Source organism: Melioribacter sulfuriphilus, assembly GCF_052656625.1.
Genome location: NZ_JBQXXK010000001.1, coordinates 189,451 through 247,121, shown reverse-complemented (window position 1 = coordinate 247,121; position 57,671 = coordinate 189,451). Strand labels below are relative to the sequence as shown.

The 57,671-nt window shown below is 36.6% G+C and carries 44 protein-coding genes and 1 pseudogene (1 of these 45 running past the window's edge); 10 read left to right on the top strand and 35 right to left on the bottom strand.

Annotated elements, in window-relative coordinates; genetic code table 11:
* From ACUN8G_RS01180 to ACUN8G_RS01165, 4 genes are all read right to left on the bottom strand, one after another.
* Nucleotides 1–140 carry the start of a hypothetical protein gene (locus tag ACUN8G_RS01180; RefSeq protein WP_437346970.1) on the bottom strand. 703 nt of this gene lie to the left of the window's left edge, so the window shows 140 of its 843 coding nt (coding positions 1–140); it begins with the start codon at nucleotides 138–140; its stop codon lies off the left edge, out of view.
* Nucleotides 141–254: 114 nt separating this feature from the next.
* Nucleotides 255–1,247 (bottom strand): site-2 protease family protein, encoded by a 993-nt coding sequence (locus ACUN8G_RS01175; protein WP_437346969.1) that lies wholly within the window; start codon nucleotides 1,245–1,247, stop codon nucleotides 255–257.
* Nucleotide 1,248: 1 nt separating this feature from the next.
* Nucleotides 1,249–2,118: a DUF1207 domain-containing protein gene (locus ACUN8G_RS01170; protein ID WP_445480888.1), complete on the bottom strand. Its 870-nt coding sequence runs from the start codon at nucleotides 2,116–2,118 to the stop codon at nucleotides 1,249–1,251.
* Nucleotides 2,097–3,188: a glycosyltransferase gene (locus ACUN8G_RS01165; protein WP_437346967.1), complete on the bottom strand. Its 1,092-nt coding sequence runs from the start codon at nucleotides 3,186–3,188 to the stop codon at nucleotides 2,097–2,099. The genes ACUN8G_RS01170 and ACUN8G_RS01165 overlap by 22 nt, the downstream gene beginning before the upstream one ends.
* 76 nt (nucleotides 3,189–3,264) lie before the next feature.
* Between ACUN8G_RS01165 and rsmA the strand changes: the two genes are divergently transcribed.
* Entirely contained in the window at nucleotides 3,265–4,062 is a 798-nt protein-coding gene (gene rsmA, locus ACUN8G_RS01160) for a 16S rRNA (adenine(1518)-N(6)/adenine(1519)-N(6))-dimethyltransferase RsmA (RefSeq protein WP_437346966.1), read from the top strand.
* Here the strand turns inward: rsmA and ACUN8G_RS01155 are convergent.
* Nucleotides 4,032–4,361, bottom strand: coding sequence for a hypothetical protein (locus ACUN8G_RS01155; RefSeq protein WP_437346965.1), 330 nt, complete (start codon nucleotides 4,359–4,361; stop codon nucleotides 4,032–4,034). The genes rsmA and ACUN8G_RS01155 overlap by 31 nt on opposite strands.
* Nucleotides 4,362–4,408: 47 nt before the next feature.
* On the opposite strand from ACUN8G_RS01155, the gene ubiE reads away from it, so the two are divergent.
* Nucleotides 4,409–5,101, top strand: coding sequence for a bifunctional demethylmenaquinone methyltransferase/2-methoxy-6-polyprenyl-1,4-benzoquinol methylase UbiE (gene ubiE / locus ACUN8G_RS01150; protein WP_437346964.1), 693 nt, complete (start codon nucleotides 4,409–4,411; stop codon nucleotides 5,099–5,101).
* Here the strand turns inward: ubiE and rdgB are convergent, their stop codons facing one another.
* The 9 genes from rdgB to ACUN8G_RS01105 form a co-directional block, all read right to left on the bottom strand.
* Nucleotides 5,102–5,689, bottom strand: coding sequence for an RdgB/HAM1 family non-canonical purine NTP pyrophosphatase (gene rdgB, locus ACUN8G_RS01145; protein WP_437346963.1), 588 nt, complete (start codon nucleotides 5,687–5,689; stop codon nucleotides 5,102–5,104).
* Between the two features lies 1 nt (nucleotide 5,690).
* Nucleotides 5,691–6,056, bottom strand: a complete 366-nt coding sequence (locus ACUN8G_RS01140; protein WP_437346962.1) for a carboxymuconolactone decarboxylase family protein — start codon at nucleotides 6,054–6,056, stop codon at nucleotides 5,691–5,693.
* 69 nt (nucleotides 6,057–6,125) lie between these two features.
* Nucleotides 6,126–11,273, bottom strand: a complete 5,148-nt coding sequence (locus ACUN8G_RS01135; RefSeq protein ID WP_437346961.1) for a C25 family cysteine peptidase — start codon at nucleotides 11,271–11,273, stop codon at nucleotides 6,126–6,128.
* A 14-nt stretch (nucleotides 11,274–11,287) separates the two neighbouring features.
* Nucleotides 11,288–11,998 carry a WecB/TagA/CpsF family glycosyltransferase gene (locus ACUN8G_RS01130; protein ID WP_437346960.1) on the bottom strand — a complete coding sequence of 237 codons (711 nt, stop codon included), beginning with the start codon at nucleotides 11,996–11,998 and terminating at the stop codon, nucleotides 11,288–11,290.
* Between the two features lie 18 nt (nucleotides 11,999–12,016).
* Entirely contained in the window at nucleotides 12,017–13,078 is a 1,062-nt protein-coding gene (locus tag ACUN8G_RS01125; protein WP_437346959.1) for a glycosyltransferase family 4 protein, read from the bottom strand.
* Nucleotides 13,075–14,148, bottom strand: a complete 1,074-nt coding sequence (locus tag ACUN8G_RS01120) for a glycosyltransferase family 4 protein (RefSeq protein ID WP_437346958.1) — start codon at nucleotides 14,146–14,148, stop codon at nucleotides 13,075–13,077. Before ACUN8G_RS01120 ends, ACUN8G_RS01125 begins: the two co-directional genes overlap by 4 nt.
* A gap of 46 nt (nucleotides 14,149–14,194) precedes the next feature.
* Nucleotides 14,195–15,403 (bottom strand): murein hydrolase activator EnvC family protein, encoded by a 1,209-nt coding sequence (locus ACUN8G_RS01115; RefSeq protein WP_437346957.1) that lies wholly within the window; start codon nucleotides 15,401–15,403, stop codon nucleotides 14,195–14,197.
* Complete coding sequence (lolB1, locus tag ACUN8G_RS01110; protein ID WP_437346956.1) at nucleotides 15,400–16,176, bottom strand: lipoprotein insertase outer membrane protein LolB1; 777 nt, start codon at nucleotides 16,174–16,176, stop codon at nucleotides 15,400–15,402. The genes ACUN8G_RS01115 and lolB1 overlap by 4 nt, the downstream gene beginning before the upstream one ends.
* Nucleotides 16,173–17,957 (bottom strand): tetratricopeptide repeat protein, encoded by a 1,785-nt coding sequence (locus ACUN8G_RS01105; RefSeq protein WP_437346955.1) that lies wholly within the window; start codon nucleotides 17,955–17,957, stop codon nucleotides 16,173–16,175. Before ACUN8G_RS01105 ends, lolB1 begins: the two co-directional genes overlap by 4 nt.
* A gap of 99 nt (nucleotides 17,958–18,056) precedes the next feature.
* Between ACUN8G_RS01105 and ACUN8G_RS01100 the strand changes: the two genes are divergently transcribed.
* Nucleotides 18,057–18,962 carry an ATP-grasp domain-containing protein gene (locus tag ACUN8G_RS01100; protein ID WP_437346954.1) on the top strand — a complete coding sequence of 302 codons (906 nt, stop codon included), beginning with the start codon at nucleotides 18,057–18,059 and terminating at the stop codon, nucleotides 18,960–18,962.
* Here ACUN8G_RS01100 and rsgA read toward each other — a convergent pair.
* The 5 genes from rsgA to cysS form a co-directional block, all read right to left on the bottom strand.
* Complete coding sequence (rsgA, locus tag ACUN8G_RS01095; RefSeq protein WP_437346953.1) at nucleotides 18,951–19,859, bottom strand: ribosome small subunit-dependent GTPase A; 909 nt, start codon at nucleotides 19,857–19,859, stop codon at nucleotides 18,951–18,953. The genes ACUN8G_RS01100 and rsgA overlap by 12 nt on opposite strands.
* Nucleotides 19,860–20,014: 155 nt before the next feature.
* Complete coding sequence (locus ACUN8G_RS01090; RefSeq protein WP_437346952.1) at nucleotides 20,015–21,463, bottom strand: OmpP1/FadL family transporter; 1,449 nt, start codon at nucleotides 21,461–21,463, stop codon at nucleotides 20,015–20,017.
* A 31-nt stretch (nucleotides 21,464–21,494) separates the two neighbouring features.
* The gene (locus tag ACUN8G_RS01085; protein ID WP_437346951.1) at nucleotides 21,495–22,424 is read right to left on the bottom strand and encodes a hypothetical protein; all 930 of its coding nucleotides are present in this window, start codon (nucleotides 22,422–22,424) and stop codon (nucleotides 21,495–21,497) included.
* A gap of 127 nt (nucleotides 22,425–22,551) precedes the next feature.
* Complete coding sequence (locus ACUN8G_RS01080; protein WP_437346950.1) at nucleotides 22,552–23,319, bottom strand: hypothetical protein; 768 nt, start codon at nucleotides 23,317–23,319, stop codon at nucleotides 22,552–22,554.
* 55 nt (nucleotides 23,320–23,374) lie between these two features.
* Nucleotides 23,375–24,784, bottom strand: a complete 1,410-nt coding sequence (cysS, locus tag ACUN8G_RS01075) for a cysteine--tRNA ligase (RefSeq protein WP_437346949.1) — start codon at nucleotides 24,782–24,784, stop codon at nucleotides 23,375–23,377.
* A gap of 230 nt (nucleotides 24,785–25,014) precedes the next feature.
* Between cysS and ACUN8G_RS01070 the strand changes: the two genes are divergently transcribed.
* From ACUN8G_RS01070 to hydF, 3 genes are all read left to right on the top strand, one after another.
* Nucleotides 25,015–27,021 carry a multiheme c-type cytochrome gene (locus ACUN8G_RS01070; RefSeq protein WP_437346948.1) on the top strand — a complete coding sequence of 669 codons (2,007 nt, stop codon included), beginning with the start codon at nucleotides 25,015–25,017 and terminating at the stop codon, nucleotides 27,019–27,021.
* Nucleotides 27,022–27,130: 109 nt separating this feature from the next.
* Complete coding sequence (locus tag ACUN8G_RS01065; RefSeq protein ID WP_437346947.1) at nucleotides 27,131–28,540, top strand: aspartate ammonia-lyase; 1,410 nt, start codon at nucleotides 27,131–27,133, stop codon at nucleotides 28,538–28,540.
* Nucleotides 28,533–29,762, top strand: a complete 1,230-nt coding sequence (hydF, locus tag ACUN8G_RS01060; RefSeq protein ID WP_437346946.1) for a [FeFe] hydrogenase H-cluster maturation GTPase HydF — start codon at nucleotides 28,533–28,535, stop codon at nucleotides 29,760–29,762. Before ACUN8G_RS01065 ends, hydF begins: the two co-directional genes overlap by 8 nt.
* Here the strand turns inward: hydF and ACUN8G_RS01055 are convergent.
* The 9 genes from ACUN8G_RS01055 to ACUN8G_RS01015 all read right to left on the bottom strand — a co-directional run bounded on the left by ACUN8G_RS01055 (nucleotide 29,754) and on the right by ACUN8G_RS01015 (nucleotide 40,460).
* Nucleotides 29,754–30,452, bottom strand: a complete 699-nt coding sequence (locus tag ACUN8G_RS01055) for a pirin family protein (RefSeq protein ID WP_437346945.1) — start codon at nucleotides 30,450–30,452, stop codon at nucleotides 29,754–29,756. The genes hydF and ACUN8G_RS01055 overlap by 9 nt on opposite strands.
* Before the next feature lie 8 nt (nucleotides 30,453–30,460).
* Nucleotides 30,461–31,510: a peptide-methionine (R)-S-oxide reductase MsrB gene (msrB, locus tag ACUN8G_RS01050; protein ID WP_437346944.1), complete on the bottom strand. Its 1,050-nt coding sequence runs from the start codon at nucleotides 31,508–31,510 to the stop codon at nucleotides 30,461–30,463.
* A gap of 526 nt (nucleotides 31,511–32,036) precedes the next feature.
* Nucleotides 32,037–32,708, bottom strand: a complete 672-nt coding sequence (locus ACUN8G_RS01045) for a transporter (protein WP_437347126.1) — start codon at nucleotides 32,706–32,708, stop codon at nucleotides 32,037–32,039.
* A 258-nt stretch (nucleotides 32,709–32,966) separates the two neighbouring features.
* Nucleotides 32,967–34,505 carry a YifB family Mg chelatase-like AAA ATPase gene (locus ACUN8G_RS01040; protein ID WP_437346943.1) on the bottom strand — a complete coding sequence of 513 codons (1,539 nt, stop codon included), beginning with the start codon at nucleotides 34,503–34,505 and terminating at the stop codon, nucleotides 32,967–32,969.
* A 126-nt stretch (nucleotides 34,506–34,631) separates the two neighbouring features.
* Complete coding sequence (gene nuoI / locus ACUN8G_RS01035; protein ID WP_437346942.1) at nucleotides 34,632–35,126, bottom strand: NADH-quinone oxidoreductase subunit NuoI; 495 nt, start codon at nucleotides 35,124–35,126, stop codon at nucleotides 34,632–34,634.
* 14 nt (nucleotides 35,127–35,140) lie between these two features.
* Nucleotides 35,141–36,172, bottom strand: a complete 1,032-nt coding sequence (nuoH, locus tag ACUN8G_RS01030; protein ID WP_437346941.1) for an NADH-quinone oxidoreductase subunit NuoH — start codon at nucleotides 36,170–36,172, stop codon at nucleotides 35,141–35,143.
* Nucleotides 36,173–36,228: 56 nt separating this feature from the next.
* Nucleotides 36,229–37,881: an NADH-quinone oxidoreductase subunit G gene (locus ACUN8G_RS01025; RefSeq protein WP_437346940.1), complete on the bottom strand. Its 1,653-nt coding sequence runs from the start codon at nucleotides 37,879–37,881 to the stop codon at nucleotides 36,229–36,231.
* A 13-nt stretch (nucleotides 37,882–37,894) separates the two neighbouring features.
* Nucleotides 37,895–39,163 carry a M16 family metallopeptidase gene (locus ACUN8G_RS01020; RefSeq protein ID WP_437346939.1) on the bottom strand — a complete coding sequence of 423 codons (1,269 nt, stop codon included), beginning with the start codon at nucleotides 39,161–39,163 and terminating at the stop codon, nucleotides 37,895–37,897.
* A gap of 607 nt (nucleotides 39,164–39,770) precedes the next feature.
* Nucleotides 39,771–40,460, bottom strand: a complete 690-nt coding sequence (locus ACUN8G_RS01015) for an NUDIX hydrolase (protein WP_437346937.1) — start codon at nucleotides 40,458–40,460, stop codon at nucleotides 39,771–39,773.
* A gap of 174 nt (nucleotides 40,461–40,634) precedes the next feature.
* Between ACUN8G_RS01015 and ACUN8G_RS01010 the strand changes: the two genes are divergently transcribed.
* Together ACUN8G_RS01010 and xylA are read left to right on the top strand one after the other, a co-directional pair.
* Nucleotides 40,635–42,116: a xylulokinase gene (locus ACUN8G_RS01010; protein WP_437346936.1), complete on the top strand. Its 1,482-nt coding sequence runs from the start codon at nucleotides 40,635–40,637 to the stop codon at nucleotides 42,114–42,116.
* A gap of 21 nt (nucleotides 42,117–42,137) precedes the next feature.
* Complete coding sequence (gene xylA, locus ACUN8G_RS01005) at nucleotides 42,138–43,466, top strand: xylose isomerase (RefSeq protein WP_437346935.1); 1,329 nt, start codon at nucleotides 42,138–42,140, stop codon at nucleotides 43,464–43,466.
* A 38-nt stretch (nucleotides 43,467–43,504) separates the two neighbouring features.
* On the opposite strand, the gene ACUN8G_RS01000 is transcribed toward xylA, so the two are convergent.
* The 6 genes from ACUN8G_RS01000 to ACUN8G_RS00975 all read right to left on the bottom strand — a co-directional run bounded on the left by ACUN8G_RS01000 (nucleotide 43,505) and on the right by ACUN8G_RS00975 (nucleotide 52,655).
* Nucleotides 43,505–44,704 carry an aminotransferase class I/II-fold pyridoxal phosphate-dependent enzyme gene (locus tag ACUN8G_RS01000; RefSeq protein WP_437346934.1) on the bottom strand — a complete coding sequence of 400 codons (1,200 nt, stop codon included), beginning with the start codon at nucleotides 44,702–44,704 and terminating at the stop codon, nucleotides 43,505–43,507.
* A gap of 57 nt (nucleotides 44,705–44,761) precedes the next feature.
* Nucleotides 44,762–47,746, bottom strand: a complete 2,985-nt coding sequence (locus ACUN8G_RS00995) for a PEP/pyruvate-binding domain-containing protein (RefSeq protein ID WP_437346933.1) — start codon at nucleotides 47,744–47,746, stop codon at nucleotides 44,762–44,764.
* Between the two features lie 27 nt (nucleotides 47,747–47,773).
* A complete protein-coding gene (gdhA, locus tag ACUN8G_RS00990) occupies nucleotides 47,774–49,135 on the bottom strand; it encodes an NADP-specific glutamate dehydrogenase (protein WP_437346932.1) in 1,362 nt (453 codons plus the stop codon).
* Nucleotides 49,136–49,346: 211 nt separating this feature from the next.
* The gene (locus tag ACUN8G_RS00985; RefSeq protein ID WP_437346931.1) at nucleotides 49,347–50,114 is read right to left on the bottom strand and encodes an MlaE family ABC transporter permease; all 768 of its coding nucleotides are present in this window, start codon (nucleotides 50,112–50,114) and stop codon (nucleotides 49,347–49,349) included.
* Nucleotides 50,111–51,802 carry a cation:proton antiporter domain-containing protein gene (locus ACUN8G_RS00980; protein WP_437346930.1) on the bottom strand — a complete coding sequence of 564 codons (1,692 nt, stop codon included), beginning with the start codon at nucleotides 51,800–51,802 and terminating at the stop codon, nucleotides 50,111–50,113. The genes ACUN8G_RS00985 and ACUN8G_RS00980 overlap by 4 nt, the downstream gene beginning before the upstream one ends.
* Nucleotides 51,803–51,824: 22 nt before the next feature.
* Nucleotides 51,825–52,655 carry a universal stress protein gene (locus ACUN8G_RS00975; protein ID WP_437346929.1) on the bottom strand — a complete coding sequence of 277 codons (831 nt, stop codon included), beginning with the start codon at nucleotides 52,653–52,655 and terminating at the stop codon, nucleotides 51,825–51,827.
* Between the two features lie 121 nt (nucleotides 52,656–52,776).
* Here ACUN8G_RS00975 and ACUN8G_RS00970 point away from each other — a divergent pair, with 121 nt between their 5' ends.
* Nucleotides 52,777–53,847, top strand: coding sequence for a branched-chain amino acid aminotransferase (locus ACUN8G_RS00970; RefSeq protein WP_437346928.1), 1,071 nt, complete (start codon nucleotides 52,777–52,779; stop codon nucleotides 53,845–53,847).
* Between the two features lie 360 nt (nucleotides 53,848–54,207).
* Complete coding sequence (locus ACUN8G_RS00965; RefSeq protein ID WP_437346927.1) at nucleotides 54,208–56,454, top strand: methyl-accepting chemotaxis protein; 2,247 nt, start codon at nucleotides 54,208–54,210, stop codon at nucleotides 56,452–56,454.
* A gap of 294 nt (nucleotides 56,455–56,748) precedes the next feature.
* Here ACUN8G_RS00965 and ACUN8G_RS00960 read toward each other — a convergent pair.
* A pseudogene (locus ACUN8G_RS00960) lies at nucleotides 56,749–57,671 on the bottom strand (hypothetical protein); the annotation flags it as partial.

Genomic DNA, 57,671 nt, shown 5'->3' with positions numbered 1-57,671 from the left:
ATAATTTTTTTTATGACTAAACTATTACGGGATGATTCAATTACTCCAGTAGGTATTTCGTCTTCACAGGCAGTAAATAATGAAAGTACAAGAATAATTAAAAGAGGATACAACTTAATGTGAAAAAAAGAAAAGGTCATAGAAATTACCTCTTAAGTATCTATTTACGAAATTTAGAGTAACAGTTTTTCTATAACCTTTTCTCTCTTTTTTGAACCAAAAATAGAATACTTCTCTCTAATAGTCAAGTAGAGTTAAAAACTAATAATAAACGGAGTTGGTGAAAAAGAAAGTATGAATATCAAAATTGCGATATAGCCGAGTATCATCCTGCCCTTGCCAAGCCTGGTAAAATAAGGAACGGGAGGATGTTTAACTTTTATTATAAAATAAAGAATCAAGGCCCAAAAAAGCCAGCCTGACCAGCCAATCTTAAGATTCAGGGCAAGCGTCGAGTCCAATATTCCTAAGACACCTAAAATAATCAGTAACGACATCGAAATGCTGGCAATAGCTTCATGTATTCTGGTGCCAAACATTGAATAAATGATATGTCCCCCATCGAGTTGCCCGACAGGAATCAGATTCATTGCTGTTACGAATAAACCGAACCAACCTACGCACAGGTAAGGATAATGATAAATTTCGCTCATCGGTGGAATAAAATTTCCCGGTTTGGCAAAAATTGCTTTCAGTAACTCGAACAACAAAGTCGAACCGAATTCTAGATTGACTGCATCCTTCCCATAATCAGGCGAAAAATAGTCTGGGTGTATTGATAAAAGATATTCGACAGGAGGCAGGTGCGTATAACCATAGATCAGCACAATCAGACACGCCACAAAACCGGCAAGAGGTCCAGCCACGCCGATATCAAACATTGCTTTGTTATCGGGAATTGGCGACTTTGTTTTAATAACTGCACCCATTGTCCCGAAATTGAAGAAACCTGGGACCGGCGGAAATGGAATAAAAAACGGAAGGGTTGCTTTTACATTGTGATAGACAGAGGCAAAATAGTGCCCGAATTCATGTGACGCCAAAATGAAAAGAATCGAAGCCGCATAAGGAAGTCCCTTCGATATTTCGGTCATCTCATAAGGTCCCATTGAACCCGTTGTCCATTCCATACCAGCAATTAGAGTTGTAAGAAATGTAACAACAAATAATCCAATATGTACGATATAATTGTTCTTTTCTTTATTAATTTTGCGCGGTTCGTAAATGTCGTAAATTTCGTCTTCCATTTTATAAATCCAGATTAAATCCTAAAGAAAAATAATTTTCTCTGCTATCAAAGTATTCTCCGTGGAAATTATTACCCGAAAAATAATTGAGATATAAACTTATCCCTCTTCCGTTACTTTTTCCAAATTTTAATCCTGCCATTAAATTATGTGTAGCCGAATATTTATTGATATGTTGCAATCTGAAATCATACGCAATGAAAGGATATAAATTCGTTTTGAAAAAACCGTCATAAAAATAATCGAAACCGAATTGATAATTATCTTTCCCAATATAACTTGGGTCAACGTGAAAAAGATAAGTAAAACCTGCATATAGTCTCAGTGAATTAATATTATAGAACGGGATGAATTCAATAAATTCTCTACTGTATACACGAGGCCTCCTACCTTCGCGCCAATCATTCGTTTGCCAATCATAATGACCATCTACGAAATGGGCACTTATATGACTGAGTCGGAATCGGACTCCATATCCGTCGTATCCACTACGAACGTTCCACGCAGCATTTAAACCGAAGAGATAATCCACAGCATCAACTGGAAAATGGAAATCGGATTCACTTCTTAAAAGAGTAAAAGTAAAGAGGTCGGCTCCTACAGAAAAACTTTCCGTGCCGCTTCCCCATCTTACTAAATCGACTGAATTGCCAATATCAAGGCGTAGTTCGTTGTTTGTTGTATGAAAGAGAAATCCGAGTTTTGGTTCCAGGATATTTGCTGTAAAAGGTTGGACGTTCAGATCAGACGGAAACAGTTGAAAATTTCCTTGAGCTTTTAATGAAAGATTTATAAAAATTAATAGAAATGCGGTAATAATTTTCTTCATAATACTTTCATGAATAGTGATCAATAAGTTCTGCCTTTCCATTTGATTTTCCTGTTTGGTAATACCATCAAAGGGAGTAATACTACATATAAAGTTAGATAGATTTCAAAAGCGAGAAAGTGTGAAATTTTTAGCCTTAATTTGAGCTTTTTATAGACAGGGGAAATAAAAAAGTAATCGGTAATGACCTTGAACAAAATTAGATATAAAACGTTGGGGGTAAAGAAAAACGGAGAAAGTAGAATAGAAGCATGAGTTAAATACCCAAATACAAAAACAAGATAGCCGATAAGGTCGCTCTCCATGCCGCCGACGCCCCATCTCTTTTTCTGCCAGTAGATCGATCTCCAGTCAGGTAATGGTTTTGAAACAACCAGAGCCCCAGGGTCAAGAGGATATTTAATTTTGTACTTATTCAGCCGATCAATTGCTCGTAATAAATTGAAATCCTCAGTTATAGAAAAAGGAATTCCTTCGTATCCCCCGACATCGAGATATGCTTGCTTACGATACGACATATTATTACCGATACAACTCAAAGGTTTGCCCAGATTTTGTGCTCCTGAGGCTATTGTGAGAAGATATACAAAATCGATTGCCTGGATACCTTGAAAAATCGTATTATCCAATTGTGTAGTAATACCTCCGACAAAGCCAGTATCGGCGTCGTAATACCGTGCTATTGTTTCTGCCCACGTGGGCGAAACTATGCAATCGGCATCGGTTGTAAGGATTACTTCCCCTTTGGCAATTTTTACACCATTAGCCAGAGCATTTGTTTTACCCTTGAGATGCCCAATCTGCTTCTCGGGTACAATTAACTTGAATTTACTCTTCCCTTCAATAAACTCAGCAATCAGTTTTTCTGTGTTGTCTGTTGAATTATCGTTAACGAGAATAATTTCGATTTTATCTTCTGGATATTCCAATTTATCGAGCGCTTCCAGACATGGTATAATGTTATCTTCTTCATTTCTTGCCGCGACGATAATGCTTATCGAAGGAAGTTCACCTTTATTTATCTTATAATAAACTTTCCTTGCTCCTATAGCAAAGATTACCAATTCGGCAAAATAAAACGACAGCGATACTAAGAATATTATTTCGAACATATTTTGTTAAATTTTGATATCAAATATAAACCGAATATTTGTCTATTGAAAATTATTAAATAAATCGGAAGTTAGGATGGAACAAAATCCACGTCCTTTAAAAAGGTTTGGCCAGAACTACCTCAGGGATGAAAATATCATAGGAAAAATAATCGACGAGTTCGATATAAAAGAAGGCGATAATATCTTAGAAATAGGGCCAGGAAGAGGAGCTCTGACTGAAAAATTATACAATAAAACTAAAAGTCTAACTATAGTAGAAATTGATAAAAGAGTGATTGATGAGCTTAGAGAAAAATTCTCGCTGGCAAAAATAATCAACCGGGATTTTCTTACCCTTACTTTGCACGAATTAAAAGCGCCTGATAGCAAATTAAGAATAATAGGAAATATTCCTTACAATATTACCTCCCCAATTTTATTCAAATTAATTGAAGAAAGAGAATCGGTTTCCGACGCACTACTAATGGTTCAATATGAAGTTGCAAAACGGATTATTTCTTCTCCGGGTACTAAAGATTATGGCATTTTAAGCGTTATTATGAATTTTTTTTCAGAAGTAAAATTATGTTTCAAAATATCTCCGAATGTGTTCTATCCAAAACCGAAAGTATTTTCCGCAATCATCAAAATTATGTTCAATAAGAAAATACCAGAAAATTTTGACGATAGATTATTTATCGATATTGTTAAAGCAGCATTTGGAAAAAGAAGAAAGACACTGAAAAATTCACTTGGCAACAGTATGTTCAAAGATATTGACTTTAACAACCTCGATAGTCTTTTGCATAAAAGAGCCGAAGAGTTATCGACGGAAGAATTTTTGAAATTGTATAATTTTATTCAAAACATAAAACCTGCATCGACACGTTGAATGGTGTCAACTACCAGACTGAAATATCTATCCAATGAACAATTAGAATCTCTTCTCAAATAACAATTCCCGTTTTGTGTTCTGGCTTTACATTCTGAACACACTTTTTCTTGCAGTTCCTGGTAGAGCAAATTAATATTTTCTTTATTGTTTGATTGATGAATGATATTAACAATTTTTAGTAAAAATATTTCGATTGCACATTTTTCGTTATCAGTCAAAGTACAACGCCCATCTTCGTCTGAATCAGCACAAATTGAACAAACTCTTTTCTTTATGGCGTTTATATATTTATCCATATTTTATTCCTATTTTTGTTAATTAATTTAACGAGTAGCCAGTTGAAATGAAAGCAGATATTAAAAAGAAAGAAAAAGTAAAAAGAATATTCGATACGATTTCGCCGAAATATGATTTTTTGAATCATTTTTTGAGTGCGGGTACGGATTACTATTGGAGGCGAAAAGCTATAGAGTTGAGTTCGTTGAACAATGAAAGCATATTGCTGGATATGGCTTGTGGTACTGGCGATTTTGCAATAACTGCTTATAAAAAAGGCGTGCGCAATATTTTTGGCGGTGACTTATCTTTTAATATGCTTTCACATTTCAAAGAAAAGTCTGGATGGATTAAAGGACGTATAGTTCAGTGCATTGCTGAAGAACTTCCATTCAAAGACAATACTTTTACAAATATAACCGTGGCTTTCGGCGTACGAAATTTTTACGACATTCAAAAAGGATTTGATTCATTCAGACGGGTACTGAAAAACGGCGGGAAAGTAACCATACTCGAATTCCGCCTACCTGAAAACAAATTTATACGCAGCATCTATCTATTCTACTTTAACAAAATACTACCGACTATCGGCAAAATAATCTCGCGCGATTCTGAAGCTTACCATTATTTACCTGAATCAGTGGGTGAATTCGATAGAAATATCGACCTCGTTAAACTATTGAAGAATTCGGGCTTCGATAAAATATCAAAATACTCACTCACCTTCGGATTGGTACAGGTAGTAATAGCAGAAAAATAATTAATCGTTCAGTTTAAGGATTTTTTCTTTCAGTAACTTAAACGCCATAGAGCGATGGCTTATTTTATTTTTTTCATCTAATTCGAATTCTGCCAATGTCTTATTGTATCCATCGGGAATAAAGATGGGGTCGTATCCGAATCCGTGTTCACCAGCAGGAGTTTTTGTTATTATGCCTTTCAGTTCACCAATTGCTTCGATTGTATTTTTACCGTCGTAATAAATAGCATGGCAAATAAACCGCGCAATGTGAGGTTCAGGTTTATCTTCCAGTTCCTTCAATACTTTTTTATTATTGTCGTCATAAGTGCAATTTTCACCGGCATATCTGGCAGAATAAACTCCCGGCCGTCCATCGAGTTGTTCTATTTCAATTCCAGAATCGTCTGCTATTACAGGCACTTTATAAATGTCGTATACTGTTTTTGCCTTTATAAGAGCATTCTCCTTAAATGTGGTTCCCGTTTCTTCAATATCAATGTCGTTTCCCAAATCATACAGTGAATAAATTTCCAGCTTATCACCATTTAAAATATTTTTAACTTCTTTACTTTTTCCTTGATTCTGAGTAGCGAAGATAATTTTCATATTACTTTGATTCCTCTTTTTTGTTAGCTGCAAAAATTTCATCCATCTTTTCGACGGCAAAACGGAGATGTGGTATGACGATCGAGCCGCCTACAATCAAAGCGATATTAAATGTTTCGTAAAGTTCCTGTTCAGTAGCACCTTCTTCAATCGACCTGTCGATATGGTAGAGAATGCAATCGTTACATCTCAACACCATTGAAGCCACCAATCCCATTAACTCTTTTGTTTTGGTATCGAGTGCACCTTTATAATATGCCTTATTGTCGAGAGTAAAAAATTTATTAAAGTCTCTAAATCCCGAATTAAGGATTCTTTCGTTCATCTTGCTTCGATATTTCTTAAAATCTTCTAAAGAAGAATTCATAGCTTCTCCATTTTTTTGTTGCAAAAATAAGAATAAATGGAGTTATTAGAGAAGATTTGAGATGTTAAATTATCTTAATATCGCAAGTTTATTCAACGCAGAAACTATTTTATCGCCGTAATTCAAAATCATTTTATAGAGATAAATCCCGTTAGCTGGAATGTTGCCGTCGTTGTCGCGGCCATCCCAAAGGACTCTGTTTAAGTCGTATTTTAATGAACTTCTATCAATAACTATCTCTTTAATCAAGCGCCCGGCAACTGTAAATATTTTAATCTTTAGCTCGTCGGGAATTTGTGTTAAACGAAAAGTAAAGAATGTCTCGCTCTCGAATGGATTTGGATAATTATAAACATCCAGCACTCGCGGTTTCCTATCAATTCTGAAACGCAAAGATTTTATAAGTTTCGTTGTATCACTATAAAAATCATAAACAAATACTTCGAGAATATATTCACCATCAAACAAACGGGGATTATAAGCCACTTTAATTTTAGGGTTATTATCGCTGAAACTATATTGAACGTTTTCCCACGAATAACTTACACGTTGGCCATTTAAGAATATTTTCATATATGAAGTATCGCTTAGCTTTCGGTGTGAATAATCAAATAACTCTATATCTATTAGCGGCGTTTGAGATATATAATCTCCATCATAAATTTCATACCCGTCTATACGTATATATAAATCCTGTCTTGCAATCTCCTGTTTAACATAAAATGTACCCTTTGCGATGTTATTATCTTCATAGAATTCTTTAATTTTATTTTCAGTGTCAATAATAATCTCATATTCAACTGCTCCGTCATAATTCTCGGTGCCAATTGAGATAATATATTTTTTCGCTTCATACGATTCAATGCTGTCGACATTTATTATATATTCGTCGCTGCCATTTACTAAAATCTTAATATCAAAATCAGATGCGGTTTCTCCTCCTGCATTTAATACTTCAAAAGAGAGAATTATATTTTCGCCGACATAAACAGTATCTTTGTTTATATTAATAGTTTCATAACTGGTTACCAATTCTGGTGGCAATACTACATCTGCAGCAACATATTGAAACGCCTGCGCATGATTATCTCCTACATCTGCTTTTATTAGAAAATTTATGCTTCGGTAGTATTTATTGGTTAAACGATTGCGATAGTCTGATGATGTATCTACAATCAGAGTATCTATTAAATTATTATAATTTTCGCAAAGCGCATACAAATTATTACCTAAATTCGAACTGTAATAAATTTTTCTTATGCATGAATATTTACCGATACCAGGAGTTAAAATATATCCTGACTTAGCAAGTACTTTTTTATTTAAAGCTATCGATGCCAGTCCGTTATACTGGCTTTTATATGCTTCATAAATCTGCTTTTGACCTTCGCCTTTTTTACCTAACAAACACCAGGAATCACGATAACCGACACTGTCGATCAATTCGCTGCCCAATTTTTTTATTGCATCCCTTACGGGCTTACCACCCTTATAGCTGATAACCGATTGATAACCATCGTCGCAAATTGCCATTGCGACATAATAATTATCACTTAGAGTATCGACGAATCTTATCAGCTCTTCGGCAGAGCTCGACGATGGATAAAGAAAATATTTTGTATCTATCACATCCAGATCTGTAGTGTCAATTACAGCTGCAGCGATACCCCAGAAATATGTAGTTGGGAAACATTCTAAATTATCAATCTGCAAAGATGCTATACTACCCACAGTTTGTCCGGCCGATACAAGTTTTAATGTTTTTTCTTTTTTAATAAATGACCAGCTTTTCGTTTCGGAATCATAGGTCAATCCATGAATTTTAGTTCCTGTTGTGTCGAGAGGCTCTGAAAATATCCAGTCGTACTGTTGAGGTGCTATTGAATAAATTTCTGACCAGATCGTATCTTTTTCATTTTTATATTTTAGCCATATCCTTTTATTCATAAAACTTTTCGGAATAGAGAACTTAGTAGTAACCTTGCTAAAAGGAATAATAAATTTTTCCGCCCCCTGAAACTTTTGATTATCTGATAGCTGGATTTCTAATTTGTCGTTTTCAATATAAGGTGGATTTAAAAATATAATTGTATCTCGCCAGCCTGTATATAAGTTGCTTCCTAAAAGCAAACGTATATCTGAGGGAATCACGTTAAACTTAATTATCGTTTCATTATTTGAGTCGTCGTATTCATCAATTTCATCATAACAATCGAGAGTACAAATCAAAATATGTTCGCCCGGCCGATTTTGAATATCGATTTTGAGACTGAAATCATTTTTGTATTTGTATTTTGAGCATCTTATAATTTTAGTTTCCGGAACATTATTGTATATATGTTCAACTCTTACAGAGTATGAATCCTCTACACTTTTTCCAAAATTATAATACACTAAGTTAACTGTTATATTCTTTTGATTATCTTTTATAACCTCTTCAGGTACTGAGAGTAATTCTGATTTAAAAACGAGGTCAGGTTTTTGGGGCAATTTTATTTTGATAATCGGGTCGCCGAATAAGTGACTGCAATAACAAAATACTTTCACCACATCATTCAATCCGCTATTTTCAACCAGCTTTTGTTTAGCGTTGTTGAAAAGCTTACCAACGGAAATAAGAGAATCGTCGAGAAAATAATTGTAGAAAAGCGGTGGAAAATTTAATGAAGTTGAAAGATATCCCCAGCTCGAATTAGCAAAGTACACAATCGCCTGTCCATCTGAATTATTATTAATGAATTCTTCTGCAAACGAAACGATATCGGGTTCGGCAAATTTACCTGTAGAACAGCCGAAATCCGTAATCAGCGGATACCGGTTTTCGTACTTATTCATCAGGTCATTCACACTTAAAATTCCGTTATCCCATGTCTGTGTACCGCTGTGACCAATGTAAGAAATCAAAATTGCACCTTCATCGATTATATTGCGAACCGAATCCAATGACATATTACTGAAATTGGAAAATGGATTTATTGTTTTATAAAAGTGAGCTCCTTTCCCTTCAACTGGAGGATTATTAATAAACATACGAAATACTTTATAGTTTGCACTTTTCAATGCCTTAAGTTGCTCGGGTTTTGACGGATCTCCTCCACTAAAAAACATAAAACTTTTATTCCAGCTGTCATACGTCTTTAACAAATATCGACGATGTTTTTCGAGATAGAATCGCACCTGTTCATTATTTACAGCTGGAATTCTACCAACTGCAATTTGTGGAATCGGGATAGAATCGTTCCAAATTACGAACCAGTTATCGCTCACAGGGAAACCGTATGAAGGAAATATATTTTTCTTCTTGAAAGACATAGAGGATTTGAATTTGTTTTTGTAGTCATAATTTGCATCTCCAATTATCAATAAATATTCAGGGGAGCTACTAATACGATTAGAACAAGATTCTCTAAGAAATTCTTTTATGGCTTCAGGGAAAGGATAGCCGTACGAATAATTATCATAAATTTCTTCTGATAGAACCACTTTTACATTTATTCCATAGTTCTCCTCTAAAAAGGACTTATATTCTTCTGCGGATTCGAGTAAATCTTTTTGCGTAAGAATGAGATAATCAGCTACCGTTTCTTCAGATAAATTTCTGAATTTTCTTACGCCGCAGAAAGTTGGCTTTTGTATATTTGATTCCGCTGTAATTAAATAGATATTTCCGGGGAAAACTGAATCTACAAAATAATAACTGCCTTCACCGTTTTTTAATATTTCCATTTTTGAAAATCCCGGATCTATTTTATATGCTATAAGATTCTCAATTTTTGATATGGAATTAACCTTTATTGCTTTAACACCTCGACTGACGTTTTCATCTATTATTATTTTTTCCTGCTCTCTGATATAATTTCGTGAGTAATATTCAATGTCAATCCAGTCAATCAATGACTGATGAAACGAAGCCTGTGTTGGTAAGGTGGAAATGGTAAGCTTATTGTCTGATGCATTAATTCTATCAAACTTTGCTTTTAAGTTAACGGTCTGTTTATAGTTGAATGTTAGAGTGTCGCTATGTTCTGAATCATTCAGCGAAATATATGCTTTATGTGCTCCGGTTTTCACATCGGAAGAATTACTTATCAAGCGAACTTCAGCTTTCATTCCTCTTTCTTGAATAATATTATCCAAATTGAGATTTAAACTGAATCTACTATTGCTACCGAGTGCTCTCCACGTCCAGACTTTATGCTCCTGCCACAATGGAAGTTGAGTCCGAGGTTCAACAGCATCGTAGTACCAGAGTAAATTATCTTCTTCGTAATGTATTTTTTTCAATGAATAATCGATTGTATCGGTATTGTCAATACTTTTGATATAAACTGGTTTAATTCTCACAAAGTCTTCTGATTCAAATGTCAGCCAGATAATTGTAGTATCCGTATATCTGTTCATATAATCGATATAGTCTTTGCCCTCAGCTACTATCTTTTTATAGTCGTCGCGATTCCTGTTAATATCCGAATAAAATTCAATATAATCCCCTTCATCAAATTTGCCGTCGTTATTATCGTAGACATAAATTGGAATAGGCAATCCATAATTATAAATTTGTATTTTATTGGACTGAATCGATGTCGAATTTACTCCTATATTGAGCAGATCATCGTAGTATATTCTGTAAATTCCTTCCTGTCCAATTTTGAATTTCAGGTAATTAACACCGAAATTGTACCATCTATTTCCACTTGAAGTATTTGCGTCTTTAACTGTTCCTTGTATTTTTGTTTTCATTGTAATTTTAATCTTATTGAATGTTTTGATGGTATTGCTTTTCCATTCATACTGCTGCAGGCAGACCTTAAGAGCTGCATAATATTGTCCTGACAGATATACATTACCAATAAATTTTGCTATTGTTGAGGGATAAAAGTCAGAGCCGGAAATATATTCGTCATAAACACGCTTTAAATTATCATATGTAATTATGCTATCGTTAACCTGTTTGATTGCTGGATTAATATTAAAAAGATTAGTCCTACTAGATTCTAAAACTTGTGTATTAACTTCAGACACTGATTCATTGGGACCCTTTAATTCAATAAAAACAGTAATATACTTTAATGAAGGAGCGCCTGGCCTGGATTCATCTAAAGTTGTCAATAAATCATTATCTGAGAAAGTAATTGTGGTGTCGTAATAATTATAATATGTTTGTGAAAATATACTGAATGGTAGCAGGAAGATAAGGATTAACGAATACCGCTTCATCGACATCCTTTTATTTACTTTTCAACAATTACGCCTTTAGCCCTAAAAATAAATTTTGGAATTCCAATCAAATATCTTTTCCAGTACAATTGTGGGTTGTCATAAATTCTATAGAGCCATTCCATACCACAATTACGCAGCAGCGAAGGTGCTCTTCTTGTTACTCCGGTATAGTAATCCATGAATGCACCACAACAGATTATATGTTTTTCATTTAATAGACTCTTTAATTCAATTGCCATAATTTCCTGTCGAGGCTGTCCCATACCGATCATTATTAAATCAGCTTTGTTTAATTCCTCCACAATCGACGACCAGTCATATTTATTAGAATATCCATTTAAGTATCCCGATAATTTCAGCGGGTAAATTTTTTTATGCAGCAATTCAACATTATAGTTTCCCCCAATAAAATATAATTTCATTTTTCTTTTACATATAATTTTGAAGAAGTTTAACAGCACATCTGTAAACAATACTCTTTTAGTGCGTACATTTTTACATAATAAAGAGAGCCACATACCAGTACCCTCCACCATACAGAGACATTCTTTCGACATAAACCGGAGGTATTCATTGTTTTCGTAAAGCAAGTTAATCGTATTCATATTTATGTACGTGATGATTTTATCTTTTTGGTTATTCAATTCCTCCGCGAATATTTCTATGAAGTCACTCTCTTTCGTTATCAGGTTAATCGATTCGTTACCAATTATTAATTTCATATTACTTACCTGCTTCGTTCAGATTGATTCATATATTTTCATCAGTTCATTAACATATTTATCTGGCGAGGTAATTTTCTTAATATCATTTTGAAGATTGATACCCATACTACGGCAATCTTCAAGATTATCTGTAATATACCGCAATAACTTATCCAATGCTGATGCATCGCCCGCTTTAAATACTAAACCGTTTTCGTTGTTTTTAATAATCTCAGGTATTCCACCTGTATCGGTGGCTAAAACAATCTTCCCCCAGTATCCTGCTTCGAGCACTGCATACGGCAATACGTCACAATAAGAAGGATGTACCAGTACATCTGCCAATTTATAAAAAGCGTTAGGGTGTTTTGTATAACCTATAAAAAGCACAGAGCCAGAACTATACTTTAACAAAGATCTATTTTTAATATCTCCCATTAAAATTAATTTAATATTCTTCTTTTTCTTACTGAACTCATTGAAAACTTTACATAGGTAGTCAATTCCTTTTTCTTTACAAATTCTACCGGAATAAAGAAATACAATATCATCGGGTTTAATATTCAACATAGACCTTTCAATTTGATGGACGGGTATAGGATTGTTATACAACTCCGGTTCAATGCAATTATAAAGGACGTGAATTCTTCCTGAATTAATGTTGAAGTTTCTCATTAGATAATCTGCCAGAAATTTGCAAGGCACTATAATACTATCCGAACGAAATGATATTTTCTTAAACCCGTCAACCTTACTATGAATAGTAGTAACGGTTTTTTTGCATTGTTTTTTCAGTATACTGGAAATCAGCTCGGGATATCTGTGATGTGTATGAATGACATCAACATCAAGACTGGTTAGCTTGTAATAGAGATCTATCAAATTTTTAGGTAGGTAAAAAATATTTCTTATCCCTGTTTCGAAATGAATAATTTCAGTATCAATATTTTGCAAAGTAATGTCACTTAATACTGAACGGTTGTTTGTCAGCAAAGTTACATTTGTACAGTATTTTTCTAAGGCGATGAGTAGATTCCGCAGATAGGTATTCGTGCCACTGGCATAAGTAAAATATGGTGTAAAATGAACTACTCTCATCTTAGTAACTCTTCGTAAATATCTTTTGTATGTTCTGCCATTTTTTCCCATGTAAATTCTTTAGCCGTATTAAATGCATTTTTCGATAGTGTAGTCAAATCATAACCACCATCGACTATTTTTTGAATTATCTCCCGCAGTGCCTCAGGTTTTGTTGCATGATATTTCAATCCGTTTTTTCCGTTAGTTATGAATCTCGATGCACCAATAAAATCCGGTACGACAGGTACTACTCCATAAGACATCGATTCTATAACGATGGTCGAGAATGTTTCAAAAGAGGGCATTTTAATTATAAGGTGGGACTGGTTAAATAATTCAGATAATTCATCACCACTAAGAAATCCCGCATACCTTATTTTAAGATTACCAAATTTATGATTAATACATCCATCCGAGCTGCCAAGTACTGTTAAATTTAACTGTGTCCCTTTTATGCACATAAGCAGTTCTATTAATTTATTTAATCCCCTGTCATTTTTTCCAAAGCCTTTATAGAATACAATCATGAGTTTATTTTTGAATTCTGGTTTAGAATTCTTTTTTTCAAAAATGTCGATTCCGTTGTAAGTATATTTTAATTTAGAATGTTTGATGAAATATTTTTTTATTATCATTTCTGCTTGATACTGAGAATAGATTAACAAGAAATCAGAATGTTTTATTGCGGTACGTTCAAGCAGCAAGTCTTTTATTCTATTTGTTATTTTGTTAAAATTTTCTGTTTCTTTATAGAACAATCCATGCAACGTAGAGATTATTTTTATACCTAAGATTTTGCATACAATAAAAAGAGGGATTTCGAATCTTTCGAGAGTAGTGAAGTGAACTAATGCTGGTTTGTATTTAAGCAACCTGAAGATGATAATTAAAATGCCGCATTTATAAACACCCGAAGCTATAGTTTTGCTGCCTAAGAGTTTCTTGAATTTGTTACTGGAATCGAAGAAATAGGTAATAAAAATAGTTTGTCTATAGTCGGCATGGATATACCTGTAGAGAACTTTTGAATATTTAATTGGAGCAGTAACAAACTCGTGATAATATCTGCCAATAAAGCATACCCTCATCTTATCGATGCTTTAGTGAACGGATAATTATACGAAGAGCGAAATCTTATTTTTTAGACAACCAGATTTCGGGATTTTGATAATTACGAGAATTCCATATTTCGAAATGAAGTATATGCCCTTCCAAACTTTCGTTGACTTTTCCGAGAGTGCCCCCTTTATTTATCAATTGTCCCTCTTCGACATATATTTCTTTAATGTGACCGTAAACGGTTCTAAATTCATCTCGATGAGTTACGATAACAACACTACCGTATCCTGGTATCCATTCGATAGCAGAAACAACCCCTTCAGCTACGGCATAAACCTCAGCATCTTCCAAAGTCAATATATCAACGCCATAATTCAATGTAACAGTATTTAATTTTCTGTTGAGATTTTCGCCGAACTTTCTGACAATTTTACCTTTCCGAATAGGCCATAAAAGTTTTCCCTTGAGAAGGGAAAATTTTTCCATATTATTATAGTTATAATTTCTACTTAATTCCAGCTTTTTTTCATCCTCTTTTAACATCATTTCAGTTCTCTGTCGCTCCTCCTCGACCAATCGGGCAATGATATTTTTAATTACGATTTCTGCTTTTCTTTTCGATTCTATTTCTTCAGTCAGATGTTTTTTATCTTTTCTCAATTCGGCTATAAGTCTTTTCCGTTCGCTTTCCTTCTTTACGAGATTTTTCTGTTCGGTGCTTTTATCGACTCTTAGTAAAGCAAGTGCTCTTCTTTCTTCTGATATTTTGTTTTTTAATTTAACCAGATAATCCTTGCTGTCCTTCAATAATTTCAAGTCTTTTTTGTTTTGTTCAGTTATGCTTTTAAAGTATCGATAACGCTTCAATACTCGTAATGGAGACGATGTGTTAAGTAGGTATTTGAGGTAAGATTTGCCTCTGTATTTATAAATCCAGACGATATACTTCGAATATTTTTCTTTCAATAACTGGATTTTATTTTCGGTGTAAGCTATCTCTTCTTCGAATTGAGCAATTTGTCTTTCTTTGTTTTTTTCTTCTTTAACAATATTGTTGATTATTTTTTGGAGCAGTGTGTTCTGTCGTGTAAGATTTTCTAATGCCTGCAGCGATGCTTTTTCTTTTTCCGATTTTTGATTTAATTCTCTTTCCAGTTTTATGATTTCACTTTTCAGATTTTCCAGTTGCTCATTGCGGTATTTTATACTGTCGGCTACCTGACCAAAAATCGGATTAAACAATACAGCTGCTATCAACAAACATATTTTAATATAACGATTCACAATTCAACATACTTTGTATCGGACGGCAATTCAAATAAAATATTGAGCGGGTTATTTATCGACACATTTTTATAGTTGATTATCAACGACTGGTTATTTTCGGAAAAGTTCATCGATATTACAAGTGGTACAAGAACATCGCCAAATTGCTTATAATTATCATACTTTGCTTCCACAAGGTTTCCTTTAACCAGATTTCCTGTTTTAATTTTCTTGACGGTAAAGTTTTTTGTATTGATTTCATACTCATTAATCGAACCTGCAGTTGAGTCGACATATTTTATGTACGTATAATTTTCATCATAAGTATATTCATCCGGTTTAATTCTTAATTTGTCGGATAAATTGATACCGCCAGTAAATGCGTCAATCAGCATATCAAACGGTAAATCGATTTTTAATGCTTTCTTAATTGCCGACTTATCTGTCAATCCTTTATATGCAGTTTTATTAATTGAATCGTAGAATAAAAATTTATTGCGTGTAATTAAAATTTGTGCCAGCTCAATACCGAAAGGTCCAAATACATCAACCTTAATCGAATCGGGCTTTTTGACATTAACTTCAAAATTGCTCTCTATTGTTGTACTTCCGTTTTTAATATTGATTGTACCGTTTGCTGAAAATGTCCTAACTTTAAGTCGATTAGCTTCGAGTTTTGTAATTAATCTTTCGGGGGAAAGAATTCTTTCACTGGAAATCTCTTTTGATGTGCTACAGCTGGCGATAATAGTTACCAGCAAAATTGCAGTGATAAATTTTATTACTTTCAAATTTCACCTTTCTCGATTTTTTCTTTTATTTTTTTGTTATTGCCGTTGATGTCATACGCCTTTTTCCAGTATTCCATGGCTTTTGTTTTATTACCCAGCATAAAATAAATGTCACCCAGATGATCTACAACAGTTTCGTTGTTTGGCTCCAAACTTAATGATTTTTCGATATAATCTTTTGCTTTTTGATAATCTCCCAGGCGGAAATAAATCCATCCGATTGTATCGAGGAAGGAAGAATTTTTGGGATCATTTTCAATTGCCTTCGAAGCCATTTTCAATGCCTCATTCAATCGGATGTTTCTTTCGGCAAGTGAATAAGCATAATTATTTAAAACGATAGCATTTGAAGAATCGAGTCCGAGAGCGTGCTGATAGAGTGAATCGGACATTTTATAATTCCCTTCAGATTCATAGATCATTGCCACAGTACCAATCAGGTCAACATTGTCGGGCTGAAGTAAAAGTGCTTTGTTCAAATATTGGAGTGCTTCGTTGTTCTCTTTAAGCTGGTTCAGTGTATATCCATAAGCAGATAGCGCTGTAACATCGTCGGAATTTATATTGATGGCTCTTTTCAAATAGATTTTTGCTTCCTGATGCCTGTTGGTTTGAGAAAGAGCAAGCCCATAAATTAGGTTGACTACGAAGTCATTGGGAAATTTTTCTGCTGCTTCCGACATGAATTCGATTGTCTCATCATATTTTCGCGAATCAAAAAGCAGTCCGCCCGCGCGAATCCAGATCTGCGCATTCCATTCCGCCAGTTTCGCAGCTTTTCGGAAATATTCAATAGCAACGGAATCGTTACCAAGCTTTAATTCTATTTCTCCCAGATATGCATTTACCTGCCAGTCGGAAGTGTCTTTGTCAATCTTTTTGAGAAAGTCACGAGCAATAAAAATATTGTTCGAATCCTTATCGGCTGCAGCATAAAATAAAGAAGCAAGCTGAAGCTTTTCTGTTAACTGAAGATCATTGAGATCAAAAATTTTTTGATAAATGAGCGCTGCTTCCTTCCAGTTATCTTGTTTTATGTAAATGTTTCCTTTCTGCTGTAGTAACCCGACATCGAAAGGATAGCTGAGCAGTAACTCGTCGCACAACTTAGATGCTTTATCGTACTGCTCGGATTTTGTATACGCATCAATTAATAATTTTTGTAAATCGAGGTTCGATGGATTCAAACGCGCAAGTTCTTCGAGTGTTTCAACCGTTTCTTTTTGATTTCCTATTTTTTCATTTAATTCTGTAAGTCTTACCAGAATATGCCACTCTGGCCCGATCGATGAAATGAGTTTTTTATAAATCTTAATGGCTTCAAGAGGTTTATTTGCTTCATAAAGCTGTGCCAGATTATAATATGCGTTAATATTGTTCGGTTCAATTTCAATGATTTTTTTGTATACCGCAGCCGACGAGTCATCCATATGAGAAACATCATAAATTGTAGCAAGAAGATAGAGATATTCGGTATTGCTGGAGTCAAGTTGTACAGCACTTTTGGCGTTCGTAAGTGCAGGTGCCAGACGATTTATTCTATAACAATTTTTTGCAATAGCATAATAAATGCCAGCAGATTTATCATACTGTAACGCTTCTTCATATTTAACAATAGCATCTCCAAAATTTCCTTTCATTTCGTAGATGTTGCCTTCGATAAATTTGCTCAAAGCCACAGAGGAGCTATCCAGACGAACTTCTTTTCTCGTTTCTTTTACTACTTTAGTAGTGCAGGAGAATGCCACCGCAACCAATAAAAGAAAGATAATTTTCTTCATTATATTCAATCTATACTTATTCAAAAAGCGTTTAATTTATTGACAACCAAATTAATTGTATTGTCAAATTTCTTTTCATATTTTAGTGTCAAAAACGTTATGACAAAATACGATTTAGCCATCTCGTATATATGGGAATACGATATCGAGTTCGTTCAATTGATTGAAAAAATATTTCATGAAAATAAATTAACAACATTTTTGATATCATACCATAACGTCGAGGAAATAATTGAAAAACTAAAAAACAAAGAACTCAATTTCACAGCATATCTCGACAGGGCTTCCGATGTCGATTCTGACTTTGAACCTATAGCACAAATCCTCAGAAAGCGCCATGCTTATTTAATAAATCCTCACAAAAGAGTACACAAATTTACAAATAAATCATATATGCACCGTTTGTTGAGCAAGAAAAATCTGAATATTCCAAAATCCTACATTTTGCCCGCCTATTATTTCGACCATTCGTTAAAAATCACAGAAGACGATCTGGATGAGATTGGAAAACCTTTTGTAATAAAACCGTCAATAGAAACCGGAGGTGGTCAAGGAGTTATTATCAACGCATACACATTAAAAAATATCCAGAAAATCAGGGAAGAGAATCCTAAAGAAGAATATATAGTACAGGAAAAAATAACTCCGTGTAATTTCGGTAGACATAGGGCATGGTTTCGCGTTTATTGGGCTTTTAATAAAGTAATTCCCGTATGGTGGAATGATTTAACTCATATATACGACATCATTACAAAGGAACAGATAAAAAAGTACAAATTGGAGCAGCTTTTTAAGATAGCACGAAAGTTAGCAAAGTATACGCGCATCGACTATTTCTCGACTGAAATTGCCGTCGATAAAAATCATAAATTTTATATAATCGATTATATCAACGACCAGTGCGACTTTAGATTGAAATCGAATCATCCCGATGGAGTTCCAGACGAAATTGTGATTCAATTTATAAACGAGATGAAGAAAAAAATCGATTCCTTAAAAAAATAGATCTTCTTCAATTGTTTCGAGCAATGCGAGATAACTTTCGTATCTTTCTTTCGATATTTTCCCGTCACGATAGGCTTCAATTACTCCACATCCGGGTTCGTGATAATGAGTACATGTATTAAAACGACATAACAGAATAAACTCTCTAAATTCAACAAAGAAATGTCCCAGGTCTTCTTTTTTAATGCCGTATGGATCTATTTCTCGAACGCCTGGTGTATCTATCACAAATGTATTTTCTCCTACTTTTTTCATTACTGCAGTAACCGTTGTATGCCTGCCACGTTTATTGTAATGACTTACTTTCCCCACCTTAAAATTTAATTCAGGGTAAAGGTTATTCAGTATACTCGACTTACCTACGCCTGAATGCCCCCAGAAAAGAGTGACCGAATTACCGATAAATTCTTTCAACTCGTTCATTCCTGTATTTTTGACCGTACTCGTTTCAAAAACTCTGTATCCAATAGATTTATATAGATTAACAAAATGACTACGTGAGTTAGATTCATCCAGATCAATTTTATTAATAACAATAGCAGGAATAACACCAGAGCTCTCCGCCACGACGAGCATTCTATCGACAAGACGATTATTAAACTTCGGTAGGTCCCAGCTGGTAACAATTATCATTTTGTCCACATTTGCAGCTATAATTTGCTCGAGTCTTTCGCCTCGGTATGAAGCTCCTTTCATTTTTGGAGCTTTCCTGGATATATGATTTTTCCTTTCAAGTATTTCTTCTATAACGCCTGTGCCGTCATCGTTTAAAGTGAATTCAACAATATCTCCTACAGCTACGATATCAAGAGTTATGAGTTTATCTTTTTTTAATTTGTACTCGTTAACTATTTTCCCCCTCAAAAAGCAACGGATTTCGTTGCCATTATTGTCCAATAGATAATAATCTTTACTCTCGATTCTACAGATTACACCTTTAATAAAGCCTCCTTCTATTAATTATACAGTGTTACAAACTTACAAAAATTACCGTTTTAAAATAAGAGCGCCCGCACATGCGGGCGCTCTTTGTAAGTAGAATAAATCCTATTTCAGAAATTATACTTTAAACCTAGAATAAAATTATTTCTTGAAATATCCTGATAAATTCTGGAAATATTTGAACCGTAATTATCGCCTATATCTTTCCACCATCCCATGGCATAAGCCAGATCAATCGATATATTTTTCGATTCGTAACCGATACCCATAGTTAGATATTTTTTGTCGTAATCCGAAGGGTCGTCCTTATATGGAGAAGGCATCAGAATAAATCCTCCACGTAAGGCCACATTTGTTTTTGGAATGTAATATTCTGCACCGAAATTTAGATTAAAAACGGTTCCCAAAAATTCTTGTATATCTCTGTTGTTACTTTCTATGTCAACTCTGTCGAGACCAGATACAAATTCCATCTGTGAATAATCAACCAGTGTCACATCGGCAGATAAAGTTAAGCCTTTGTTATTATAAGCGGCACCGGCAGAAAATTCATAAGGAGTAGTAATTTCGTATTCAAGCCTGTTTTCAATCGGCGGATCGAGATAAAAACTTGTCCCGCTGCCGAAATCACTGGAAGCGTCAACAAAATATGATTCTTTAATTGTATATTTTCTTGGCGTCTTAATGGCAAAGCCGATAGAAAGATTTTTATTTACTTTGCTCAATAAACCGAGATTCAGGTTCCACGCTGAGATATTCCATTTGATAATATCATTAAGATAAAATGCTTGAAAATCGCTCGTTGCAGGTTCAGCAGGATCAAGTAGAAATCCTGCAGGATAATTATCACGCAGGTCTTCTTCCCAGTACTGCCTGTCCCTTCGGAAATCACCACCGATTATATTCAGTGTAACACCAAGATATAAATCCCTCTGTATCTCTAAAGCAGCAGAAAGTGACCAATTATTAAGCTTTCCTTCCTGCAAAATTTTACCGCTTTGATTTAATCCTCCATTTATACGCGTTTCATCATAGAGATAGTCATCGTTATTGTCATACACGGGATAACTGAGTCCCAACAAGTAAGCGATATCGTCATTGAAATTTGTTAAATCCTGTATCATTGAATTATTTCCTGCGTTATATCCGTCGAAACAGACGGTATAGTTATATTCCTTAAATTGATTATATCCGAGTGCCAGCACAAAACTGCCACGATATGTAGGGAATGGAAGAACGATGCCAAATTGATTTAATCGAGTCGTTCCGTTTGAGTATGAATCGCTTTTATTAAAAAATTCGGATTTATTATCAAATAAATTATAGTTCAATGAACCGTTAAATTGACTTTTCTTTATCAACGCAAAACCAGCAGGATTAAATAAAGCCGCAGAAAAATCATTGCTCAATGCCGTATAGGCATTGCCCATTGATAGCGAACGCGCACCGCTTATTATATCTGCCTCCGATAACCTTAGAGCGTCGTTATAATTCTGAGCCCAATTAATGTTATAAGTAAACAGTGAGATAAATATCAAAATAAAGATTTTTTTAGACATGTTTCCTCCGAACTGAGAACTCTATAAAATTTTATCTACCACGTCTACTGCTGCCTCCACTTGACCTGGAAGAAGAACCGCTACTACTGGAACCAGTGCCTCTGGAGCTACTACCTGAGCTTGAAGGAGGACTGTACGAACGAGACGAATTTCCAGAACTTGCTGGCGGAGTATAGGATGGAGGAGGTGCATAGCTGGGACTACTATTCTTTTTCGAATCGCTCGAGCTGCCGCTTCGTCTCGAAGGGGTGCGACTCCTACTATCATTGTCTTTATTATTCGAAGGTCTTCTATAAGTTTCTGTACGAGTTTTTCTTGTGTTGTCAGAATCGACGCTTCGACCTGTTCCCTCCTTATTTAACGATGTACCATTTCCACTTCTTGAAACTTTCGAACGACTAAGATCAACATCTCTTTGGTTCGTATTTCCATTACTTGTACTTACCTTAGTTCTGTCTCTTAAATAATCACGTGTTCTGGTTCGGGTTATTGGATTGCGTTCGCCAGTATTGTCACGCAAATGTGTGTAAGTATTTCTATGTTTATAGTAATTACCTCCTACATACCAGTAATCGTGATAATCCCAATAGTATGGATAATTCCAATATCCGCCGTAAACCCAATAATTATGTGGATACGGATAATACCACCATGGATAAGGCGTGTAATAATACCAATCCCACCATGGGTCATAATAAAAACCTACCGAAACGCTCCATCCCGGATAATATCCCCAGAAATATCTTCTATAATTGGGATACCAGCCGTCGTCTATATAGTAATTATTGACAATTGTAGGCTCCTCTTCGTAATCGTAATTATTATCAAGGGTATCTGCCTGATCATATACATAGTCTTCTTCTTCATTATCGTAATTCGGGTAAGATTCACGAAGAGCTAACTGAGTATAACACCCGGTGAAACCGAAAGCCAAAATCAATATCATTAAATATCGTTTCATAACGCCACCTTTTTTCTTATTATAATACAAAATTAATGCCTCAAAAAGTATAGCATAAACTATATAATTGATGGTATGAAGGAATGTATGTTTATTTAAATAGACTCTCCGTACTAAAAGAGAGACACTAAAAGAGAGATTTAATGAATTCGACGTAAATTCCCCTGTCGGCTTTATTGCTTGTAAATTTTTTGTTGTCGAGCAAATCCCTCAAATTAATGCCAATTGTCAACCCGCCGTCAACAGACCAGCGAACACCCATATTAAGATAACCAGTACCATCACCCAATGAATTACCCGTGTTGTCATTAACAGCAAAATCGTATTCCCCGACCAACGAGAAATTTGCTCCAAATGTTTTCTCTATTCCGAATCCGAGATTCAAATCTTTGTCGTTGTCGTCCCTTTCAAGAGAATAGTTTACAATACCGTGAATACTCAAATATCCCATAAACTGATAGTTTTTCGAAACGGCGGCAAAGAATCCTGGAGATTTTAGTTGATACCGTTCAAGCGATTTATTATATAAACCTTTTCCCTGCGAGTCGAAACCGAAAGTGATGGCTGGCAAATTCTCAGTTTCTTCGACCAAACGGAGTCGAACGTTTACTGCAGGCAGCGAATACCAGTCAACCTTTCCTGCGCCTATAATATTTGATCCGCCGTATGAAATTCCGAAACTAAAATTATCGAACACTCCTACTTCAAGTTTAGAAATTACTACGCCGTCCGGCATTATATCGAACGAAATTCCGGCAAAACCTTTTTCGAGAATACCTGCACTGGGTAAATCAATAAGATTTCTGTACTCGTGTTTGGCTGCAGTACCTGAAGTACCTTGTGAAAAAAGTACACCAGTTAATAAAAAAGTAATAAGAACAACTAATTTTTTCATTTTTTTCTCGCAGGTTTATTTACAGCTTAAAATTAGAAAATATTTATCAGAACTTCTATTTCCTTATAAAGGTCGTTCCTTCTTTTTTGTCCTGGAGTACAATTCCGAGATCATTCAATCTGTTCCTAATCATATCAGCTAAACTATAATTTTTTTCTTTTTTGAGAGTTTGCCTGATTTCAATCAGTAGTTCAATCAATTTATCGTCGAGTGTTTCTTTCTTATTATCCGTTAATTTTTTGAAGTTTACGATTCCAAGAACATTCTGAGCTGTATCTACCATAAACTTTTTTACATCCTCAAGAAATTTCGTACTAAGATTTTTACCCTCGTCGAGCACTTTATTAACTTCGCGCATGAAATTGAAAATTGTAGCAACAGCTTGAGGGGTATTGAAGTCGTCGTCCATTGCATTGGTAAACTCATCATAAAACGAGTTTATTTTGAAATCGGGATAGTTGCCTTCTTGCAAGTCTTTTAATAAATCTTCATTAATTCTAAGGGCAAAATTTCTGATTTTATCGGCTCCTTTTTCGGCAGCGGCAAGCAATTCCTCGCTGAAATTAAGTGGTCCTCTGTAATGAGTTTGTGAAAAGAAAAGACGAATTGCTTCAGGAGAATATTTTGATAAGATTTCGCGAGTAGTAAAAAAATTACCGAGTGATTTCGACATCTTTTCATTTTGAAAGTTAAGAAAGCCGAAATGCATCCAGTATCTTACAAATTTTTTACCGTTAGCTGCTTCGCTCTGAGCAATTTCATTTTCATGATGCGGAAAAATCAGGTCGTTGCCCCCGGCGTGAATATCGATGGTCTGGCCAAGGTGTTTGCAACTCATTGCAGAGCATTCGATATGCCAGCCAGGTCTACCACGCCCCCATGGAGCTTCCCATGCCGGTTCGCCTTCTTTTGCTTTTTTCCAGAGTACAAAATCAAGGGGGTTTCGTTTATTTTCATTTATATCAATTCTGGAACCTGCTTCTAATTCTTCTAAATTTTTCCCGCTCAGTTTACCGTAATCCTTGAACTTTGATATATCAAAAAATATTGTTTCGTCTACTTCATAAGCATAGCCTTTTTCGAGTAGCTGGTTAATCATCAGCACAATATCTTCGATATGTTCTGTGGCTTTTGGGTGCAAAGTTGCAGGCTTAATATAAAGCCTCTCCATATCCTCCTTAAAGGCAGCAGCAAAAAAATCTGCAATATCATGCGTCGATTTTTTTTCGGCTAATGATTTTTTGATGATTTTATCGTCGATATCGGTTATATTCATTATGTACTTAACGACGAATCCTTTGAATTCAAGATATTTCCTGGCAATATCAGCCATTACAAAGGAGCGGGCATTGCCTATATGAAAGTAATCATAAACCGTAGGACCGCATACATAGAAGGATACATTCGGTGGATTAAGGGGAATAAAATCTTCTTTAGTTTTAGAAAAAGTATTATAAATTTTCATTAACATTCCAAATTTTAGGAAAAAATATACTAATTGTATCGACTTTTTTCCAATTTAAGGGATGGAACGGTTATTGATTTAAAAAAGATAATGAGATAAAAGTACATATAATATATTTTGGACTTTGAAATCTTGATTTCTCTCTTTATATTCCGATTAAAGAAAGGGAGAAGAAAGTTTTTTTATCTGATTATCTCAAATTATCCATTTTATAACCATAGGAGGAACATATGCAAAAAAAAGTTACCGTATTATTTCTGCTCTTATTTGTCGTTACGGGATTAGTATCTGCACAAACCATGCGGATAACGACCTATGGAGTATCGCCCCGTGAAGCCGGAATGAGTGAAAATGATATTTTTACATCAGCTTATAACGGCTTAACAAACGTCGGCGTAGGCACCAAAATGTATCTCAAAGCAACACTTGCTGGAGGTCGCCTGAACGATCCCAAATGGAGCACAACTGAACGCGCCCCTGGTTCAAACCCAATTTTTGGCGGAGTTCTCGACGTTGATACTTCTACACAAATTATTGTATTCACTCCAGACAAACCGGGTAAATATGTTGTTCAGGTTACCGATGGCCCATATACAGCTTCAATAGTTATAAATGCAGCTAAGTATATCGGCGTTTATAATGTAGTAAATAATGTAACATGTCAGACCTGCCATCCTTCAGTTGTAGAAAAATGGGAAGGCACCGGACATGCGTCGATGCTTTACCGTGGTGTTGAAGGAACACTCAGCAACCATTATAATGCTAATTGTATTTCCTGTCACACAACTGGTTATGACGTAAATGCAGATAACGACGGATTTGACGACTTTGATTTTGTGTTCCCCGAAACCTTAACACAAGGCACATATCAAACTCTGGTAGATAAATACCCCGACGCAATGCAAAGAGCTAACATTCAATGCGAGAGCTGTCACGGTCCAGCCAGCGGACATTTCGGCTCTACGAAAGATTCACGTATTGTTGTAAGTTATTCAAGTGATAACTGCGCTTATTGCCATGATGACGGCCATTACCATGTTTATCCCGAGCAATGGGATGTATCGAGGCATGCAGTAGCTACAAGCTATCCAAGCGGTCCTGGTCGCGAAAGTTGTGTACGCTGCCATACCGCCAAAGGGTTTGCTCAGTTCGTTAAAGGAATTGCAACAAATGATCCCTATTTTGATCCTTCCTATCAACCGATTTCATGTGCAGCTTGTCACGATCCTCACGATGCCTCAAATATGCACCAGGTTAGAACTGTTAATGCCACACTTGCTGACGGCACTGTAATCGAAAAAGGCGGACTTGGTAAACTTTGTATGAATTGCCATCAAAGTCGTAGAGTTGCAAACAGCAGTTATACTGAAATACCATCTAGACATTTCGGTCCTCACTATTCTACAGCAGCAGATGTTATTAATGCTACGAATGTTGTTACATTCGGTGATACACTATTCACACTTGCAAGCACAAATCATCTTGGTGCCACCGAAAATGGATGCGTTGATTGTCATATGGCTGAAGGCGAGACCGACGCCAGCGGTCACACTCAATTAGTCGGTAAACATACCTTCTCGATGAGTACCCCTTCAGGAGTAGACAACATGAAAGCATGCGCTAAATGTCACGGCAATTCACTCGGCGCTAGTTTTGAAGATGTGCCTTTCGTTATGTATGCAAACGGCGTCTACACGGGCGACCATGATGGAGATGGAATTTCAGAAGGTCTGCAAGCTGAAGTTCATGGACTACTCGACTACTTAGGTTCTCTATTACCCAATCCTGATCCTCATGCCGACCCAGATACAACATGGACAAAACAACAAATTCAAGCCGCATACAATATGAGAACTGTTTATTACGACGGAAGCTATGGCATTCACAATCCTAAATTCGTGGTTACTCTTCTTAAAGGTACAATAAAAGCTCTCGGCGGTGTTGTAAGTGTAGAAAAACCGAAAGAAGTTCCGAAAAACTATGCTCTCTATCAGAATTATCCTAATCCATTCAATCCAACTACAAATATCAAATTTTCACTGCCCAAAGAATCACATGTAAAACTTACTGTTTACGATGTACTGGGCAAAGAAATTCAAACCCTTGTTAATAACAGATTGTCGGCCGGAACGCATACATTTTCTTTCAATGCTTCACATCTTGCATCTGGTATCTATCTCTACAGAATCGAAGCAGGCGATTTTGTTCAAGTTAACAAGATGTTACTCGTAAAATAAATTCTTAAAACGGCGGTTTGAAATATAACCGCCGTTTTTCATCATTCCCCGTTTCCTATTTTTTATCCCCCTTCTTTGCTATTTTTGTATAAAATAAATAAAGATTATTATGAGAATAGAAAAAGATTCTTCGGGACAGCTGGAAATTCCATCTGATGCTCTGTATGGAATTCATACAGTGAGAAGTTACAATAATTTTCCAAGAAGCGGAGAAAAAGTAAATCTCCATCTAATTAAAGCTTATTTTCAAGTTAAACTTGCTGCTGCTGAAACTAATTATAAATGCGGTCTTCTACTAAAAGAAAAATACGACCCGATTTCAGAGGCAATTGAGGAACTGATTCATGAAACCGACTCATGCATAAAAGGTGACCTGTCGAGCATCTACGAGAAAATTATTGTCGACCCATATCAGGGGGGTGCTGGCACATCATTAAATATGAATATTAACGAAGTTATTGCTAACACTGCACTCAAAATTGCCGGTAAAAATTATGGCGAGTATGATTTTATTCATCCGATCGACGATGTCAATATGAGTCAATCAACAAACGATACATTTCCAACTGCACTTAAAATTGCATCCATTACACTTTTAAGGGAGCTTCAGGAATCGTTTGCTCAATTGCAAAATGCTTTGCAGAAAAAAGAAGATGAATTTAAGAACATATTAAAACTCGGTCGCACTCAATTTCAAGATGCTGTACCCATCACCTTAGGACAGGAGTTTGGAGCATATGCTCAGGCAATTGCTCGAGATCGCTGGCGTCTCTACAATGCCGAAGAAAGACTTCGTTCTGTAAATTTAGGTGGAACAGCTGTGGGAAATTCTGTTTCTACTACACGCGAATACGTACTGAATGTCAACTCAATACTTAAAAAGATCACAAAACTACCTGTGGCAAAAAGCGAAGATCTAATCGACGCCACTCAAAATATGGATGTATTTGTAGAAGTACATGGAATTGTCAAAGCAGGAGCGGTAAGTATAATTAAAATATGCAACGATTTAAGATTTCTGTCCAGCGGTCCAAACGGAGGAATTGGGGAAATAAATTTGCCTCCTAAACAGGCTGGTTCCAGTATCATGCCGGGGAAAGTTAATCCAGTAATACTCGAAAATGCAATTCAAATTTGCGAACTGGTAAAAGGACACGATGTTGTTATCTCAAATATTGCTGGTAATGGTAATCTTGAGCTCAATCCATTTGGACCACTGCTTGCTCACCTTTTCCTTAAATCTCTCGAATTGTTGCGTGAATCCAACTTCAATCTGGCAAAAAATTGTATCGAAGGAATTACAGCCAACGAAGAAAGATGCAAAATGAATTTAATCAACAGTTCGGCAGTTGCAGCGTCGCTTATTTCTACTTTCGGTTACGACACTATTCAGGAACTGGTAAAATATGCTTATAACAATAACATCCCTTTTGTAAAAGTATTGATGAAAAGCAAACTGCTGAGCGAAGAACAGATTTATGAAATTATTTCGAAAGATTTAGGATTAAACATTGAATAAAACACCATACTCCGAAAGGGTACATATTGCATTTGTCGGCAGACGGAATGCCGGCAAATCCTCTCTAATGAACAGATTTGTCGGGCAGGATCTGTCAATAGTTAGTGATATTCCTGGAACAACTACCGATCCAGTACGGAAGGCCATGGAATTATTGCCTTTTGGACCCGTCGTTTTAATAGACACGGCAGGAATCGATGATACTGGAGAACTCGGAGAAAAAAGAATTTCGAAGACCATAAAAATCATTTCTGAGGCAGATTTTGTCATTCTTGTACTCGATTCACAGAACAAACTTTCAGATTACGAAAGAGACCTGCTCGATCACTTTGATAAATTTGAAATTCCTTTTGCAGTTGTTATCAACAAATCTGATCTGGGAATTAATTACGAATTAATTGAAGAGCTGAAAAACCTGAAGATAAAATATCATACAGTCTCCTGCCTTAAAGACGAAGGCATCTATGATTTAAAAGAAAAACTCGCACGAGAAATACCTGGACAGGACGAAATACCTCTTATTGGCGATTTAATTAAGCGGCACGATATTATTATCCTTGTAGTTCCAATTGATCTGGGTGCACCGAAAGGTAGGCTCATTATGCCTCAAGTTCAAACTATAAGAGAATCACTTGACGAAGATGCGATCGTTATCGTTGTCAAAGATAAAGAATTAAGAGCTGCTCTATCGAATTTAAATACTCCTCCTAAATTGGTTGTAACTGACAGTCAGGCCATCATGCGCGTGGTTGCCGACGTACCAGATGAAATTCCGCTGACAACTTTCTCAATATTGATGGCAAGGTATAAAGGCGACTTGACAGAATATGTTAAAGGTTTACGAAGAATAGAAGAGCTTGAAAACGGCGATAAAGTCTTAATTGCCGAGGCCTGTACACATCATGCTCAGGAGGACGATATTGGTCGAGTTAAAATACCAAGATGGCTACGACTCCATACAAAAAAGAATCTCGAAATCGACGTCGTCAGCGGACACGATTTCCCGGATAATCTGGGCGATTATAAGCTGATTGTTCATTGTGCTGGATGCACTTTAACAAGGAAAATGATGTTGACACGTATCAAACAAGCCAAATACTTTAATGTACCGATTGTTAACTATGGAGTTGCCATTTCATATATGCATGGAGCAGTTCCGCGTGCTCTTGAACCTTTCCCCGAAGCTATAGCAGAATGGGAAAAAGTCTCGGGGCTACTTTAAGTCGAATAGAATAAAATCAGATTCTAAAATCGAACTTATATTAATTTCCGTTTCACTTTCAACTGAAAGCCCGTCACCACTGTTCATAGTAACGTCATTAATTTTAAGAGTACCAGAAATTAGCTGTACCCATACCTTTCTACCGGGAAGAATTTTAAAATTGACCTTATGATTTTCTTTTAATCTGGAGCGATAAAGTTTTACATCCTGATTTATATAAAGCGATTCCTCTTCACCTGAGGGTGATACCAATAATTGCAAACGGTTAATCCTTTTACTTTCAGGGAATTTTTTCTCAGCATAACGTGGCGTAAGAGATTTTTTATTCGGGAATATCCAAATTTGCAACAATTTAACCGGAAACTCGTTTGAATGATTGAACTCACTGTGAGTAATGCCGCTACCAGCACTCATTATCTGAACGTCGTCATTCTGAATTACAGAACCGTTACCCATACTATCCCGATGCTCCAGCTCACCTTCATAAACAATCGTAATAATCTCCATATCATTGTGTGGATGCATCGGAAATCCAGCAGAAGGCATTATAACATCTTCATTTATTACACGCAGGTCGCCAAAATTTATATATTCGGAATCGAAGTAGCTCCCGAATGAAAATGAATGGTGACTTAAGAGCCAATCCAATTTAGTTACCCCTCGTTCATAAGATTTTCTTAGTTGTAACATAACTCCCTTTAATTAAAATACTCGATATAATTTTCGTATCCTTCTTCTTTCAACTTTTCGAGTGGTATAAATTTCAAAGAAGCGGAATTGATACAGTATCTCAATCCAGTAGGTTTCGGCCCATCAGGAAATACATGTCCCAGATGACTTTTAGCAATACGGCTCTTTAATTCGATTCTTGTCATGCCGAATGAATTATCGACAAATTCGAGGATATTTTGCGGTTCAAGAGGTTTAGTAAAACTCGGCCAGCCCGTCCCGGAATCGAATTTATCAGTTGATATAAAGAGTGGCTCACCACTTACAATATCTACATAAATTCCTTTTTCTTTGTTATTCCAGTACTCGTTTTGAAATGGTGGTTCTGTACTGCATTGTTGTGTAACTTTATATTGCAACGGAGTTAAATTTGATTTATTCATTCTATCAACATACTTTTCGTCATACTTTAAACGAGTAGCCCAGATACGGTCGAGAAACTCATTCCTACCGGAGTAATTTTTATATCTTTTATAGTTCATAGAGCTTTTTATAAAATAGTCCTGGTGGTAATCCTCTGCAGGATAAAATTTCTTTGCTGGCAAAATCTTAGTTACAATTGGCTTTTGAAAAATACCTGATGCCTCGAATTTATCTCTGGAAAAATGGGCAATGATCTTTTGCTCTGAACTTGTATAAAAAATTGCAGATCTATATTGTGAGCCTTTATCTACAAAAGCCCCATAATCATCCGTAGGGTCAATCTGCAGCCAGAAATGATTCAGGAGTTCGCTGTAAGACACTTTATCGGGATTAAAAATAATTTTAACCGCTTCATAATGTCCTGTGCGACCTGTGGAAACTTCTTCGTAAGAAGGATTTTCCGTGTTACCGCCAGTGTACCCGGAAACAGCTTCGATAACGCCGGTATAATTTTCAAAGGCTGCTTCAATACACCAGAAACACCCACCTGCCAAAATTGCTACTTCAGTCTTATCATTCATCTTATGTTCATTTTTGTTTGTTGTTATTGCCATCAACAACAATAGTGCACCAAAAATTCCAATTAATTTGAACATATTTTACCCCCTTAACATTTGTACCCCGATAAAATACCAGAGCGAACAAATAACATCTTTATTTATTTTTATGCATCAACACGTACTATGTTCAAAAGGTTCTGTTAATTATACCTATCAATGACACATTTAGAGACTTCTTCGGTTGTGCTCAAATTCTAAAAGAATTATTCTTGTCCTCTCTGATTAATTCCAGTTTCCTGCTCTTTATCTGCCCTTCTACTTAAGTACTGAAAGATAATTAAATCCAAAAGGTGCTACGGGTATAATTTGTACTTTCGAATCAATTTCTTCCTCGACATTTGGGGATTTTTATTAGAAATAAGCGCTTGAAAAAACGTAAGAAAATCTCAGTCGATATTTTCGAATTTCGCTGTTGGAAGTAAGTTGCAATTGCTATGGAGTTTTACATGAATGTTAAATTCGCTTAAAACCGATATCGAGTAGTTGCCCGTTAAGAAAACTTTTTCATAAAGTAGTTTAGAAATAAAAGCAACTTTTGAAAAACAAAGTTTAACAATTGCAATTAGTATTTCATATTATAAGAAATGCCAAGTCCAGCAAATAAATCGGATGTAAAATTGTTAAGTCCAAATCCAGCGAATAAATCGAGTTGCAAGTTATTACCGATCAAGTATGTAAATCCACTGTCGATTGATGGTTGCCATTCGTGTTTATCCGGCATAAGTGAAAAAAATTCCAAAAACCATCCGGTATTATCTGTAATAGCAAAACCCATACTCAATGAAAACAAATAAAGCAATTCTCTTTGATCGTTCGATCCAACAACTGATATTGCGCCTAAATTCGAACTCAAAGTAAAGTAATTATTTATTGGATGGGAAGCGGCAAGTTTAATGCCGTATTCAGGATTTTCGACCGATATTTCTTCGCTCCCCGTGGGAAGTTTACTAACTAATAGGATAGCCGCCGGTAATTCAGGATTAATCGACAGTTGATACTTGGCTTCAAGTATTAAGTCATTTAGATATGTTTTCGATTTTTCTTCTGAGTATGTCCAGCCGGTAAAACCCAGTCTGACTTCTAAACTTCTATGCAAAGCTATCCTCGTAAGAAGCGAGGGGAATGTAATATTCTTTATGTTATTATTGATATCGAGCGAAATACCTCCTTCAAATTGGACTGAACTGAAAGGCAGGGTGAAGGCGCTTTCTGTAAAATCCGGCCTGTCAGTAATTATCTATTGTGCATTATTGTTCGAATAAATTATCAATAATATTAGAGCGACATAAAATAAATTTCTAAGCATAATTATCCTTTCAATTAATATTAATAGCTTTTTTTACAAATACTGGCCTCATTCTGGTTAGTTTTGCGACTGATAATTTTTTCCGAATGAAGAACAGTAAAGCCACACTGTGAAAAAATTCTAATTGACACTACAAAGATTGTAAATTAGATTATCATAAAAAAGATGGTATATATTTTTTACTAATCAATGTCCCCACAATTCCCTATCGAGTGCTCTATATTGGATTGCTTCACTGATATGCTGAGGTAAAATATTTTCGGAAGATTCGAGGTCGGCAATAGTGCGACTTACTTTGATAATTCTATCGTACGCCCTGGCAGAGAATCCGAGGCGGGTCATCGCCATTTTGAGTAAATCGTTGCACTGACTATCAAGGCGACAAAATCTCCTCAATTCGCGGCTTCCCATATCGGCATTGCAATAAATATTTTTCAATCCTTCGAATCTTTTCAATTGAATTTGTCTGGCTTTAACTACACGTTGCCTTATAATTTCTGATTTTTCACCCTGTATTTCCGAAGACAATTCTTTGTATTTAACTGCGGGCACTTCAATATGAATGTCAATTCTGTCGAGCAATGGACCGGAAATGCGAGCCATATATTTTTGAATTTGCGCAGGAGTACAGGTACATTCTTTTGTAGGGTCTGTATAATAGCCACAGGGACAGGGATTCATAGCCGCTGCAAGCATAAAATTTGCCGGAAATTCGACTGACATTTTTGAACGACTGATTGTAACTTTTGAATCCTCGAGAGGTTGACGCATTACTTCGAGAACGTTTTTCTTAAACTCAGGTAATTCATCTAAGAATAAAACTCCATGATGAGCATACGATACTTCTCCTGGACGTGGAATGCTTCCACCACCGATTAAAGCCGCATCGGATACAGTATGGTGTGGACTCCTGAACGGCCGCTCTGTTATTAAGGCTTTATCTTTAGGAAGTATTCCTGCGACGGAATGAATTTTTGTAGTTTCCAGTGCCTCTTCGAAAGTAAGCGGGGGTAAAATTGTAGGCAGGCGCTTGGCCAACATTGTCTTACCCGATCCAGGTGGTCCTATCATTATTATATTATGCCCGCCTGCAGCTGCTATTTCGAGTGCCCTTTTAGCATTTTGCTGCCCTTTTACGTCGGAAAAATCGAGATGATATTTATTGATTTGTGAAAACACTTCTTCCTTATCAGTATACGTCGGTTCGAACTCTTGGCTTCCATTCAAAAAATCGATTACTTCTTTTAAATTTTTCAGGCCATAAACTTTAATACCATCGACAATCGAAGCTTCTTTTACCGACTCCTCTGGCACAATTAAATTCTTCAGTTTAAGGCGCCGGGCTTCTACTGCTATGGGGAGAGCGCCTTTTATTTTACGGAGTGAACCGTCGAGTGACAATTCTCCAAGAATCATCGACTCGTCAAGTAAATTCAAACTGATGAGTTCGTTTGCAGCAAGAATACCGATTGCAATCGGCAAATCGAAAGCGCTCCCTTCCTTTTTGATATCAGCAGGAGCCAGATTGACTGTAATTTTTTTGTAAGAATAATCGATGCCGGAATTTTTTAATGCAGCGCTGACACGTTCCCTGCTTTCTTTAACTGCATTGTCTGGTAGCCCTACAATTGTAATCGAAGGAAGCTGTCTCTCGCTATGAGTTTCCACTTCCACTTTGTATGCGTCGATGCCGTATGTAGAAGCGGAGATTACCCTCGAAAACATCGTAATCTCCAATACATAATTAATATAAACTTATAAAATTTTATTTCGATTTCAAAATTTGAGGGGGATAACAAAAAAAGCACACTCAATAATTGAATGTGCTATAGTGATCCAAGCAATATTGCTCTATTTGAATTTCCTCAAGTATTCGATTCGGTCGCGAAGCTGTTCGACTGGCACCAGCAATTTATCTTTACCAAAGATCGCTTCGTCTCGATTTGTAAAGACTAACTCATAATCTTTGCTCATTACAATTGCTTCTTCAGGACAAACTTCCTCACAAAAGCCACAGAAGATACAACGAAGCATATTAATTTCGAATTTTTCGGGATATCTTTCTTTTTCAAGATTTGTTTCTGAAGCCTGTACTTCGATTGCCAGAGCGGGACAAACTCTCGAGCAGAGTCCACAAGCCACACACCTTTCAACGCCGTTTTCTTCCAGAACAAGCACTGGTCGCCCTCTATAAGAAGCTGGCGGTTCAAATTTTACTTCAGGATACTCCATCGTAAACTTCGGACGAAGCATATTTTTTAGTGTGAGAATCATACCTTTAATTATTTCTACTATATAGATTCTCTCCCAAAAGTTCAGGTCTTTTTTTCTTTTCTTCTGTGCCATTGCTTACCTAAATACTATAATTTGAAAATCATAATTAACATAGCAACCCAAAGAATGTTGAGTAACGCCAGTGGGAACATTACCTTCCATCCAAGATTCATCAACTGGTCATAACGAAATCGTGGAATACTCCATCTAACCCAGATAAAAACAAAAAGCATAAATGCAGTTTTCAATAAAAAGGAAGCAATCTGTAGTACAACTGTTAGTCCTTCACTAAGTCCTAACTTATCAATATAAGGTATTTGCCATCCTCCGAGATAAAGAGTTACAATTAGTAAGCTGGCAATTATCATATTGGCATACTCAGCTAAAAAGAAGCCAGCAAACTTAAATGAACTATATTCCGTATGATATCCTCCGACCAATTCAGGTTCGGCTTCTGGTAAATCGAATGGTAATCTATTTGTTTCGGCAAAAGCGGATACTACAAAAGTAATAAATCCAATCGGTTGAAGAATTGCATTCCACATCCATCCATACTGAGCATTAACGATATCAATCGGTCTGAGCGAACCTGCCATCAACAAGACACCACCTATCGAAAATCCCATCGAGACTTCATAAGAAATCATTTGAGCGGATGAACGAATTCCACCAAGAAGAGAATACTTACTACCTGAGGACCAGCCTGCCAGCGTAATTCCATAAACGCCCAGTGATGTGAGAGCAAGAACGTACAGAATCCCTACATTTACGTCTGCCACTACCAATTTAATCTGATATCCGAACAAGTTGACCTCGGGACCAAGCGGCACAACTGCATAAGTAGCAAATGCAACGAATAAGGAAATAAGCGGAGCCATTGTATGAAGTGTTTTGTTCGCTGCATCGGGCACAATATCTTCTTTAAAGAGAAGTTTAAATACATCTGCAAAAGGCTGTAGCAAACCTTTGTATCCCACGCGATTCGGTCCCAGTCGATTCTGAGCCCAGGCACTTATCTTTCTTTCGAAATAAACCATGTAAGCTACCGATAACAAAAGCGTTGTCAGTGCTATTGCTATCTTGATTACAGTAGCAATTATTATTTCCAAAATTGTCATTCGAAATAGCTCCGTCTTTTTGCTATCAACTTACAATTAATAAAATAGTTAATAACTTATACAACCTCGTAATTTATTTGTACTCCCATTTCGCCTATACTATCGTAATCGATTCCCTTGAAAGCATCTATGTTATTAGAAATTTCGTTGAATACTTCTTCAGCCATATTGTACTTGACTTTCCCGTTCAAAGCATATATTAAGCGGGACAGAATTTTCCATGATGGAAGAGCATCATATTTATACCCCTGTTTCCATCTGTCGAACTTGGTTCCAAACTTATCCCATCTACTCATGCTCATCCCATCGAGTGCTCTGTCGAGTTCAACAGTTTCAACGGCAGGTATTATTCTTTGTAATCTACCCATGAAATTCACAAAAGAGCCGTGCTTTTCAGCATATGTAGCAGCTGGAAATAGATAGTGTGCCAGATCTGAAGTTTCGTTTCTATTTGTTGCATGAACGACCAGTAATTTTAGATTGGATAGCACATCTTTCAATTCTTCATTCAAAGCAGCAGGATTGTCTTCAACAATGTAAGCCGCTTTGACTTTTCCGTTTTTAAACAATGCAATTAATTCTTCGTAGTCCATTAACTTCTTCAAACCGAGCAATTCAGCGCCAGTTGAATTAGGGGTTTTATCCTCACGGATTAAAATATCGTCCTGGTCGCCTGGTTTAATGTGAGTGAGAAAATAAGGAATAGAGTTAAATTGTGCTGCAAGTTTTTTCAGAAGATAATTATCTTCGATAGTTGCATAAGGGGAACCGACAAATATAATTTCATCCGAACGATATTTTTTCAATTCTGTTGAAATATTTTTATAAGCTGTCTCCCAATCGGATTTAATGAGAGTTCCGTCTTTACGCAAAAAAACACCATCTATTCGTGTTTCCGAATTGACATGTTTAAAGGTGTTCAATCTACCGTTATCACACATCCAGTAACTATTTACTTCGGGATTGAAACGAGGCGTAAGTCTGAGTATCTGATTATTTCTAACCCAGATATCAATATTGCAGCCTCGTGAGCAGCCGATACAAATGGATTCAGTATGCGACATTTCCCATACGCGTGATTTAAATCTGAAATCCTGATTTGTCAAAGCGCCGACGGGACAGATGTCGACAACATTCAAAGAATAAGGATTGTCGAACGATTCGCCCGGGAAAGTAGTTATTGTTACGCTATCGCCTCTTTTGACAAAAGTTAGTTGGTTTGCTTTTGCAATTTCGTCGGAAAATCGAATACAGCGCGAGCACGATATGCACCGTTCGGCATCAAATTTAACGTAGGGACCCAGTTGAACTCGTTTTTCTTTTCTGTTTTTAATTTCCTCGAAGCGGCTTTCGCCTTTCCCATGGGCATACGCATATTCTTGAAGTTTACATTCACCAGCTTCGTCGCAGATAGGACAATCGAGCGGATGATTAATTAATATAAATTCCATCACTGCATTTCTCGCTTCCAGAGCTTTTTCGGATCTGGTATGGACGACCATTCCATCCGATGCAATAGTGGCACAAGATATAACAAGCTTTGGCATTTTTTCTACTTCAACAAGACAAACCCGGCAATTGCCAGAGACTGATAACTCGGGATGCCAGCAGAAATGCGGAATTTCAATGCCAGCACTGCGCGCCGCCTGTATAATTGTTTGTCCAGGTTTAAATTCTATCTGCTTTCCGTCGATTGTAATTTGTGGCATAACTTTCCCTTTTTTATGCTACACGCTGCATTAGAAAATTTTTTGAACTCAATATAATGCGTATTAATTTGTTGCTTCCGAAAATTTCATTTGCCATTTCCATTATGTCGTCTTCCTTGATTTTATTGATTTCTCTTATAGTTTCGGAAGGCGATTTAATTTCGTCAAAATAAATTATCGATTGTCCCATCCTCGTCATTCTGTTAGTAGTACTTTCCAGACTCATCATCAAATTACCAATCATATATTTTTTTGCTCTTTCGAGTTCTTTAAGGCTAATTTTTCTACTGCGGATTTTATTTATTTCTTCATTAATCAGTTTTTGAGCTTTGTGTACCGATTTCTCATTTGTCGAAAGATATATGCCAAATGTAGATACATCAAAAAAAGAATTCAAGAATGAATTTATTTGATATGCAATTCCATTTTCTTCTCTAAGACGCTGAAATAATCGTGAACTGCTGCCTTCACCCAAAATATACGACAATAACCGAGCAGCATAACGTTTCTTACTATTATATCCATAAGTCGTTGTTCCAGCAATGTAATGCACCTGTTGAGTATCCTTTTCTATAAACAGGTCGCCCGAAGGATAAAGTTCTAATTTCCTTTCAGGAATACTATAACGTTCGAGAGAATTATCGATATACTTCTCTATCAATTTAATCAGGCGAGAATGGCTTACGCTACCTGAAGCAATTATAAACAATCTATTGAATGTGTAATTTTTACGAACATAATCGATAAGGTCTTTTCTTGTAAATTTTCTGATATTTTTTTCCGTTCCTATAATTGGAAAGCCGAGTGTAGTGCCATTAAATATGGTGCTTTCGAAGCGGTCAAAAATTAACTCTTCGGGCGAGTCTTCAATATCACGAAGTTCATCAATAACCACCTGCGCTTCTTTGCGGATTTCGTTTACTGAAAAAACTGAGTTTTGAAGCATATCAGCAAGAACTTCAAAAGTAGGTTCAATACTATCTTTTAATCCTCTTCCATAATAACAAGTGTGTTCTTTAGATGTAAAGGCGTTCAGGTAGCCGCCAAGCGATTCGATTTCTTCAGCAATTTTTCTGGCACTTCTTTTCCGCGTGCCTTTAAAAAACATATGTTCGAGGAAATGGCTAATTCCATTATTTATTTCGTTTTCATCCCGTGACCCAACATTAAACCAAAAACCGAGAGAAAACGAGTCAACCTGGTCAATTTTTTCCGAGACTACGGTTATACCGTTATCGAGTCGAGAAATTTTTATATTTTTTAAATAATTATGTGTAGCCAAAAAAGATTTAACCGCATTTTATCTTAAAAATAATAAACAAATATAGACAATGCCCTGCACCTTTTCAAAGCTGAAAAAAAATTTATCTCATTCCTAAATTGGAGGGTAAAAACATATAAATTCTTATTTGCAAACAACATCATTTTTAGTTTTTGTAACTCATTTATTCAGCAAAAATAGCTCTTCATTGTGCTCCTTTTTGACATTTTCATTAATCATCATTTCGTGGTTAAGGAATGTACTTTATTTATTTTTTCGGTTATCTATTAATACTGCCTGTTCTTCTACAAATCAGGTATAAAAATTCCATAGTGCTCGAAATTTTATCCGTGGATCAATTGCAGGTGGAAACCAGAGCAATAATAATTATTAATCCTTTCAGACAGATAATTACCATCTCTGCGTAGAATTAATTTTTGTTGCCGTTGAGTAAACAAAATAGTTCCACTCTTTCAGGAATCAGTGAATGAATTATTTTCATTAGTACCTTCCACACTTATGATTTTTTATGAGATAGTTTACCATATAAGTGGAAATTATTTGCTCGTGGATTTGTTATTTTAAGGGGCATTTAAATTACAAACCACACTGGATTTGAAAGATTAATTTAGAGCTCGAAATTGAAACCGTCCATTTTTAACCTCTCATAAGTCCGTTTATCGAAGCGGTAAAGATAGGCGGGACGTCTTGTGCTATTTTTATCTTTTTCTTTCAGTTTGATGACAAGGTTCATTTTCATCAATTTTTTTCGGAAATTACGTTTGTCGAGTTTTTTGCCGATTATTACTTCGTAGAGTGTTTGAAGTTGTGGCAAAGTAAACTTTTCTGGCAGCAATTCAAATCCGATCGGTCGATAACGAATTCGAGCCCGCAATTTTTCCATAGCTTCCTGAATAATTTCAAGATGGTCAAACGGTAATTCGGGTAATTCATCGAGCTTGAACCACTTAGCTTCCGAAGTATCCACTCCCGTAGAAAGCACATATTGTTCCGGTTTAACCAGTGCATAATGTCCCAGAGTAAAAACTCTCCTTAGCGGGTATCTATCAACTTTATCGAAAATTTTAAATTCTTCCAGATAAATATTATCCAGTCCTGTAGTTTCTTTTAAGATTCGTTGTGCTGCCGTTTCAATCAATTCGTCTTTTTTTATAAAACCCCCTGGCAGTGCCCACCTTTCTTTAGCTGGTTTAATGGCACGTTTGACGAGCAAAACTTCTAATACCGAATTCTCGAACCCAAAAATCACACAATCGATAGAAATATTTTTTATTACGTCCTTGAGGATATGCGACATGATTTACCCAATGATTTATGTAAATTAGTATTGAAAACAAACGAAAAGTCATTACAAATTTAATAAACTTCCAGTTTATAAAGTCATAAATGCCAATTAAAAAATTCTGATGTTTTTTTAAAAATAAAAGTGTATTTTTTACACCTAATTAAAAAATCTTCGGGGAGTAACAATATGGTCTCAATCGGATATGACATCGGCAGCTCTTCCATCAAATGTTCTCTGTTCGACGTTAAGACAGGCAGAACAATCGACAGCGATTTTCATCCGAAAGAAGAGATGAAAATTTCCTCCCCAAAACCGGGTTGGGCAGAGCAAAATCCAGAAACCTGGTGGGAGTATGCAAAACTGCTTACAAAAAATTTAATTGCAAAGAACCAGGTCAGAGCAGAGGAAATTAAATCAATCGGTATTTCATATCAGATGCACGGTCTGGTTCTGGTCGACAGGAACATGAAAGTATTGCGTCCTTCGGTTATCTGGTGTGATAGCCGCGCCGTCGAAACTGGCAATAATGCTTTCGTCGAAATTGGTAAGGACTATTGTTTGAATCATTTATTGAATTCACCCGGAAATTTTACGGCGTCTAAACTGAAATGGGTAAAAGATAACGAACCAGACGTTTATGAAAAAATATTCAAAGCAATGTTGCCCGGCGATTTTATTGCAATGAAATTGACCGGGGAAATAGCAACAACAGTTTCTGGACTTTCGGAAGGTATTTTCTGGGATTTCAAGGAAAATGATCTTTCTGAAAAAATACTGGAATTTTACGGCATCGATAAAAAGTTGCTGCCAGAAATCGTACCTACATTTTCAATTCAGGGGAAGGTATTGCCGGAAGTTGCCGAAGAGCTCGGTTTGAATAAAGAGACTGTAGTTTCTTACCGTGCAGGCGACCAGCCTAACAATGCATTTTCTCTTAATGTTCTTAATCCTGGTGAGATTGCCGCAACTGCGGGCACATCCGGAGTTGTTTATGCTGTTATCGACAGACTTAACTATGACGATTTATCGCGTGTCAATCAATTTGCGCACGTTAACCATACTCCAGAAAAACCTCGAATCGGCGTGTTACTTTGTATTAACGGTACAGGTATTATGAATTCATATTTGCGTAAAAATATGGGCGAAGGTCTTTCGTATGAAATTATGAATCAGATGAGTTCCGAAATAAAAATCGGCAGCGAAGGACTCGTAATACTTCCCTTTGGTAATGGAGCCGAAAGAGTATTCGAGAATAAAAACATCGGTGCGCAATTTCTTAACATTGATCTAAATCGTCACACTAAAGCACACTTTTTCCGCGCAGCGCAGGAAGGAATTGCATTTACATTCAAATACGGCATCGACATAATTCGCCAGATGGGACTCGACATCAATGTAATCCGTGCAGGTAAAGCCAACATGTTCCTCAGCCCGATATTTAAATCAACATTTTCTAATATTATTGATGCAACTGTTGAATTGTACGATACAGATGGTTCAGTTGGAGCTGCCCGCGGAGCAGCATTAGGAGCAGGTCTGTTTAAAACACCCGAAGAGGCTTTCCGAAATTTAACCAAATTAGAGATAATTGAACCCAACAAATCCCAGAAAGAGGCAACAGAAGAGGCATACGGCAAATGGCTCGAGAACCTGAAAAAATTTATTTAACATAAAACAGGAGGAAGAAAAATGGATTATCTGACTGGTAAAAAAGAATATTTCACCGGTATCGGGAAGATTAAATACGAAGGTCCTGATTCCAAGAATCCACTTGCATTTAAATGGTACGACGAAAATAAAGTCGTATTCGGAAAAACAATGAAAGAATATTTCCGCTTTTCGGTAGCATACTGGCATACCTTCTGCTCTGAGTTATCTGATCCCTTCGGCAGAGGAACGCGTCGTCTGCCCTGGAACGAGGCCTCCGATCCAATCGAGAGAGCCAAAGATAAAATGGACGCTGCATTCGAATTTACAACTAAATTGGGTCTTCCCTTTTATTGTTTTCATGATTTCGATGTAGTGGAAGAAGGCAATTCAATTGTTGAATCCGATAAAAGGTTGCAAACTCTTATCGAATACGCCAAAGAAAAACAGGCAGCATCAAACGTTAAACTTCTATGGGGCACTGCAAATCTCTTTTCGCATCCGCGCTATATGAACGGAGCAGCGACAAATCCAGATTTTAATGTTGTCGCTTATGCAGCCACTCAGGTTAAACGCGCCCTCGATGCTACGATTGAACTCGGCGGCGAGAATTATGTATTCTGGGGCGGTCGCGAAGGCTATCTTACGCTGCTCAACACAAACATGAAGCGTGAAAAAGAACACATGGCAAAGTTTCTCGAACTCGCCCGCGACTATGCTCGCAAGCAAGGATTTAAAGGCACATTTTTGATTGAGCCCAAACCAATGGAACCCTCAAAACATCAGTACGATTATGATGTCGAAACGGTTATCGGATTTTTGAGATATTATGGACTTGACAAGGATTTCAAATTAAATATCGAAGTTAACCACGCAACCCTTGCAGGTCATACTTTCCAGCACGAAATTCAATGCGCAGTAGACGCAGGATTATTCGGTAGTATCGATGCTAACCGCGGCGACTATCAGAATGGATGGGACACAGATCAATTCCCAATTAACTTATACGAATTAGTCGAGGCAATGCTTGTAATTGCAGAAGCCGGTGGATTTGGAACAGGCGGCGTCAATTTCGATGCAAAAGTAAGAAGAAACTCGACCGACATCGAAGATCTGTTTATTGCCCATATCGCCGGTATGGATGCTTTCGCGCGAGCACTCATAGTTGCTGAAAAAATTCTGAACGAATCGGACTATAAGAAAATCAGACAGGAACGTTATGCTTCCTTCGATTCCGGCGACGGTGCCCGCTTTGAAAAAGGTGAGCTTACTTTAGAAGATTTAAGAGAAATTGCAATCAAAAACGGCGAACCAAAATTGATAAGTGGTAAGCAAGAATATCTTGAACAATTAATAAACATGTATATTTAATTTATGCTACTAAAAAAGGCTGCCTCGAGCAGCCTTTTTTATTCTTCATAAGTTTGCATGAAATGCCGTATTGCACTGTAAGCTTTATCGAGTTGATTTTCGGGCGGCAGAAATACAATTCTAAAATGACTTGTACCTGCTACCTGACCGAAACCGCTGCCAGGCACCGTAACAACTCCTTCTGCTTTGATCAATTCTTTTGCCCATTTAAAATCGTCTTTAACATATTTGAGTCTGGGAAAAGCATAAAAAGCGCCTTCTGGTGCAACGCAATTAATTCCATCAATCGAGTTGAGCATTTCTACCGTTATATCTCTACGACGTTTTAGTTTTTCCTTTGCTTCAATCAAATGCGACTGGTCGCCAAGTAAAGCTGGCGCAATTGCGTATTGTTCAGGATGATTGGCAGAGAGCCGTGCTCTTAGTAGCTTATTTATGGCTTCGATATAATCTTTTAGTAGAGTGCCATTGCCGCTTACAATTCCCCATCCAATTCGAAATCCGGGAACCATATAATTTTTCGACAACCCACCAAAAGTAATTACTGGCACTTCTGGATTAAGAGATGCAATCGAAATATGTTCTTTTTCGTCAATTATTAATTTGTCGTAGATCTCGTCTGAAAAGATTACAAGATTATGTTTAATTGCCAGTTCAATTATCTCTTCCAGTATTTCTTTTCTATAGAGAGCTCCTGTAGGATTATTCGGATTAATGATTATAATAGCACGAGTTTTATCGTTGATTTTACTTTTTATGTCATCAATATCGGGTTGCCAGTAATTATCTTCGTTTAGATAATAAGGATTTTCGTACATCTGCAATTTACTTTGAATCGCAGTATAAAGTGGATAGCCTGGAGTTGGAATAAGGATATTTTCACCTGAGTTAACAAGAGCCGTAAGACAAATATCGATGGCTTCGCTGGCGCCAGTCGTAATAAATATATTTTGAATATTTTTGATCCCTTTTCTTTCGGCTTCCTTTTCGATGGCTTCTAATGCAGGCTTAATTCCCGAAGAAGGCGCATAGCCGTTATAATTATTCAACATTGCTTTGTAAGTTTCTTCGATTAAAATACGGGGCGGCTGCCAGTCGAATAAATTTGGATCGCCTATGTTAAGGTAGAGCATTTCTTTCCCTGATTTAGCAACTTCGTTGGCAATTACCACAATATCTCTAACTGCATATTTGATATCATTTGTTCGTAGAGCGGGTTTAATAGTGATCTCAGACATAAATTACCATTAATTTTATGTAAGTGAAATATAATTTTTTTTGTCTGTTTCTCCAATTTATTCTGGTTTGACAATTATTCCGTAGTTTTTTTGACCGTTAATCTTGATGGTCAAAGGTTTTTCGAGTCTTATATGCTTCGTATAAATTTTTTCTTCAAGAGGTTCAAGACCATCAAGCCATTCCCAATCGACATAATTTTCCTCATCAATTTGATTTATAGAAAAGTAGCCCACTTTAAATGAAGTAAGATTCTGAAAGAAGTGAGAACCCTGCGAAGGAATAATATTTGTGTGTCCATAATTCGATTCGACTATTGCTCCAACGCCATTAATCTGTTCCCATATAACAGGGATTCCGAGCCATGGGTCAAGACTTCCCCATCTGCCGATTCCGATTAACAGGTATGGAGCACGCATTCCGATTAATTTATTGTTGAAATATTCAACTTCTTCGGCCATCATACTGGTAAATTTCGATTCGAATTTATGACGATTTACATAAACTATGTCCCTGATGTCATTCTTTATGCCGTTGCCCAGCACGTTATTCGATTTGCATAACAACGTATCGTGAGAATAATTCGAGACATCCAGTTCCTCCACCTCGCTGTTGATTACCATGGGGCGCATTTGCAAGAGCGCAAATTCAGCCGGCTTGCCGTGTCTGACACTCAAATTAACAGCAAACTCGATCTCTACCGGCGAAGCAGTACCCCAATTGCCCATTTCAAGTAGAAGATTCAAAATATCTGTCAGCGGGAATATTTTGTATTTTAGAATGGGAAGTAGTGTAAATAACTTTGGACCTGGTCGTTCAATGCCGTCATAAATTTTATTGTTGTCGTTTGAGTAAGTAGAACACGTAAATTTAAGAGTGTCATCTTTTAAAGCCTCATGAAGAGGATATTTCTTAATTATATTCTCTTCGTCAATGTTTTCCACATTAAATTCGGAATTAATATCCAGCGCATAAAAATGATTTGGCGTAAGATTTAACATTTCGTCGATGCTCGAAAACTGAATTAAACGGCCCGGGTGCTTGGGCGAAAATCGCAAAGGCATCTCACCGTCAACAATGTATTTACCAAGTCCTGGTGCTGCTGCAACAATGCCATCGCTACTTTTTAAAGGTGATATCGGATAATAATTGTATAACTTTGCGACACCTGAAAACTCGGGATAAAATCTACCATTATGATTTGAACCTACGAGCACCTGTATTATAACAGCCATCTTCTCTTCCTCAAGTCGATAGGAAGTCATCCTGATATAATCTTTCGATTTTTTTAAATAAATCGAAGCATAAATTCGTTTGATGGTCTTTAGCAGTTTATCGAGGCGCAAATCAAGAGAGTTCTCATTATTCGGTAGCATAAAAGTATCATATACACCTGCAAAAGGCTGATCTTGAGAATCTTCCAGAAGGCTCGAAGACCTTACCGCAATTGGACTTTTGACGATGGATAGAAAATCTTTTAATGAATCAACAACTTCCTTAGAAAATTTTCTGGCATTAAGAAACTTCTTTTTAATCTCGGAATCGTCATTTGATCGAAGAGCAAAATTGAGAAGATTATTATTGTTTACAAAATCATCAAATACCTCCGTCCCGATAACGACCGCAGAAGGCACAAAGATCTTAACGTCTTTGAAATGGTAACGTATGTCGAAATCGCTTAGCAATCGATTAACGAATCCCAAACCCCTGGCTTTACCGCCCAGTGAACCTCCACCTATGCGTGCAAAAGTAATTGATGGGTCGAACGATTCTTTATTAAAATCGGATATAATTCCTACCTGTCTTGATTTTCTGAATTCTCTTAATGAATTAATAAGACTCTTACGTAGCTCATCGGTTGTGATAAAATCGGTCACTTTTTGAGGCCTCAGTCGATGAGCCAGCCAGAACTCGGTTCTTGCTTTTAACCAGTTTGAGAAGTGATTTCGAGATGCATGGTACAGCAGGCTTTCGTCGGGAATTACTTTCAGCTGTGCCTCAAGCTCAATTAAATTTTTTGCACGCCCTACTTCTTTGCCATCGGGTGCCTTGAATTTGAACTCGCCAAAGCCAAAATTATCCAGCATAAATTTTTTCAAATCTTCTAACAAAGTGGGTGAATTCTTTATCAAGAAATCAGCTCCAATCTCCCTTGCTTTGATTTCGTTTTCTGCTAATGTCGATTGAAGTAAAATTGGAATATCCGAATGTCTCTCTTTGACTTTTCTTGCGAATTCAATGCCTGCATTGGGATTGTGTATCCCTTCTTTTTTAAAATCGATATCTGATATAATTCCGAGCACATATTCTTCATATTTTTCAAAATACTCCCATCCTTCTTCGAACGTAGTACAAAGCAAAATTTTCGGACGCGCCCTCATTCTCAAATACTTATGGGAAAGATTCAATCCTTCTGCCATAAGATTTTGAGATTGTTTTAGTATTTCCGTATAGATAATTGGTAAGTACGAAGAGTAGAACCGCACATTATCTTCAATTAATATAATCGACTGCACACCTACTTTTTTTGTGTCGTTTTCTACGTTGTTCCGATCTTCAAGGAATTTAATAATTGCCAGAACTATTCTATAGTCGCCCTGCCAGATAAACACTTTGTCGAAAATTAAAAAATCTTTGGTAGCCAGGAGTTCGTTCATTTCTCTATTGTCGTGGCCGAGGAGGACAACCGGAATATCGAGGCCGGCTTCTTTAACTCTTCTTGCAAATGTAATGGGCGACATATCTTCGATGTGAAGAGTGGTAATTATCAAATCAAATTTTCTTTCGTCGAGAGCCATTCTTATCGCCTCGGTGCCGCTGGATTTATGAACCAGTTCCGGCGCATGGCTTAGACTCAAACCTTCATATTCATGTCGAATATATTCATATAACCGTTTGTCTTCTTCGAGGATATAGAGGTCATAAAGACTCGATACGAGCAGAATATCCCGAATTCTGTAACGCATCAGATTATGGAAATCCTGAAACTTCGAGAAGCTGCTTTTTTCTATTAATTCTTTGTTAAACTTTATAACATTGTCCATAATCAACTACTTCATGTAGAAAAAAAATCATACAATACCCTGGTCGATCATAGCATCTGCCACTTTAATAAATCCGCCGATATTAGCACCATTAACGTAATTTCCAGGTGTGCCGTATTTTTCGGCAATGTCCACGCAGGTTTTATGAATGTTTTTCATTATTATTCTTAATCGATTGTCGACTTCTTCACGTGTCCACGAATATCTCATACTGTTTTGAGCCATTTCGAGTCCCGAAGTAGCTACACCACCGGCGTTAGCTGCTTTGCCAGGCCCATAGAGGATTTTTGCATCGAGGAATAAATCGATTGCTTCGGGTGTGCATGGCATGTTTGCACCTTCACTAATGAGGTAAACTCCATTCTTCAATAAATTCTGTGCATCTTTACCGTTAATTTCGTTTTGAGTTGCCGAGGGGAATGCGCAGTCGGCTTTGTGGTTCCATAATGGATTGTAATCGAGATTTGGGTCGACCGGGGTATAGAGAGCATTTTTATATTTTTCCGCATATTCTTTAATTCTGCCCCGTCTGTTATTTTTTAAATCCATTACGTATTTCAATTTTTCTGCATCAATTCCTTCTTCGTCATAAATATAGCCGTTCGAATCTGATAGTGTTAGTACTTTACCGCCGAGTTCAATTATTTTTTCGACTGTATACTGTGCAACGTTTCCGCTGCCTGAAACAAGGCATTTTTTCCCTTCAAGAGTTTCACCGCGCGTTGCCAGCATTTCGGATGCAAAATAAACCGAGCCATATCCTGTGGCCTCGGGTCTAATAAGTGAACCGCCCCAATTTAATCCTTTGCCGGTTAAAACACCTGTAAATTCATTCTTTAGCTTTTTATATTGTCCAAAGAGATAGCCAATTTCCCTGCCTCCTACTCCAATATCCCCGGCGGGTATGTCGGTGTTCGGACCGATGTGTCGATAAAGTTCGTTCATAAAACTCTGGCAAAATCTCATTACTTCCGCATCACTCTTTCCCTTCGGATCGAAATCCGAACCCCCTTTGCCCCCACCCATTGGTAGAGATGTAAGACTGTTTTTGAATACCTGTTCAAATGCCAGAAATTTCAGTATTCCAAGATTTACCGATGGATGGAAACGCAAACCTCCTTTGTAAGGTCCAATGGCGCTATTCATTTCGATTCGGTATCCCCTGTTGATTTGCACTTCCCCCTGATCGTCAACCCACGGTACGCGGAACATTATAACGCGTTCCGGTTCAACCATCCTTTCGAGAATCTTTTCTTTTCTGTATTCTGGATGCCTTTCCATTACAAGTGATAGTGATATTGCAACCTCGTAGACGGCTTGATGGAATTCTGGTTCGTTTGGATTTTTTGTTTTAACCAGATTCATTAGATAATTTACAAATTCTGACATGGCTACCTCTCATTGTTTTGATTGGTTTAATGAAAAAAATTTTGTTCTTTTCGGTTGGTACAAGGGTGTGTATTTTTATCGGAAGAAGAAAAATGATAATTAATATTAAGGGGTTTTGCCCCTTTAGTTGTATCATTGATATTTTTATTTAGATAATCTCAACTAAAAATTAAGATTAGTCGCATAATTAAGCAAGTAATGCTTTCCTCACCTAAAATACGAGCGTCCATAAAAAGTAATCGAGAATAAGAATCATTGCCGCGCTTAATACGAACGAGCGAATTGTAGCTTTTCCAACGCCTTCGGCACCTCCTTCTGTACGGAATCCGATATGACAACCCAATAACGAAGTAACTCCACCGAATATCATTCCTTTAAAGAGTCCAAAAGCAAAATCCCCAAAAAGGAAATATCTTCTAACCGATTCGAAGAAGACTGTAAACGAAACTCCGAGAAAAAAGTTGGAAATAAAATATGCACCAAAAGTTGCAATAATATTTGCAAAAATTACAAGTACAGGCATCATCAAAACAGCTGCAAAAAAACGTGGTGTGGCAAGAAAACGAACGGGGCTAATGCCCATCGTCTCGAGAGCATCGATTTGTTCTGTTACTTTCATCGAGCCTAATTCGGCTGCTATTGAAGCTCCAATTCTGCCAGCTATAACAATTGCAGTTAGAACTGGACCCAACTCAGTGATTATAGCGCGGCTCGTTGTTGCTCCAAGAAATGAGAGTGGCGCTATCCCTTTCAACTGATAAGCTGCCTGCCAGGCTGCAACTGCACCTGTAAAAACTGCTATAATAAAAACAAGCGGAATTGAATTTACCCCAATATGCTCCATTTGATAGAAAAAATTTTTCCTCCCTTTAAGTAACGAAGGAGCAAAACGAAAAATTTCACCGGTTAATCTGAATACCTGTCCACTTTCCTGAAAAAAATTTAAAGTTGCTCTTCCAATTTTTTGAAAAATTTTCATGACGTGAATAGCCGATTTATTGTTTTTGCTATTTCTTCCTTAGAATTTAGACTTGAAATATAATCGATAATCTCTTTTTTGCCTAATTTTTGGACAACTCCGGAAAGTAGTTCCAATTGTAATTCTGGTTTATCCACAGGTGTTACCAATAGAATTATCAAGTGAGCAGGTTTGCCGTCGAGCGAATCGAAGTTAATTCCTTTTTTATGAACTGCAACAACAGCTGCCGGATATTTAACATTGCAACGTGCATGCGGTAATGCTAAATGATTTTCCAATCCTGTTGAAAGAGTCTGTTCCCTTTTCCAGACCTCATTAAAGATTAAATTCTTATCTAATCCATTTACTTCAGCGAGTTTTTCGGATAGTTTTTCAATCAATATTTTTTTATCCATAATCGAATTATCCGAAATTAAAATTGCTTCTTTAGAAAGAATTCCGGCAAGAGTAAATCTAGTTTTTGTTTTGTCAATAAAATATTTCATTAAAGGCGCGCTTGTAAGCGTTGTGGTGAGCGCCATAATTATCAATGCCACAAAAACCCGTTCATTAATTAAACCAGCTTCGTAGGCAACAGTACCGAGCACCAATTCGATTGTGCCGTGTGCATTTAAACCAAATCCGATAGTCCATGAATCATACTTATCGAAACCGCCAAGTCGGGCGCCCAATGTTGAACCAAAAACTTTACCGACTACCGACAAAGTTAGCAATATTATTACGAGTAATGGATCGAAATTCTGTATGAAATTGATTCGCAAGCCAATTGATACAAAAAACAAGGGAGCAAAAATATTTGTTACAAATTGATTCATAATTTCACGGACATCTTCAGTCAAATGCACCGAATCTCCGATGGCAATGCCGATAATGAAGGCACCGAAAATTGCATGTATACCGATATATTCTGTAAAAGCTGCAGCACTAAATCCAATAATGAAAATGATATTGAGGATACCCCCCGGATTCGAAAGATATTTTTTTGCAAATCCAAACAAATAATCAAAAATTTTGCGGAAGAAGAAAAGTGAAACAACAATAAAAGCAAACAACAACAAGACTGTATTTCCCGCACTAATTCCGTGTCCTATATTTGAACCAATCATACCGAGAATAATCGAGAAGATAATCCATCCAACAAGGTCGTTAAACATTGCAGATGTAATAATTGAAAAACCAATTTCGGATTTGAAAATATTAAGATCCATCAATGTTCGAGCAACAACCGGCAGGGCAGTTATCGATAGCGCCGTACCGATAAACAAAGCATATATCAATCTGTCTTCGTCATTTATGATATCGAATTGATGAGGAAAAAAATATGCAAACGTAAAACCGAGTATAAAAGGAAATGCAACTCCCAGAATACTAATTAAAAGCGCTTTTTTGCTCTGTCTGATCAAGAGGGGTAAATCGATTTCAATACCGGATACAAGCAACAACATAACAATTCCTAAAAGTGTAATTGCGTGGAGCGCTATCGAAATCGTATCAGACTGCACGAAAAGTTTATTGAATGCTCCAGGGAAAATTGTTCCAAAAATAGTTGGTCCGAGCACAATCCCTGCAATAATCTCACCAATTACGATCGGTTGTTTTGCCAATCGAAGTAATTCCCCGAATCCTCTTGCAAAAAGAAGAATTATACTCAGTCCCACCAGAAACAAAGTTATTTCAGAAGCACTCATTGACATTGATGGCAAAAAATAATTAACGAATTATTAGTAATGAACATGGGAGTTGACTGAAAATAAATTCAATATCGTGTTTGAAAATACGATCGAAAAATTTTAGTTTATTTGACGGCAAAGCAACAACCAGTAAATCGCAACCAGCTTGTTGAGCGAATTGTTTTAATTCCCAGCCTTCTTTCCCGTAGCGACAAACAAGTTGAGGTTTGATTTCAGTAAGATTAAGCTCTTCGGCAAATAATTTCAGTTTCATTTCTTCTTCTTTTTGCCAAATTAATCTCTTAGATTCGGTCTCTTCTGTATTACCACCGTCGGAAATAGTTATCGCGAGCCCCGGTACTTGAAATTCTCTTACCAGGATGAATTCTTCTGCTTTTTCGAGTAGAGCCAATTTATAAGCTTTTTTAACGGCTATTTCGCTTAATGGCGTATAATCCACCCCTACACATATTTTATTGAATTTAATAATCTTATTTTCCGGATTAACCAGTACAAGCACAGAACATGGAGCTCCTCTCATAAGAGTTCGAGCTACCGAGCCGGTGTAATATTTTAAAAGCGGTTCTTTTTCAAGGGCGCCCGAAACTAATAAGTCGACCTTTTCTTTAATGCATACATCGATAATCGTATCCGCAGGTTCACCCATCTGCCAGATTAACAAATAATCGCCTTCTTTTAAGCCAGCTTCGCGAATCAATTCATTCATTTTAATTTCTTTATCGGAATTCTTTTCGCCTACATGGATTACCACCAGTTCTGCTCCAAACAATTGCGCCAGTTTATGAGCGTTTTTCAAAAGCGAAAGTCCGTTAGGCGAGAATGTAACTGCCAACCCGATTTTTTTAACCATTTCGCCCCTACATTTATTTTAAATGCAAGTTAATTAAATCCCTTAATATTGCCAATTAGAATTTATTTCGATTATTTTGTAACATAAATAACAAAAAATTAAATATAAAGCGGTACAAGCCATGAAAGAAATTAAAATAATCGACAGCGAAAAGAGAAAAGAAGTTAAACTTCCAGAGAATCTGATATTTGGGAAAATTTTTACCGAGCATATTTTCGAGATGGATTTCGATAGAGAAAAAGGGGGCTGGCAGACACCAACTATTAAAAGATATGAAAATCTAAATCTCAATCCGGCTGCGATGGTATTTCATTATGGACAGGCAATTTTCGAAGGAATGAAAGCTTATAAACAGGTTGATGGTAAAATTGCTTTGTTCAGACCTGAAAAAAATATTGAAAGGCTTAATCGTTCTGCAAGAAGATTATGCATTCCGGAAGTGGATTCCGAACTGGCATTAAAAGCCATAAAAGAATTAGTCAAGCTCGACTCTGAATGGATACCGCAGAAACCCGGGCATTCACTTTATATTCGTCCGTTTATATTTGCTACAGAACCCTGTTTCGGTGTACGTGCAGCTGACACATATAAGTTTATTATAATTTTGAGTCCCGTTGGACCTTATTATCCTCAAGGTTTTAAACCGGTACCGATCATGGCAACTGATAAATACATACGGGCAGTACGTAAAGGAACGGGTGAAGCGAAAGCTGCAGGCAATTATGCAGCTGGTTTAATTGCTCAGGAAGAAGCCAAAAAAGAAGGCTATTCTCAAATTTTATGGCTCGACGCAATCGAACAAAAATATATCGAAGAAGTCGGTGCAATGAATATTTTTATCCGCTTTAAAGATGAAATTGCCACACCTGCTCTAACTGGTTCAATTCTACCAGGAATAACAAGAATGTCTGTTATAGAGCTCTTAAAAGATTGGGGCTACAATATTAATGAAAGATTAATTGCTATCGATGAATTATTTTATGCTGCAGATAAAGGTGAACTTCTCGAAATTTTCGGTAGTGGTACTGCTGCGGTAATATCATCTGTAAGTAAACTTAAATACAACGATAAAGAGATTAAATTCAGTGACACCGAACCTGGTGAATTAGCATTAAAATTATACGACGAGCTAACCGGAATTCAATACGGAAAAATTGAAGACCGTTTCGGATGGATAACTTTTGTGGATTAAAAATTAAAAGGAGCGGAATTACTTCAAAGTGATGTCCGCTCCCTACTCATTTTATCCGGTATCTATAGATTCACAAGAAGTCTCTTTTCGCTGGTAATTCCTGTCTTCTTCCCAAAAAAATTTTTCTCCATATCTCAATTAAAACCTGTTTTTCTATATCAACTCAAATGAAATTTAATAATAACATTTCAGCTTCGTCTCGATTCCTTTTCATTCAAAGAATTTTTCGTGCCTGTTAAACTATCATTCCTGTCATTTTGAAAAATTCGGGAAAGTTTCAATTAAATTTAATTATTCTCTGAAAGAATCGATAATAAGGTAAGATTTGTCAAAATTTTTTTCTATAAGTAAGGGGAAGCTATGATCAAAAAATTTTATGATTTAAAAATTTTAACAAAGATTGTAGTCCTTTTTACTGCAATTGTAATAATGACTGGCATTAATGCATTTCTTGCTTACCAGAATTTAAACAAAGAAGAAAATGTAATTAATTATTTAGGGAAAAATGTTCTTCCATCTATTCAGTCATTAATTACACTTTATCAAGCCGAAACTTCGGCACTAAGTGCAGAAAGAGGTGTTCTTAACAGAGACCTAAAAGACAAAAGTATCAGAGAATCGATTTACAATTCGATTAATTCTGCTTTTGAAAGGGCTGATAAAGCCTGGAATATTTATGATAATCTTGATAAAACTGAAGAGCAGGCAAATATCTGGGCACAATTCAAAGAAGACTGGAAAGAATGGAAATCTATTCATCAGCAAGTAATTGAGAATCAGAGAAAAATCGACCAACTTATTCCTGAAGAAAACAATGAGCAAATTGAAGAATTAGTATTGCAAAACAATTTATTGTCTGTCAAAGCACTTGAAAAGTTCGATGCTGCTAAAGTCCATTTGAAAAAACTTGTTGAACTTTACGATTCGGAAGCAGAAAATTTCAACAACACAACATTAGCACAAGTAGAAGAGTCGAAATCGATAACAATTTTAATAATTATTATTACCGTTATTGTAATGCTCTTTTTTATACCGCTAATAACAAAAGTAATTGTAAAACCGATTAATAAACTTGCAAACAAAGCGTCCGAAATTCTGAAAGGTAATTTTAATATCGAATTCGAAAATACCGATTGGAAAGACGAAGTTGGGAATCTGAATCGTTCTTTCGCAGAAATGATAACAAAAATAAAGAATGAAATTGCACATTTTAAAAGTTTCCAGAACGGTGTCTCAAGTGCATTTTTTACAATCAATAATGATCTTACAATAACTTACATTAACCAAGCAGCACTCGACATAATAAATTCACCATACAAACCAGAAGAAATAATAAACAAAATGAGAGTAAAAGAAGTATTTGGAACTGATTCGATAAGTCGACGTGCAGTAGAAGGTAAATTTCTAAAGGGAGACAAAGCTTTCATTAAAAATAATAAAGGCGATGAAATTCCAATACTGGCTCAATCCGGACCGATTAAGAACTCGAAAGGTGAAATGGACGGAGCATTTGTATTCTTTACTGATATGAGAGAAATAGAAGAGAAAAACGAAGCTTACTTAAAAGAGCAGATTGCTCCGATAGCCAGTGTTATTCGGGAAATTGCAGACGGTAAACTAACACATAAACTTGATATTGATCCCAAGAGTGTGCTTTACGATCTCGGAAATGATATCAACCGCATGATTGAAGAATTAAAGGAAATCTTAATCAAAGTTCGGGAAGTGGTAAATGCCACAGCAAGCGCGGCAATACAAATTTCCTCGTCTACCGAAGAAATGGCGGCTGGTGCACAGGAGCAAAATCAACAGGTCAACGAAATTACATATTCAATTGAAAAGATGACAAAATCGATTCTCGATATGTCGGATAACCTCACTGAGGTAGCTGAGATGTCGAAACAATCGAGCCAGGCAGCTGAGTTAGGGACAAATAAAACTGCCAATACAAAAAAAGGAATGGATAAAATTGTAGAATCATCGGATAAAGCAGCCAGTATAATTGCAACGCTGGCAAATAAGACCGATCAGATAGGCGAAATTACGAGCGTAATTGATGAAATTGCCGACCAGACAAATCTTCTGGCACTCAATGCTGCTATCGAGGCAGCCCGTGCTGGTGAACAGGGTCGCGGTTTCGCAGTTGTTGCCGATGAAGTACGCAAATTAGCTGAAAGAACTACAAAAGCCACTAAGGAAATTGCCGATACCATTAAATCGATACAATTGGAAGTTCGAGAAGCCGATAAGTCGATGGCAAATGCAAAAATTTCAGTCGAAGAAGGAAAGAGACTTACCGATGAAATTGATAACGTCCTGAAAGAAATATATAAATCTGCAAGAAACGTCTCAGATCTAATTGATAGTATTGTCAGTGCCAGCCAGGAACAATCGATTTCAGCAGAAGAAATTAGTAAAAGCATCGAAAATATTACCACAGTAACACAACAAGCAGCTTCCAGTACATCTCAAATTGCACATTCCACGAATAATCTTACGCAATTAACTGAAAGCCTCCAAGAATTGATTGAAAGATTCCAGCTTGATTTAAACGATGGTAATAAAATTCTGTCAAAGAAGCGAATGGCACTTTCTGAAATGAATTGATTCATACATCCCCCCACAAGTCCGGTTAATGCGAAAATTCGTATTAGTATAACTTTTCACGAAAAATGAGAAATTTTTACAGTTAGCGTGAGAAATATAGACCCCCCGGTCTGTTATTCCTATATGCCATATTGTCAGCCTTCCGGGCTTCCTTTTCGTAGCGCCCTGCGAGCACGCCGCCTTTTGCGTACGCCTTTTAAGCTATCGCTTTCAAAAGCATTTAGATTATCTGCCAAATATGTCTTCGATTCTTTATAATCCTCTTTATAATCGTTCCTGATATTTCATTCTGCATCATAGATTTGTTATTACTGTTACGCCTTTTGAAATTAAAGTGGATACTGCAGCGCCACTTGCTGACGTGCGAGGAGCGTTGTTGCCTGCAATATCTATTTGTTTCTCATTAGTAAATGTATTCACATTCGCTAAATCTATAAGCAGATTGTCAACTTCGGTAGAAGATAAACCATAACCTGCAGCTGGACGTAAATATAAATGACGAAAATTATTTGCCCAAATTCTGCCTGCAGTATAATCAGCAAGGGTGTTTCTGCCACTGATACTTAAATATGTCACCACAGCAGGTGCATCTGCAATGTTGCCTGTGAGTGTGTTATAGCCACCGATATTTAATAACGTCAACCCAGCAGGTAGATCTGCAATGTTGCCTGTGAGTGTGTTAGAGCCACCGATAACTAAATACGTCAACCCAGCAGGTAGATCTGCAATGTTGCCTGTGAGTGTGTTAGAGCCACTGATACTTAAATATGTCACCACAGCAGGTAGATCTGCAATGTTGCCTGTGAGTGTGTTAGAGCCACCGATATTTAATAACGTCAACCCAGCAGGTAGATCTGCAATGTTGCCTGTGAGTGTGTTATAGCCACTGATACTTAAATATGTCACCACAGCAGGTAGATCTGCAATGTTGCCTGTGAGTGTGTTATAGCCACCGATATTTAATAACGTCAACCCAGCAGGTAGATCTGCAATGTTGCCTGTGAGTGTGTTAGAGCCACTGATACTTAAATATGTCACCACAGCAGGTGCATCTGCAATGTTGCCTGTGAGTGTGTTATAGCCACCGATATTTAATAACGTCAACCCAGCAGGTAGATCTGCAATGTTGCCTGTGAGTGTGTTAGAGCCACCGATAACTAAATACGTCAACCCAGCAGGTAGATCTGCAATGTTGCCTGTGAGTGTGTTAGAGCCAC

What these genes read in the sequence shown, in the direction of transcription:
- ACUN8G_RS01175 (WP_437346969.1), bottom strand. Translation starts at nt 1,247, where the DNA reads ATGGAAGACGAAATTTACGACATTTACGAACCGCGCAAAATTAATAAA.
- ACUN8G_RS01170 (WP_445480888.1), bottom strand. Translation starts at nt 2,118, where the DNA reads ATGGAAAGGCAGAACTTATTGATCACTATTCATGAAAGTATTATGAAG.
- ACUN8G_RS01165 (WP_437346967.1), bottom strand. Translation starts at nt 3,188, where the DNA reads ATGTTCGAAATAATATTCTTAGTATCGCTGTCGTTTTATTTTGCCGAA.
- rsmA (WP_437346966.1), top strand. Translation starts at nt 3,265, where the DNA reads ATGGAACAAAATCCACGTCCTTTAAAAAGGTTTGGCCAGAACTACCTC.
- ACUN8G_RS01155 (WP_437346965.1), bottom strand. Translation starts at nt 4,361, where the DNA reads ATGGATAAATATATAAACGCCATAAAGAAAAGAGTTTGTTCAATTTGT.
- ubiE (WP_437346964.1), top strand. Translation starts at nt 4,409, where the DNA reads ATGAAAGCAGATATTAAAAAGAAAGAAAAAGTAAAAAGAATATTCGAT.
- rdgB (WP_437346963.1), bottom strand. Translation starts at nt 5,689, where the DNA reads ATGAAAATTATCTTCGCTACTCAGAATCAAGGAAAAAGTAAAGAAGTT.
- ACUN8G_RS01140 (WP_437346962.1), bottom strand. Translation starts at nt 6,056, where the DNA reads ATGAATTCTTCTTTAGAAGATTTTAAGAAATATCGAAGCAAGATGAAC.
- ACUN8G_RS01135 (WP_437346961.1), bottom strand. Translation starts at nt 11,273, where the DNA reads ATGAAGCGGTATTCGTTAATCCTTATCTTCCTGCTACCATTCAGTATA.
- ACUN8G_RS01130 (WP_437346960.1), bottom strand. Translation starts at nt 11,998, where the DNA reads ATGAAATTAATAATTGGTAACGAATCGATTAACCTGATAACGAAAGAG.
- ACUN8G_RS01125 (WP_437346959.1), bottom strand. Translation starts at nt 13,078, where the DNA reads ATGAGAGTAGTTCATTTTACACCATATTTTACTTATGCCAGTGGCACG.
- ACUN8G_RS01120 (WP_437346958.1), bottom strand. Translation starts at nt 14,148, where the DNA reads ATGAGGGTATGCTTTATTGGCAGATATTATCACGAGTTTGTTACTGCT.
- ACUN8G_RS01105 (WP_437346955.1), bottom strand. Translation starts at nt 17,957, where the DNA reads ATGAAGAAAATTATCTTTCTTTTATTGGTTGCGGTGGCATTCTCCTGC.
- ACUN8G_RS01100 (WP_437346954.1), top strand. Translation starts at nt 18,057, where the DNA reads ATGACAAAATACGATTTAGCCATCTCGTATATATGGGAATACGATATC.
- ACUN8G_RS01090 (WP_437346952.1), bottom strand. Translation starts at nt 21,463, where the DNA reads ATGTCTAAAAAAATCTTTATTTTGATATTTATCTCACTGTTTACTTAT.
- ACUN8G_RS01085 (WP_437346951.1), bottom strand. Translation starts at nt 22,424, where the DNA reads ATGAAACGATATTTAATGATATTGATTTTGGCTTTCGGTTTCACCGGG.
- ACUN8G_RS01080 (WP_437346950.1), bottom strand. Translation starts at nt 23,319, where the DNA reads ATGAAAAAATTAGTTGTTCTTATTACTTTTTTATTAACTGGTGTACTT.
- cysS (WP_437346949.1), bottom strand. Translation starts at nt 24,784, where the DNA reads ATGAAAATTTATAATACTTTTTCTAAAACTAAAGAAGATTTTATTCCC.
- ACUN8G_RS01070 (WP_437346948.1), top strand. Translation starts at nt 25,015, where the DNA reads ATGCAAAAAAAAGTTACCGTATTATTTCTGCTCTTATTTGTCGTTACG.
- ACUN8G_RS01065 (WP_437346947.1), top strand. Translation starts at nt 27,131, where the DNA reads ATGAGAATAGAAAAAGATTCTTCGGGACAGCTGGAAATTCCATCTGAT.
- ACUN8G_RS01055 (WP_437346945.1), bottom strand. Translation starts at nt 30,452, where the DNA reads ATGTTACAACTAAGAAAATCTTATGAACGAGGGGTAACTAAATTGGAT.
- msrB (WP_437346944.1), bottom strand. Translation starts at nt 31,510, where the DNA reads ATGTTCAAATTAATTGGAATTTTTGGTGCACTATTGTTGTTGATGGCA.
- ACUN8G_RS01040 (WP_437346943.1), bottom strand. Translation starts at nt 34,505, where the DNA reads ATGTTTTCGAGGGTAATCTCCGCTTCTACATACGGCATCGACGCATAC.
- nuoI (WP_437346942.1), bottom strand. Translation starts at nt 35,126, where the DNA reads ATGGCACAGAAGAAAAGAAAAAAAGACCTGAACTTTTGGGAGAGAATC.
- nuoH (WP_437346941.1), bottom strand. Translation starts at nt 36,172, where the DNA reads ATGACAATTTTGGAAATAATAATTGCTACTGTAATCAAGATAGCAATA.
- ACUN8G_RS01025 (WP_437346940.1), bottom strand. Translation starts at nt 37,881, where the DNA reads ATGCCACAAATTACAATCGACGGAAAGCAGATAGAATTTAAACCTGGA.
- ACUN8G_RS01015 (WP_437346937.1), bottom strand. Translation starts at nt 40,460, where the DNA reads ATGTCGCATATCCTCAAGGACGTAATAAAAAATATTTCTATCGATTGT.
- ACUN8G_RS01010 (WP_437346936.1), top strand. Translation starts at nt 40,635, where the DNA reads ATGGTCTCAATCGGATATGACATCGGCAGCTCTTCCATCAAATGTTCT.
- xylA (WP_437346935.1), top strand. Translation starts at nt 42,138, where the DNA reads ATGGATTATCTGACTGGTAAAAAAGAATATTTCACCGGTATCGGGAAG.
- ACUN8G_RS01000 (WP_437346934.1), bottom strand. Translation starts at nt 44,704, where the DNA reads ATGTCTGAGATCACTATTAAACCCGCTCTACGAACAAATGATATCAAA.
- ACUN8G_RS00995 (WP_437346933.1), bottom strand. Translation starts at nt 47,746, where the DNA reads ATGGACAATGTTATAAAGTTTAACAAAGAATTAATAGAAAAAAGCAGC.
- gdhA (WP_437346932.1), bottom strand. Translation starts at nt 49,135, where the DNA reads ATGTCAGAATTTGTAAATTATCTAATGAATCTGGTTAAAACAAAAAAT.
- ACUN8G_RS00985 (WP_437346931.1), bottom strand. Translation starts at nt 50,114, where the DNA reads ATGAAAATTTTTCAAAAAATTGGAAGAGCAACTTTAAATTTTTTTCAG.
- ACUN8G_RS00980 (WP_437346930.1), bottom strand. Translation starts at nt 51,802, where the DNA reads ATGAGTGCTTCTGAAATAACTTTGTTTCTGGTGGGACTGAGTATAATT.
- ACUN8G_RS00975 (WP_437346929.1), bottom strand. Translation starts at nt 52,655, where the DNA reads ATGGTTAAAAAAATCGGGTTGGCAGTTACATTCTCGCCTAACGGACTT.
- ACUN8G_RS00970 (WP_437346928.1), top strand. Translation starts at nt 52,777, where the DNA reads ATGAAAGAAATTAAAATAATCGACAGCGAAAAGAGAAAAGAAGTTAAA.
- ACUN8G_RS00965 (WP_437346927.1), top strand. Translation starts at nt 54,208, where the DNA reads ATGATCAAAAAATTTTATGATTTAAAAATTTTAACAAAGATTGTAGTC.